The organism is Mycobacterium avium subsp. avium (assembly GCF_009741445.1).
Lineage (GTDB): Bacteria > Actinomycetota > Actinomycetes > Mycobacteriales > Mycobacteriaceae > Mycobacterium > Mycobacterium avium.
This window is the reverse complement of the sequence record NZ_CP046507.1, coordinates 4,224,609-4,281,784: the sequence shown is the minus strand read 5'-3', so window position 1 is coordinate 4,281,784 and position 57,176 is coordinate 4,224,609. Positions and strand designations below refer to the sequence as shown.

Below are 57,176 nucleotides of genomic sequence, written 5' to 3'. Positions count from 1 at the left end.
ACGAGTCGGGCGCGGTGCTGACCGGCGACCCGCTGGCCCTGGCGTCGGCGCTGCGCAAGATCTCCGGCGGGGTGCAGGCGGCGCCGCTGCCGCCCGAGCCGCAGCTGGCCAGCCAGGCGCACCTGATGATCGCCAACCCGTTCCGGGCCGGTGAACGGATCGGCTCGCTGTTCTCCACGCACCCGCCGATCGAGGACCGGATCCGCCGCCTGGAATCCATGGCGGGGCGCTGACGTCGGCCGCGCGTGCCCGCGGTCATGCGCGGGCAATCGCTGCGCCCGCCGCCACCACGGCAGTAGCATCGGGGATGTATGCGGTCCTCGAGCTGGCCGTTGATGGAAGCGGTGATGGCGATGCCGGACTCTGACTCACTGGACATTCACGAGGCCGGGCTGGCGCTGGATCTGCCCGACCTGATCTTCGAGACACGCGCCGGCGCGGGCATGAACCAGGCCGCGCTGGCGCAGGCGCTGGGTGTTCCCCGGGCGAGCGTCGCCGCGTGGGAGAGCGGGACCGAGGTGCCGCGGGTCGACATGCTGCAACGGCTGGCGCAGGTGTGCGGCAAGCGATTACACATCAGGATCGACGTCGACTGATCGACGAGCCGGGCCAATTACGCTGCGGCGCCGGGCATTTCGGATTCCACCTGCGGTTCGACGCGGCGGCCCGTCGCCACCACGGCGCCCTCGATGCGCACCGTGCCGCCCGTCGCCTCCTGCTGGCGCTGCCAGTCGGTGATCGCTTGGTGGGCGGCGTGATCGAGGTAGTGCACCGCGATGGCCACCGTCACCGTCGCGCCCCGCGGCACCGACGCCAGCACCCGGGTCAGCCTCGGCAGCGCCAGGAAGGTGCACGCCGCGCCCTCGATCGTCACCCGCCACTCGCCGTCGAGCTGGGCGGCCTCGATCTTGGCCCGGATCACCCGCCAGCCGGTCAGCGCGATGGCCAGCGCCAGCCCGATCATCACCCCATGCAGCAGGTTGAGGAAGATGACGCTGACGGCCGTCACCACGTACACCGCGAGATCGCCGTGCTTCATTGCGGTTTCGATGTGCGCCGGCTTGAGCAGCTGGATGCCGATGACGATGAGCAGACCGGCCAGCGCGGCCGTGGGGATCTCGTCGACCAGCCCGGCGAACGGAATGGTGAACAGCAGGATCCACACGCCGTGCATGATCGCCGAGGCGCGGGATCGGGCGCCCGCGTTGACGTTGGTCGAGCTGCGCACGATGACCCCGGTGACCGGCAGCCCGCCGACGGCGCCGGAGATCATGTTGGCCGCGCCCTGTCCCACCAATTCGCGGTTGAAGTCGGTGCGCGGCCCGTTGTGCATCCGGTCGACCGACACCGCGGACAGCAGGCTCTCGACGCTGGCGATCAGCGCGACGGCGATCACCCCGACGGCGACACCGCCCCAGTTGCCGTGCGGCAGGTCGGGCAGCTGCAGCGCATCCAGCGGCGACCCGTCGAGGTCGATCCGGCGCACGTGAAAGGGAAAGACCACCGAGATCACCGTCACCGCCACGATGGCGACCAGCGGGCCGGGAACGCGGCGCACCTTGGCGGGAACCCAGCGCCAGGCGACCAGGATTACGATCACCAGCACGCCCAGCAGCACCCCGGGCCGGTGCGCGCCGATGATCTGCCCCGGCAGGCCGATCAGGTTGTGCCAGGCCGTGCTCTTGGATTTCCCGCCCAGCAGCACGTGCGTCTGCTGCAGGGCGATGGTGATCCCGATGCCGGCCAGCATGGCGTGCACCACCACCGGCGAGATCGCCAGGGCGGCGCGCGCCACCCGGCTGAGCCCCAACAGAACCTGCACGGCTCCGGCCACGACGGTGATGAAACAGGTGACGCCCCAACCGAAGTCGGAGACCAGACCGGCGACCACGACGGTCAGCCCGGCCGCCGGGCCGCTGACTTGCAGCGGCGATCCGCCCAGGGCGCCGACGACGATTCCGCCGACGATGGCCGCGATCAGACCGGCCAGCACCGGGGCGTTGGACGCGATCGCGATGCCCAGTGACAGCGGCAGCGCCACCAGGAACACCACCAGCGAGGAGGGCAGGTCGTGCCGGATGACGCCGCGCAACCGCTCGGCGCGCGACGCGGTGGGCAGGGCATCGTCCGCCCGTTGAATGTCTTGCATCGGTCCCGTCCCTCGTTAGGAGTTTGCGGGGGATGTTCCGATATGCGCCCCGTCTTGCGGCCAGTTACGTCGTCGTAACGGGTTGGCGTGCAGCGGATTACAGCCGGATGACCCGCGGGAGCGCGCCGGAGAACCACTGGCTACCTGGACTGACGGTATTTTGCTGGCAAACACCGGTCAAGCCGACGTGACCGGCCCATAGAGAACGCAAAGATTTGAATTCGGCCAGCGCGCGACGCCCAGGTCAGAAGCCGGAGCCGTGCACCTCGTGGCCGGGAACCTCGGCGATCAGCCCCCGATAGGCCTGCTCGACCGTCGAGCCGTGGTTGATCACCGCATCGACTTCGCGGGCGATCGGCATGGTCAGGCCGAACTCGTTGGCGAACTCCATGATCACGCTGGCCGCTTTGACGCCCTCGGCGACCTGGTTCATCGACGCGATGATCTCGTCGATCGGTTTGCCGGCGCCCAGTTGTTCGCCGACGTGCCGGTTGCGGCTGCGCTGGCTGGTGCAGGTGACGATGAGGTCGCCGAGTCCGGCCAGTCCCGGGAAGGTGTCGGGGCTGCCGCCCATCGCCACCCCCAGCTTGGTCATCTCGCGCAGCGCGCGGGCGATCACCAGCGCGCGGGTGTTCTCGCCGATGCCCAGCGAATACCCCATGCCCACGGCGATGGCGAACACGTTCTTCAGCGCCCCGGCCATCTCCGCCCCGACGACGTCGTCGGTGGTGTAGACGCGGAACCGCCGGGTGCGGAACAGCCCGGACAGCCGGGTCGCCAGATGCTGGTCGGGCATCGCCAGCACCGCAGCGGCGGCGTAGCCCTCGGCCACCTCGCGCGCGATGTTCGGCCCGGCCAGGATGCCCGCCGGATGACCGGGCAGCACCTCCTCGACGATCTGCGACATCCGCATGTTGGTGCCCTGCTCGAGCCCTTTGACCAAGGACACCACCGGCACCCACGGCCGCAACTCCCGCGCCAGTTCGGTAAGTACCCCGCGAAAGCCGTGCGAGGGGACCCCCATCACCACCACGTCGGCGGTGTTGGCCGCCTCGCAGAAATCGGTGGTGGCGCGCAGCGTGTCGCTCAGCACACCGTCGTTGCCCAGATAGCGGCTGTTGCGGTGGTTCTCGTTGATGTCGTCGGCGGTCTCCCGCGAGCGCACCCACTGCAGCGTCGGCCCGCGGCGCGCACAGATCGACGCCACGGTGGTGCCCCAGGAGCCGCCTCCGAGCACAACGACTTTGGGTTCACGCATCTGAGCTGCCATGGCGATCAGCGTATTGCCGACATCTGAGTTTTAGAAGGAATTCACCAACTCGCCCCGGCGCCCGCCGATCAGCCGGCCAGCGCAGCCCGGTCGGCGGCCCGGCCGAACACCATCGCCTCTTCGATGCGGTCGAAGCGGTAGTCGATGGCGTCGGCGAGGTAGTTCTGCCGCACGTTCCACGGCCGCTTGGTGCCCGACTTCGGCAGCGCGTGCACCGAGCGCAGCACATACCCGGCGTTGATGTCCCACGACGGCTTCTCGGTCATCGGCTCGTTGCCGCGATGTGGGTAGGCGTGCGTGTAGCCGTGAGTCGTCATGTGCTCCAACAGTTTTGCCGTCGCCCGGGCGGTGATGTCGGCCCGCAGCGTCCACGACGCGTTGGTGTAGCCCACACACCAGAACAGGTTGGGCACGTCTTCGAGCATGTGCGCCTTGTAGACGAACCGGTCGTTGGTCTTGATCTCGTTGCCGTCCAGGCTGATCGTGGCCCCACCGAGGGCCTGCAATTGCAGGCCGGTGGCGGTGATGATGATGTCGGCGTCCAGGTGGGCACCGGACCGCAGCGCGATGCCGGTGGCGTCGAAGTGGTCGATGTGGTCGGTGACCACGTCGGCGCGCCCGGCGGTGATGGCGTTGTACAGGTCGGCGTCGGGGATCAGGCACATCCGCTGGTCCCACGGGTTGTAGCGCGGCTTGAAGTGAATGTCGACGGCGTAGCCGGGGGGCAGGCTGTTGATTGCCTTGCGGCGCAGCAGCCAGCGCACCAGCCGCGGCGCCTTGCGGGACAGCGCGAAGAACACCGCCTCGGTCAGCGCGCTGTACATCCGGATGACGAGATGAGCGGGATTGCGGGGCAACACTTTTCGCGCCACCGCGGCGACCTTGCCGTACTTGGACGCCGAGATCAGATAGGTGGGCGAGCGTTGCAGCATGGTCACCTTGGCGGCGCGGTCGCTCAGCGACGGCAGCAGCGTGACCGCGGTCGCCCCGCTGCCGATCACCACCACCTTCTTGCCCGTGTAGTCGAGGTCCTCGGGCCAGTGCTGGGGGTGCACCACGGTGCCGGTGAACTCCTCGATGCCCGGGAAGTCGGGGGTGTAGCCCTCGTCGTAGTTGTAGTAGCCGCTGCCGAAGAACAGGAAGCGAGCGCGGTAGAGCTTGCGTTCGCCGTCCCGCGCCCCGTCTTCGACGGTGACCGTCCAGGTGTCGCGGGTCGAGTCCCAGTCCGCCGAGCGCACGTAGCTGTTGAACCGGATGTGGCGGTCGATGCCGTACTTGTGCGCGGTGGCGGTGAGGTACTCGCGGATGTGCACCCCGTCGGCCACGCCCTCTTTGCGGGTCCACGGCTCGAACGGGAAGGACAGCGTGAAGATGCTGCTGTCCGAGCGCACACCCGGGTAGCGGAACAGGTCCCACGTCCCGCCGATCCGCGCACGCCGCTCCAGGATCGCGTAGCTCAGCTGCGGATTGCGCTCGGTGATCCGGTAGGCCGCGTCGATGCCGGAGATCCCGGCGCCGACGATCAGGACGTCGAAATAGTCGGCCTCGGCCGCGCCGTGGTCGGCGGCTTCCTGGGGAGTCACGGTCATCGCGAACCTCGCTCGAATTGTGGGACTGGTCACCAGGGTAGAGACCCACCGGTTGGTTGGGCTAGTGAACGGGCTCGTTGGGCCCCGGGCTGGGGTTCAGGTGCGCTCGCGCTCGTGCGCCGGGAATCACCGGTAGTTGACGAACTGCAGCGCCACGTCCAGGTCGGCCTGCTTGAGCATCGCGATGACGGCCTGCAGGTCGTCGCGCTTTTTGCTGCTCACCCGGATCTCGTCGCCCTGGATCTGGGTTTTGACGCCCTTGGGGCCCTCGTCGCGGATCAGCTTGGTGATCTTCTTCGCGTTCTCGCTGCTGATGCCCTGCTTGAGGGTGCCGTTGACCTTGTAGGTCTTGCCGGAGGCCTGGGGTTCGCCGGCGTCGAAGGCCTTCATGGAGATGTCGCGGCGGATCAGCTTCTCCTTGAAGACGTCGACGGCCGCCTTGACACGTTCCTCGGTGGACGACGTCAGCTCGATAGCCTCGTCGCCCTTCCAGGCGATGGTGGTGTCGGTGCCGCGGAAGTCGAAGCGGGTGGCCAGCTCCTTGGCGGCCTGGTTGAGCGCGTTGTCGACCTCCTGGCGGTCCACTTTGCTGACGATGTCGAACGATGAGTCCGCCATGCATTCCGTCCTTTCATCGAGTGACAGGCGTTTGTGCTTTGTCTACTCGCTCGTTGTAACCTGTCTGGCGGCAGGTTGCCCGAGCGGCCAATGGGAGCGGACTGTAAATCCGTCGCGAAAGCTTCACAGGTTCGAATCCTGTACCTGCCACCACAGGGTCAGAGCGTATTTCTGGCCGCGCCACGGAGCCGTGAGGCGCTGACCGCCCGCATGAGATGTTTCAGCTGGATCGCATCGTCCGATGCGTGGCGTTTCGGTCACCCATATCGGTGGACAGTACTATCGCAGCTCGGTCTCGGGGTTTCTCAGCTCTGCACATGCCACTGCGCCCGACCGTTTCGCAATTGCCGGCGGCCAGCCGGGGAGTGAATAGCACCGGCTCGGCTACCGCCCTAAAATCCGGCAAGTGATGACCCGTGGCGACTAAGCGCACTGTCGTCACCGCTGCCGCCGCCGGTGTGCTGATGCTCGTGATAGCCGGGGTGTCGGTATGGCTGTATTTCAGGCCGAAACCTACATCGGATTGCGCGACCGTCAACGACATGCTCAAGTACTCGAGATCGGAGAGCGCGCGAATACGCGATCTCATTCCGACCAGTATCGACGACACGCAAAAACTCGTGGATGCGTACCAAACTCGCGAAACCCGTCTGCGACAGTACGCCGACCAGATCCACGATCCTGGCTTGCGTGAAAAGGCTTACGCTCTAGTCAATCTCGAGGACAAAATGCTCGCCGTTTGGCGCCAGACCATTCCGGGACAGTCACAGAACGGATCGGAGAGCGGTTCGGCAAGCCAGAACTTCCAGCGCGCGTACACCGACTACGCGGCACAGAGCCAACAGATCGGCCGAGCCCTACAAGGAGCAATTGTCAAAACCTGTGAACCGGAGCGCCGCTAACGCTGCCGGCCTGTGCCCAGCGTCGACGTGTAGTAGGTGACGCCATTCATCGTCTGTCGATCATCGTCGGCACGCGCGATCGCCGGCAACCCGTGGTCGGCGAGCAGCTCGGCCATCGGCGTTGCGACCGTCGTCCAGCCGAGCGCCTGCGGGTACGTGCCGACGTCGTGGCGCTCACCCGCAAATGAGATCACGTCGACGTCGAGTTCGAAGCCGTGGTCGCGCCACTTGGCCGTCGCCGCGCGCATCCGTTCGCGCGCTGCGTGGGGGTCCATGTCGGCGGTATTCGGCACAGCCTCACTCCCGAGTCGGCTGCCTGGCGTGCTCAGCGCGGTGACGGCATCGAGCAGCCCATCTTGGGCCTCGGGTGCCAGGTAGCCGAACAGACCTTCGGCGATCCACGCCGTGGGTTTACTGCTGTCCAAACCCGCCGTCGCGAGTGCCGTCGACCAATCGTCGCGCAGGTCGACCGCGACCGTGCGCAAGTCGGCTTTTGGCTCGGCTCCCAGCGTGGCCAGTGTCGTGGTTTTGAACTCGATGACGGCCGGTTGGTCGATCTCGAAAACCGTCATCCCTGCGGGCCAGTCCAGTCGATAGGCGCGGGTGTCCAGCCCCGAGGCGAGGATGACGGCTTGGCGGATGCCCGCCGCTGCGGCATCGGCATAGAACTCGTCGAAGTACCGGGTGCGGGCCGCAATCGATGCAGGCATCTGCGCCAAGCCCCATGGGCTGCCTTCGACGTCGACATCCGAGGCGACCAGCTCACCGATAGCCCAACGGGTCAGAAAATTCACACCGACCGCCCGCACCAACGGCTCGGCGAATGGATCGTTGATGACCCCATCCCGGGTCGCGATGGCCCTTGCCGCCGCCGCCATCGTGGCCGTCGTTCCCACGCTGGTGGCCGGACCCCAGGTGTCGTCGTTGGGTACCGTCATCGTCAACCTCCGAATGGGCCTTGTGGTGGACGGGGCCGGCGTCACCGTATTCGTTGCGTGACCTCCAAACCCGAAGAGCGCGGGAAACCTGGTGATCTCGGGCTACACCGGTTGCCGGCTGCCCCGCGACACGAAATGGGGCCCGACTCCTCCGCCGTGCCGGCGCTTCCCGGGAAAGCTCCGTCGGTTAGGTAAACCTTGGCTATCATCCACGGGGCGGATCGCGGCGCGCGGCCGCAGTCCTGGGAGGAAGTGGCAACGGTGACCGAGACAACCACGCAGCCGGTGGCCGACGCCGTCGCGGATCGGCCGTCGGTGTCATTGCGGACACGTGGCCGCTGGCTGCGGTGGGGGCTGTTGTCGGTATGGGGTCCCGGCCTGGTCGTGATGCTGGCCGACACCGACGCCGGCTCGCTGATCACCGCCTCCCAGTCCGGCGCCCAGTGGGGTTACCGGATGGTGCTGCCGCAGCTGATCCTGATGCCGGTGCTCTACGTCGTGCAGGAGATGACGGTGCGGTTGGGCATCGTCACCGGGCGCGGCCACGGCTCGCTGATCCGGGAGCGGTTCGGCCGCGGCTGGGCGTGGCTGTCGGCGTTCACCCTGTTCGCCTCGGCGATCGGGGCGCTGCTGACCGAGTTCGCCGGCGTCGCCGGGGTGGGCGAACTCTTCGGTGTCTCACGCTGGGTGAGCATCCCGGTCGCGACCATCGCGCTGCTGGCGCTGGCGCTCACCGGCAGCTACCGGCGCGTCGAGCGGATCGGCCTGGCCGTCGGCGCGGCCGAACTGGCCTTCTTGGTGGCCATGGTGATGGCCCGGCCCGACCCGGGTGCGCTGGCGCATGGCCTGACGTCGATGCCGTTGGGCGACTCGTCGTATCTGCTGCTGATCGCGGCCAACGTGGGCGCGGTGATCATGCCGTGGATGATCTTCTACCAGCAGGGCGCGGTGGTCGATAAACACCTGTCGGAGAGCACGATTCGGCAGGCCCGCTACGACACCGCGTTCGGTGCGGTGCTGACCCAGCTGATCATGATCGCGGTGGTGATCACCATGGCCTCCACCATCGGCCGGCACGGCGACGGTACCCCGCTGGAGACCGTGGGCCAGATCGCCCAGTCGCTGACGCCCTACCTGGGCCACGTCGGCGGCACGGTGCTGTTCGGCCTGGGCATGCTGGGTGCGGCGCTGGTGGCCGCGATCGTGGCGTCGCTGGCCGGTGCGTGGGGACTCGCGGAGGTGTTCGGCTGGAAGCACACGCTCAACCAGCGGCCCAACCGCGCCACCGCGAAGTTCTACCTCACCTATTCGCTGGCCCACATCGTGGGCGCGGTGCTGGTGCTGGCCAGCGTCGACCTGGTCAACCTGGCGGTCGACGTCGAGATCATGAACGCGTTGCTGCTGCCCATCGTGCTGGGCCTGCTGCTGGCGCTGGAAGCCCGGGCGCTGCCCGAGCAGTGGCGCATGCGTGGCCTGCACAAGCATGTCACCCGCGCGCTGTGCCTGGTGACCATTGGCTTCGGCCTGTACATGGTGCCGCAGGCGCTCGGCTGGGCCTGAGGTCAGAACCACGGCCCGGGGTAGTGGCCGTCGCGGTCTTGCACCATGACGATCTCCTTGCACTCCCCGTTGGCGCCCGGTGCGGTCTCGCCGCGGCACACCAGTGTCCATCCGGAGATCCGCTGGAACGGGCGCAGGGCCCAGTTGGATGCGACGGGATCTCCCGCGGGCAGGTCGATGACGGAGAACGTTCCGCCGCTGCCGGTGAGGTAGAGGTGGTCTTCGAAGAACGCCACCTTGGCAAGCGACAGCTTCCGGGCGTCGTCGCGGTTCTTCAGAAAGTCCCACTGCTGGCCGCGCAGGTTCCACACCCCGAACCCGAATTGGGAATTGTCGCGGTTGTGGCCGTCGACGAACAGTTTCCCGTCCGAGAGCGCCGCGGTCAGCCCGCCTCCCGAAATCCGGTCGGAGTCACCGATTTTGATGACCGACTTGGCGTCGAGGTCATAGAACATCGTCGACACCTCGGCGGGGTTGGCCGGATCCCGACGGGTGAGCTGTACCAATTTGCTTGAGCCGTCGGTCAATTCGGCGTCGACGGACACGACGTCGTTGTCCTGGTAGATCTCTTCCCCGCCGGGCCGGCGCAGCCGGGCGCCCGGAGTCTGGGCGGGATCGCTGCTGCGGGTGAACGCCAGCACGTCCGGCCAGACCCGGGCGGGCTCTGGATCGCTCCACAGCGTCGACAGGTCCTGACCCGACAGCACCACGGTCCGCGGTGGCGCCGCGGCGGCGTGGCCGTCGGTGACGGCGTTCAGCCACGCCACGCCCGAGGCGGTCGAGGCCAGGGACCAGTCCTTCGGCGCGGCCAGCCGCTGATCGGGGGCCGGTGCCTGCAGGTCCTTGGTGACCAGCGGCTGGCCGCTCGTCAGGTCGAAAACGTAGCCGATGGTTTTGGCGGCGGTGGTCACGACGTACACCACCCGCAGCTGCTCTGCCGTGCCCGTCAGCGCGCAGATCGCGCCGGTCACCGTCTCGCCGGCCGGAACGGACGGGACACCGGGCGCCAGGTACTGTCCGGTCTTCGGGTCGAACACCTTCGGCCGGATGTCCTGCAGCGCGGACTTGCTAAACGAAAATCGTTGCGGGCAACCGAAATACGCGGTACCGCCGTAGCTTTTCCAGTCCTTTTCCAGCGGGCCCGTCATCGAGGGTGCGGCGGCCGAATCGGGCCCGGCTTTGGACGTGGACTTCGACGTCGAGGTGGTCGCGGTGAGCGGCGGCGCGGGCACGGTGTCCGAACACGACGCCAGGGCCAGGCACCCCAGCGCCGCCAGCGCGGCGCCTCGGCTCGCGGCCGGTCGGCGTCGCGCCGTGGAGCGCCGGGCTGCGCGCATGAAAATCCCCCAGTGATTCGTAACCACAGGAGCGTACGGCCGCCCCGGCCGGTTGCGCGACTCGTGCGCCCCGCGGCGACTATCGGTCGAACTCGATGGGCAGGCTCGTCGGCCCGCTCAGGCTCACCATCGGCTTCCACGGCGCCGGTCCGGCCGGCCGCGGGTTGCGCAGCCGGTTGGCCAGCACGTTGAGCGCCTCGGCGATCTCCCGCCGGGCCAGGTTGGCGCCCAGGCAGTAATGCACGCCGCCGCCGAAGGTCAGGATGGGCGGTGCCGCCTCGCGGGTGATGTCGACCCGGTCGGGGTCGTCGTAGACCACCGGATCACGGTTGGCCGCAAAGGTATTCACCAGCACGGCGGTGCCGGCGGGGAACAGGTGGCCGTCGAGCTCGGCGTCCTCGACGACCAGGCGCAGCGTCCCGCACGCGATCGGCGAATGCCGCATGGTTTCCTCGACGGCGCGCATCGCCAGCTCCGGGCGCTGCCGCAGCAGCTCCCACTGGTGGGGGTGCTCGCAGAGCACCTGCACCGAGGCGGCCACCTGGTTGCGGGTGGTGTCCGTGCCCGCCAGCAGCAGGCCGCCCGCCAGCATGCGCAACTCGGCGGCGTCGAGGCGGTCGCCCTCGTCCCCGGCGCGGATCAGGTCGGAGAGCAGGTCGTCGGTCAGGCTGTGCCGGCGCCGCGCCACCATCTCGTCGACGTAGTCGTCGAGCTCGCGCCACGCGCGCATCACGACCGGCTCGACCTCGCGCAGGTCGACGGTGAAGCTGAACGCCTTGAACACGTCGTCGGCCCACGACGAGAACCGCCGCCAGTCCTCGCGCGGCGCGCCGAGCAGCGCGCAGATGATCGGCACGGGGTAGGGGCGGGCGATGTCGGTGACGACGTCGCAGCGACCCGCCGCGGCCACCCGGTCGACCAACTCGTTCATCACCGCGGCCATGGTGTCGTGCAGGCGGGCGACCGTGCGCGGGGTGAACGCCTTGGAGCACAGGCTGCGCAGTCGATGGTGCGCGTCGCCCTCCAGGCACAGCAGGCTGTTGGCGACCTTGTCCCACAGCGGGCCCGAGTCGATGCCCTGGGCCAGCAAATTGATGCCCGGCGGAATCTGGAACCGCGGATCCCGCAGCACGGACCGGACCAGGTGATAGGAGAGCACCTCCGGGCCGTGCGGCCCGATCGCCACGGCGGCCCGCCGCTGCGCCTCGCGCAGCCGCGGATAGACCTGCGCCGGTGTCTCGTCGGAGTGATAGTGCAGCGTCGGCAGGTCGGAGTCGAAAACGCTTGGCGGAGCGGCACCGACGGTCATCGCGGTCTCCTCATCGACCCCGCAGCACGCTGCGGACGACTTTCAGTCAATGTATGGCCAGGTCGGGGGAGTGTCAACGACCGGCGGCGCCGCAGGCACGAAACGCCATACACCAAACGAAAAATGCATGGCCGGGATTGGGCCGGGATGGGCTGGGACGGGCCGGAGTCGGGACGGGGCGATCGGGGCGGCGAATTCACTCGTGCGGGCGCAGCCGCACCATCCGCGTCGTCGACGTCTCGTCCAGCTCGACGACGTCGGAGCGCGACCGCAGGAAATCGCTGAACGAGCGGAAACCCAAAGACTTTTCGCTGAACGACGGATCCATCCGCTTCATCTGGGCCTTGACGGCCGAGTTGTGCAGCCAGTCGACGTCGTCCTTCTCCAAACCGATCTGCAGCGCGCGGGTCAGCAGCGCGGTGGCCGCGGCCTGCGGGTCGGGCTCCTCGGGTTGGGCTGCCTTGCCGCGCCGGGTGCGCGGTTTGGCGGGCACCGTTTCGGCCGGCGCGGGGGTGCGGTCCAGCGCCGTTACCCCGGGCAGCGCGTCGTAGATGACGAACTCATCGCACGCCGCCGCCAGCGCCCGGCTCGACGCGCCGGCCACCCCGATGCCGACCACGTACCGGCCCAGCCGCTTGCAGCGCTGGGCCAACGGAATGTAGTCGGAGTCACCGGCGACGATCACCACATGCGTCAGGTCGGGCAGCCGGAACATGTCCTCCACCGCGTCGACGGCCAACCGGATGTCGGCGCCGTTCTTGCCGTAGGCGGCGGCCGGGAACAGCTGCACCAGGTCGACCGCGCGGGCCACCAACTGCCCGCGATACCCGGCGTTGATCTCGGCCGACCAGTCGGCATAGGCGCGGGTGAGCACCAGCGTGCCGAACGACGACGCGAAATCCAGGATCGCGCCGACGTCGACCGTCGCCTGCTCGAGCCGCTCGGTGAACTGCTCGAGCCCCTTGGCCTTGTCCCGCTGGAACGAGTTCCGGCCGTGAATCTGGTCGTAGCGGGAGATCACGATGTTGTCGAAGTCGAGGTAGACGGCCACGCGGGGGGCAACCGGTTCGGACATGCCTTCGATCATTGCCGAGATAGACGGCGTCGGGTGGGTATCCGAGCCACATGAGCGAGCTGAAGTTTCTCGAACTGCACGGCGACCGCGTCGCCTTCCGCGACCAGGGGGAGGGCGAGGTGCTGCTGCTCATCCACGGCATGGCCGGCAGCTCGGAGACCTGGCGGTCGGTGATACCGCCGCTGGCCAAGAAGTTCCGAGTCATCGCCCCCGACCTGCTCGGGCACGGCGAGTCGGCGAAACCGCGCACCGACTACTCGCTGGGTGCCTTCGCGGTCTGGCTTCGTGACTTCCTCGACGAACTCGGCGTCAGCCGGGCCACCGTGGTCGGCCATTCGCTCGGCGGCGGGGTGGCCATGCAGTTCGTGTACCAGCACCCCGATTACGCCCAGCGGTTGATCCTGATCAGCAGCGGCGGCCTGGGCCCGGACGTCGGATGGGTGCTGCGGCTGCTCTCCGCACCCGGCGCGGAGCTGGTGTTGCCGGTCATCGCGCCGACGCCCGTGCTGTCCGTCGGCAACAAGCTGCGGTCCTGGCTGCGCGGCGCCGGCATCCAGTCGCCGCGCGGGGCGGAGTTGTGGAACGCCTACTCGTCGTTGTCGGACGGCGAAACCCGCCAATCGTTCCTGAAGACGCTGCGATCGGTGGTCGATTACCGCGGGCAGGCGGTCAGCGCGCTCAACCGGCTGCGGTTGCGCGAGGAGCTACCGGTCATGGCGATCTGGGGGGAGCGCGACGGCATCATTCCCGTCGACCACGCCTACGCCGCGCACGAGGCGCGCACCGACGCCCGGCTCGAGGTGCTGCCCGACGTCGGGCACTTCGCGCAGGTCGAGGCGCCCATGCGGGTGGTGGAGCTGATCGAGGACTTCATCGCCACCGGTGAGCGCCGCGATGCGACGAGCCCGCAGCCCGGCTAACCCGCCGGTGCCGCCGGTAGCAAACGTGGCCCCGTCCGTCAGCGCGGCGCGGCGGTGGCCGTCCTGACGTCTTCGCGGCCACCGAGATTGGTGGCCGTGCTGATGACGGCCCGCTCGATCTGGCGCAGGGCGTGCACGGCGGTCAGGAATCGCCGGACGTCGGGCCGTGTCTCGCCGTCACCGTCGCTGTCGTGCTGGCGGGCCGCGGTTTCCGCGGCGTCGAGTTCGTCGGCCGCCGAGACCAACGTCGGCGGGTGGCCACTGTCGATCGCCTCCAGTAACGCGTCGAGGTTGCGCCGCGTCTGGGCCGCGGCCGCCGAAAAGGCTTGCGCCAGTTGGGGGCCGGGCCCGGGCGAGCCGCGGTACTGCTCGCTGCTGCGCGCCAGCGCCCGGCCGTACCGGTCGCAGGCGGTGAAGATCCGCAGCGCGCGGCGGATGCCGCGGCGGCCCGCGAGCCCGGCGACACCGGCCAGCAGCGGCTTGGCGGTCACCCGGAACTGCTGCAGGTCGCGGTCCAGCTGACGTGCCTGCTCGGACGGGCTGGCCGCGCCGCCGGACATGGCCGCCGCGCAGGCCTCGATCAGCGCGGACAGGCTGGTCAGAAAGGCCCGGGTGTCGGCGCGGATCGCGGTCCGGGTGTTGGTCGGCAGCACCACGACGGCCACCGTCGCACCGATTACCGCGCCGAGCGCGGTCTCTTCGATGCGAAGCATCAGCACCCCGAACGAGAACTGGCCGAGCAGCCCGTACAGCAGCGCCAGCATGGTGGTGATCCAGAAGGTCATCAGGCTGTAGGTCACCGTCATGAAATAGAAGGCACAGAACAGGCACACGAAGATGCCGGCCAGCGCGGCCGCCTCGTGTCCGGTCAGCAGTGTGGCCACCAGCACGCCGGCGGGCACGCCGAGCATCGTGCCGAGCAGCCGCTGCCAGCCCTTGGTCAGGGTTTCGCCCCACGAGTTGGTGCCGGCGAAGATGACGAACGCGGCGATCACGGCCCAATACCAGCGGGCCGGCGACACCAGCTCGCCGGTGATGATGGCCAGCGACGCCGCCACCGACACCTGGATGGCCTGACGGGTGGTGGGCCGCAGACCCGCCGGTTGTTCTTCTTCTTGCTCGGCGGGCTCCTCGGCCGCGACGCCGGCGGCCGCCGGCGGGCGCTCGCTGCCGGCGACGTCGGGCACCGCGGCGCCGGCAGCCCCGTCGACGATGGCCCGCACGTCGGCGGTCGCCGTCGCGGCGTTGATGATCGCCAGGGCCAGCCGGCGCACCTCGGTGCCGGCGGGCCGGTCGTCGGTGGCCGCGTCCAGCAGCCGGCGCGCTCGGCTGGCGGCGTCGCGCAGGCCACCCGGTTCGGGCAACCGGATCGCGCGGCCCAATTGGGTTAGCGCCGAGACCAATTCGGCGCGCACGGCCTCGGGTAACTCGGCGCCCAGGGCCGCGGCCCGCCGCCCGGCCGTCGCCACCCACTCGATGGCCAGCTCGGCGTCCAACAGCCAGGGGGCCAGCTGTTCGGCGGTGACTCCGGGCCACAGCGTGCCCGGGTCGGCCCTGTCCTCGATCTGGCTCTGCACCATCAGGGCGGTCTCGTTGAGCCGGACGGTGCGGGCCCGCATGCGCCGGCGCCGCCGCTCGTCCAGCCGGCCGGTGCGCACCGCCTCGGCGGTGGTGTCGATCACGATCGCCATGCGGGCCCGCAGCGCCCGGATGGTGGCCCGCAGCACCCGCTCCGGCCGGTCGGGCAGCACATGGCTGGTCATCACATACGTGCACACCGTGCCCACCGCGACCGCCCCGATCATCCAGGGCAGCTCCGAGACCCGGGCACGCAGATACAGCGTGAAGAAGTAGGACATGAACGCGACCATGCCCAGCGCGCGGCCCCGCGCGCCGAAGCGGCGAATGTAGGCCGCCGCGAACACGATCAGCACGAACACCACGTCGCCGGCCACCGGGTGCGGCGCCAGCACCGCAGCGGCCGTGATGGCCACCGCGGCCGGAACCGGCAACAGCGCCATGGTGATCCGCTGCTGGCGCGGATCGGGCTCGTTGACCGAGCGCGACGCGACCATGGTGATCACCACACCCAGCAACGCGACGGTCAACGGCTGTCCCGTCGCCCTGGTCAGCAGCCACAGCGCCAGCAGTGACAGCCCGAGCGCGGCCGTGGTCCGAGTCGCCATGCGCAGCCGCAGCAAGCCGGGATCGGAGCCGATCACCCAGTTGCGGGCGCGTTCGTAGAGATCCGTTATTCCGATGACCGCCTCTCTTGCGCGTACCCCCCATGGTTACCCGAACCGCGCGGCGGCGACCAAGCTAGTGTTCGACATCATGGGGCCGACGCGGGCGAAGCTGGCTGACGGTCGCGACCTGCTGTTCTTCTCGCTGCCCGGGCACCGCGCTTCGCCGGTCGAAGACCGCCGCCCCCTGCCGCCCCGAACCGCCGAAACCGTTGCGCCGGGCGGACAGTCGCAGCTGCGGTTCGACCGGTCCACCGGGCAGTGGGTGATCATCGCCGCGCTGCGCCAGGACCGCACCTACAAGCCGCCGCCCGACGCGTGCCCGCTCTGCCCCGGGCCGACCGGGCTGACCAGCGAGGTGCCCGCCGCCGACTACGACGTCGTGGTGTTCGAGAACCGCTTTCCCAGCCTGTCCGGTGCGGCACCGGGGCTGCCGGCCGCCGGCGCCGACGGGTTCGTGTCCGCGCCCGCGCACGGCCGCTGCGAGGTGGTCTGCTTCTCGGCCGACCACACGGGGTCGTTCGCGGGGCTGCCACCCGCGCACGCCCGGCTGGTGGTGCAGGCCTGGCGGCATCGCACCGCCGAGCTGATGGCCACCCCGGGCATTGAGCAGGTGTTCTGCTTCGAGAACCGCGGGGAGGAGATCGGGGTGACCCTGACCCATCCGCACGGCCAGATCTACGGCTACCCCTACCTGACCCCGCGCACAGCCGCCATGCTGGGCCAGGCGGACGACCATCGAAAACGCCACGGCGGCAACCTCTTCGGTGACCTGCTGGCCCGCGAGGTCGCCGACGGCAGCCGAATCATCGCCCGCGACGACCTGTTCACCGCGTTCGTGCCGTTCGCGGCGCGGTGGCCGGTGGAGGTGCACATCTACCCGAACAGGTTCGTGCCCAACCTGACCGCACTGCGCGACGACGAGGTGGACGGGTTCGTGGCCGTCTATCTGGACGTGCTGCGCCGCTTCGACCGGATGTATGACGCACCGCTGCCCTACATTTCGGCGCTGCACCAATACACCGGCACCGGTGCTCAGGCCCACGGCTACTTCCACGTCGAACTGATGTCCATCCGGCGCAGCGCGACCAAGCTCAAATTCCTCGCCGCCTCCGAATCGGCGATGGACGCCTTCATCAGCGACGTCACCCCGGAAAGCGTGGCCCAGCGGCTGCGGGAGCTGCGATGACCGTCCGCTACGCCGCGCCCGGCCGGATCAACCTGATCGGCGAACACACCGACTACAACCTGGGTTTCGCGCTGCCGATCGCCCTGCCCCAGCGCACCGTGGCCAGCTTCACGCCCGCCGACGACGATGCCATCACGGTGGTCAGCGACCGCGCGGACGCGCCGGTGCGGATCCCGATCGACACCGGCCCCGGCGACGTCACCGGCTGGGCGGCCTATCCGGCCGGGGTGATGTGGGCGCTGCGCACCGCCGGCCACCCGGTGCCCGGCGGGGCGATGTCGATCACCAGCGACGTGCCGATGGGTTCGGGCCTGTCGTCCTCGGCGGCGCTGGAATGCGCCGTGCTGGGCGCGATCTCGTCGGCCGCCGGGATTCGCATCGACGCCACCGAACAGGCCCGGCTGGCCCAGCGCGCCGAAAACGAATACGTCGGCGCCCCAACGGGTTTGCTCGACCAGCTGGCCGCGCTGTACGGCCGCCCTGCCGCCGCGGTGCTGATCGACTTCGCCGACCTGGCCGTCACCCCGGTGGCCTTCGACCCTGACGCCGCCGGGGTCGCCCTGTTGCTGATCGACTCCCGGGAGCGCCACACCCACGCCGGCGGCGACTACGCGGCCCGGCGGCTGTCCTGCGAGCGGGCGGCCGCCGACCTGTCCGCGTCCTCGCTGCGGGCGGCCGCCGACCGCGGCTGCACCGACCTGGCCGCGGTCCGCGACCCCGTCGACGCCCGCCGCGCCCGCCACGTGCTCACCGAGAACGGGCGGGTCATCGATTGCGTTGCGGCGCTGAACAATTCGGACTATACCGAGGCGGGGCGGATCTTCACCGCCTCGCATGCGTCCATGCGCGACGACTTCGGCATCACCACCGAACGCATCGACTTGATCGCCGACACCGCGCTGCGCGCCGGCGCGCTGGGGGCACGGATGACCGGCGGCGGGTTCGGCGGCTGCGTGATCGCCCTGGCGCCGGTGCAGCGCGCCGAGGCGATCGGGCAGGCGGTGCGGCGGGCCGCGACGCAGGCCGGCTTCGCCCAACCCGTCGTCACCCGTACCCGCGCCGCCGCGGGCGCGGGCCCGTGCCGGTGAGCGAGCCGGCCGGCTACGTGGAGGTTCGGGCCTACGCCGAACTCAACGACTTTCTGCCCGCCGAGTCGCGCGGCGCCGCGGTGCGCCGCCCGTTCCGGGCGCACCAGACCGTCAAGGATGTGTTGGAGGCGATGGGAATTCCGCACACCGAGGTCGACCTCATCGTGGTGAACGGCTCCGTCCACGGGTTCGACCACCGCCCCCGGGCCGGCGACCGCATCGCCGCCTACCCGATGTTCGAGGCGCTCGACATCGGGCCCACCGCCCGGCTGCGGCCGGTGCCGTTGCGCGATCCCCGGTTCGTCATCGACGTCAACCTGGGCCGGCTGGCCTGGCTGTTGCGGCTGTTCGGGTTCGACGTGTGGTGGTCGAACGACGCCGACGACCAGACCCTGGCCGCGATCAGCGCCGAGCAGCACCGCATCCTGCTGACCCGCGACCGCGGCCTGCTGAAGCGCCGCGCGGTCACCCACGGACTGTTCGTGCGCCCCGACGACCCCGAGGAGCAGGCGCTGGGCGTAATCCGCCGGCTCGACCTGACCGGGCGGCTGGCGCCGCTGTCGCGCTGCGTGCGCTGCAACGGGACCCTGACCGCGGTCGCCAAGGACGAGGTGAGCGACCAGCTGCCGCCGCTGACCCGGCGGTACTACGACGACTTCAGCCGCTGCACCCGATGCGGCCGCATCTACTGGCCAGGGTCACACCACGCGAAGCTGCTCGCCCTGGTGGAAAGACTGCGACGGCAGCTGTAGCGTGAAACTTACTCGCCCGGCAATTTCACCGTTTTGGCGGTGACCGCTGGTCAGAAAATGTAACCTGACCGCCATGGGGGCAGTTGACTCCTGCACGCGCCGTGCCAGTTCTCCGGGGCCGCCAGTGGCGATCCGCGCCGGATCGCTACCGCTGTGCGCCGCCGCTCTCGACCCGAAATGTCCGCCGTGGCTTGGAATCTAGACGGGCAGGCCGCGGCGCTGGAGCGGGGCCTGGCCGGCGCCACCCCGCAGCGGGTGGGCTGGTTCCGCTTCTACTTCGAGGGCGAACGCTGGGTGTGGTCCGACCAGGTGCAGCGGATGCACGGCTACCAACCCGGCACCGTCACCCCCACCACCGAACTGGTGCTGTCGCATAAGCATCCGGCCGATCGCCCGCAGGTGATCGACGGCATCAACGACATGATCCGGCGCCGGCAGGCGTTCAGCACCCGGCACCGCATCGTGGACGCCGCCGGCATCATCCACCACGTCGTCGTGGTGGGCGACCAGCTCTTCGACGACAGCGGCGCGCTCGTCGGCACCCACGGCTTCTACATCGAGGTCACCCCGGCCGCCACCCGCAACCGCGAGGACTCGATCAGCGCCAAGGTCTCCGAGATCGCCGGGCGGCGCGGCGTCATCGACCGCACCAAGGGGATGCTGATGCTGGTCTACGGCATCGACGAGGACGCGGCGTTCAACATGCTCAAATCACTGTCCCAGCACGGCAACATCAAGCTCTCAGTGCTGGCGCAACGCATCGCCGAAGACTTCACCGCGCTGGGCAAGGAGGTCATCACCGCGCGCTCGCGGTTCGACCAGCGACTGCGCACCGCCCACCTGCGCCCGCCCGGCGCCGGCGAGGCCGGCTCCGGCTGAACGCCGCCGCCGTCAGCCCGTGATGGTGGTCTGCTCGTCGATGATGTGGGTGGCGTCCATCAACGGGCCCTGGTCGCTCTCCAGCCCGTCGGCGTTGAGCTGCAGCACGTAGACCGCGCCCTGGCTGGGGATCACCACCGTCTTCTGCGCGATGACGCGGGTCTTGCCGCCGCGCTGGTAGGTGCCGCCCAACTGCCAGGCCTGGTAACCGCCCAGCGTGGACGCCGAGCCGTCACCGCTGCCGGAGTACCCGGGCAGGTTCTGCACCTCGCCCGGGGCGTACTGGATGATCTTCGCCGGGTCGACGTCGCCGGTCAGCTTGGAGAACAGCGCCGACACGGTGGGCGGGTCGGACGGGTCGGCGGGCTGGCTCTGCACGATGCCGCCGTAGGAGGTGCCGGAGATCTGGTTGAGCTGCCAGCCGGCGGGCACCGGCAGGTCGACGTTCGGGCCCGGATCGCCGTGGTGGACCGGGGTCTCGGAGATGTGGTTGTCCTTCACGTAGTCGGCGATGGTGTATTTGGCTTGCGCCGCCGGCGCGGTGCTGGATTTCGAGGACGTCGCCGTCGACGTCGACGACGACGTTTTGTCACCGGATTTGTGATCGTGGCCGCAGCTCACCAGCGCTAAACTCAGCGCCACGGAAATCGTTGCTAGAGTCAAGTGTTTCATTAATCCAATCTCCCGACAATTGGGGCCGGTACCTGCGGCCGGCCGCGCTGCCACGACAGTAGCGGAAATGCTTTGAAAGTTTGCCGGTATCTTTTGGACTTTTTGCTGGCGCCCGGCCGCGCGGGCCGGCCGGCGATCGTTATCCAATTAGTGGCCGAAAACGCCACGGCAATACACCGCCAACCACCGGCGATCCAGTATTAGACAGGTATGCGGTCGCGAACGGCCCCGATTGCGCTGGTCGCGACCCTGGCCGTGCTGATGACGGTGATCGCGCCGGCGCCGCCCCGGGGCTACGACGGACCGCCGCTGTTCGTGGCCAATCCCGTCGACCACGTCGTGACGCTCATCGGCACCGGCACCGGCGGCGAGACGGTGGGGGAGATCAACAACTTCCCCGGCGCCACCGTGCCGTTCGGGATGGTGCAGTACTCGCCGGACACCGCCGGCAATTACGCCGGCTACAACTACGACAACCCGCGGGCGACCGGGTTCAGCATGACGCACGCCTCGGTGGGATGCGCTGCGTTCGGCGACATCTCAATGCTGCCGGTCACCGGCGGGCTCGGCGTGCAGCCCTGGAACGCCACCGAACGCATCGCCCACGACGACACCGAGCGCGGGGTGCCCGGCTATTACACGGTGCGACTCCCCGGCGCCGGGGTGACCGCCGAACTCACCGCCACCGCGCACACCGGCGTCGGACGGTTCAGCTACCCGGGCGACGGACGGCCCGCCCTGCTGCAGGTGCGTTCCGGCTCGTCGCTGGCCGGCAACTCCCGCGCCACCATCCAGCTCGGCGAGGACAACACCACCATCACCGGCTGGGCCACCAGCGGCGGCTTCTGCGACAAGCCCAACGCCTACACCGTGTACTTCGCGATGAAGTTCAACCGGCCGTTCATCTCGTACGGGTCCTGGGACGGCAGCACCGTCTACCCCGGGGCCCGCAGCGCGAACGCGCCGTACAGCGGCGGGTATGTCGAGTTCCCGGCCGGCTCGGTGCTCGAGGTGCGCACCGCGATCTCCTACGTCGGCATCGAGGGGGCCCGAGCCAACCTGGCGGCCGAGGGCAACGCCGGCTTCGACGACGCCCGCGCCGCCGCGGCCCGGCAATGGAACGCCGCGCTTTCCCGGGTGACGGTGGCCGGCCGCAACAGCGACGACCTGACCACCTTCTACACCGCCCTGTACCGAACCCTGTTGCACCCCAACATGTTCAACGACGCCGACGGGCGCTACGTCGGGTTCGACGGCGGCATCCACCGGGTGGCCGACGGTCACGTCCAGTACGCCAACTTCTCCGACTGGGACACCTACCGCTGCCTGGCGGCGTTGCAGGCGTTGCTGTTCCCGGACCGGGCCGCCGACATGGCCCAATCGCTGGTCACCGACGCCCAGCAGAGCGGCGCGCTGCCGCGCTGGGCGTTCGCCAACGCCGCCACCGGCGAGATGAGCGGCGACAGCGTGGTCCCGCTCATCGTGAACCTGAACATGTTCGGCGCCAACGACTTCGACACCGCCGCGGCGCTGCGTTACATGGTGGACGGGGCGACCAAGGGCGGGGTGGGCCTGGCCGGTTACGTGGAACGGCGCGGCATCGCCACCTACCTGCGGCTGGGCTACGCGCCGTTCACCCTGGAATTCGGCCGCAACGGCTGGATCGCGGACGCGTCGATCACCCTCGAATGGTCGATCGACGACTTCGCCATCTCCCGGTTCGCCGACTCGCTCGGCGACGCCGCCACCGCCGCCGAATTCGCGAACCGGGCGCAGTACTGGCAGAACCTGTTCAATCCCAGCACCCGATCGGTGGTGCCGCGCAGCTGGAGCGGATTCTTCCGTCCCGGACCCGCGGTCGTGGTGTCCCCGGACAACTTCGGCCAGGTCGGGTACGACGAGGGCAACGCCGAGCAGTACGTGTGGTCGGTGCCGCACAACATCGCGGGCCTGGTGACCGCGCTGGGCGGGCGCGCCGCGGTGGCCGACCGGCTCGACCGGTTCACCAAGAAACTCAACGTCGGTCCCAACCAGCCGTACCTGTGGGCCGGCAACGAGCCCAGTTTCGGTGTGCCGTGGCTGTACAACTACATCGGCCAACCGTGGAAGACCCAACACACCGTCGACCGGGTGCGCGGGCTGTTCGGTCCGACCGCCGACGGTGAACCGGGCAACGACGACCTGGGCGCGCTGGCCGGCTGGTACGTGTGGGCGGCGCTGGGACTGTACCCGGCCACCCCGGGAACCCCCATCCTGACGGTGGCCGCGCCGCTGTTCGACCGCATCGAAATCGCGCTGCCCGCAGGCAAATCCATCCGGATCGCCGCCCCCGGCGCGTCCGGGCCGCACCACCCGGCCTACATCAGCGGCCTGAAGGTCGACGGCCGGCCCACCGGGCACACCTGGCTGCCCGAGTCGATCATCCGCACCGGCGGCACGCTCGCGTTCTCGCTCGCGGCCTACCCCGACAAGCATTGGGGCACGGCCGAATCTGACGCGCCGCCGTCGTTCGGGGCGGGGAGTTCGGCGGTGGCGGTCAACGTGCCGCAACCCGTCGTCAGCATCGCGCCCGGGCACCGCGGCAGCGTGACCCTGGACGCGCAACGCATGATCGACGGCGCCGGTGGATACACCGTCTCCGGCGCCGCCTCCGACGCCGGCGTCGCCGTGACGCCGACGTCCGGCCAATTCAACGCCGGCGGGGCGGCGTCGGTGTCCGTCCCGATCACCGTGGCACCGACGGTGCCCCAGGACTACTACCTGGTGTCCTTGACCACCACCGTCGGCCAAAGCACCCGCACCACAACGGTTCTGGTGGACACCCAGGCCGAACCGGAGAGCCGTTGACCCTCAGACCATCTCGTGCTTGGTCAGCCAGCGCATCACCGGCCAGCCGACGAACACCGGCAGCCAGCAGGTCAGCATCCGATACAGCAGCACGGCCGGCACCCCGATGGCCGCCGGCACCCCGAACGCGGCCAGCCCACCGATCAGCGCCGCTTCGACCGCCCCGACACCGCCGGGCGTCGGCGCCGCCGAGGCCAGCGTCCCGCCGACCATCGTCACCACGGTGACGGCGACGAACGTGGTGTCGCCGCCGAAGGCCTGAATGCTGGCCCACAACGCCAGCGCCGCACCGAGAGTCGTTCCCGCGCAACCCAACAGGATCAGCGCTAGCCGCCGCGGTTCGCGGGCGAGCTTGGCCAGGTCGCTCACCACCTCGTCCAGCTTCGGGCGCACCTCGGTGGCCAGCCACCTGCGCAGTGTGGGCACGAACAGGAAGGTGCCGACGATGCCCAGCGCCACACCCGCGATCAGATACAGCATGGTTGCGCTGGGCACGAAATGCGACAGATTCATCGATGCGCCGGCCGCCGCGCTGAACAGCACCAGCAGCGCCAGATGCGCGATCACCTGCACCGACTGCTGCAGCGCGACCGCCGCAGTCGCCCGCATCGCCGACAGGCCGCTCTTTTGCAGGAAGCGGGTGGACAACGCCAGCCCGCCGACACCGGCCGGCGTGGTGGTCGCGGCAAAGGTGTTGGCCACCTGCGCGATTGACAGCATCCAGAAGTTCACCATGCCGTCGGCGCAGGCCCACAGCGCCGCGGCAGCGCCGACATAGGTCAGCGCCGACACCAGCAAGCCCAGCAGCGCCCACCACCAGTCCGCGGTGCGCAGCTGGGAGAAGAACGTCGGCGCCGTGCTGATGAACGGATACGCGACGTAGACCAACGCCCCGAACAGCACCAGCTGAATGATCTGGCTGCGGGTGAACCGGGTGATGGTCTGCGGTTTGATCTGGTCGGCCCCCGTTTGCCGCTTCACCTCGGCGCGGGCGCCCGAGATGACGGCCCCCGAGTCCGGCACCGAACGCCGAACCGATTTGGGCACAGCGACTTTGGTGAGCCGCCGGGACGCCGACAAAATGGTGTCCGCGCCGAAGACGTCGATGGCGGCGCGCACCGCGGACTTCGGGTCGTAGTGCGCCGACGTCGTCACCAACAGCTGCGCGATGTCGGATTGCAGCTGCGCCTCGGTGGCCCCGTACTCGGCGCTGCCGAAGCCGCCGAACAACACGGCCCCGTCGTCGACGGTGATGTGGTGGGCGCGCAGGTCCCCGTGGGCGATCTGGTGGTCGTTGAGCACCCGCAACGCCTCCCAGAGCCGTTGCACCGGTGTGGTTTTCGCGCATCGGTCGATGGGCGTGCCGCGAGGAGGCTTGTGCGAGTACAGCATCCAGCCCCGGTCCAGGGTGGCGACGGCCACCGTCGCGGTGTTGGCCAGGCCGGCCTCGCCGATCGCGATGGCCATCAGCGCGCGGTGCTCCACCGCGCGGCGCATCGAGGTCAGCAGCGGCGCGGTCTCGGCGTCGCGCAGCTTGAGCTTGCCCCACAGCTGGCGCAGCGCCCCGCCGCTGCGTTGGTGCGGGCCGTACAACTCGATCAGGGCCGTGTGGTCGGCGTCCTGGCCGTCGGCGGACAGAATGAGCGGGCCGCGGCCGGCCGGCCGGACCACGGTGAGCCGGCAAACCTCGAAGCCGGCCTTGGCCAACGCCCGCACCGCGGCGTCCAGCGGAACCTCGAGCGCCGGCGTGCCCACGACGAGCACCACCAGCGCCCCGACCACCCAGCCGACCGCCAAACCGACCAGCGAGCGCGCCGGGACGATCGCGCTGACCACAAGGTGGATCGGCACGAACGCCAGCAGCAGCGCCCACCACCAGTGCCGCCAGCGCGCCGGCAGCCACGGTCCCGACACCGTCAGCACCGCCGCCAGCATCCCGATCCAGCGCGGGTCGTCGAGCAATTGCGCCGGCAGCGTGGTGAGCCGGTCGAGGACGTCGAAATGCCATCGCGGCGCGGCCAATCCGGTGCCGCTGATCGACAACAACACGATGGCGCTCAGCCCCGCGGCGGCGTAGGCGCCCAACAGCTTCCACTGCCCGGCCGCGATCAGACCGATCAGGATCATGAACGGCAAGGCCACGATCGCCAACCCGTACACCAGGTAGACGACATCGGATTGGGTGGGCGAGAGGACACCGACGATCTGGGAGACCGATTTCTCCAGCGCGATCCACTGCGGGCGGGTGATCACCGAACCCGTGATCACCACCGCCAGGAAGATCAACGCCATCCCCAGCCGCAGGATGTCGTTGGTCCGCCGGGTCAGCGGCTGCAGCAAGCTGCCGGAGACGATGATGTCGCGCCCGTCAACTCGCATCTATCAACGATCCTCCGGATTCGCCCGGCATCGCCGATACCGCGCTCACGGCCGCTGATCGGCCCGCCGACAAGTTAACTCAATCCCCGCTTGGTTGACAGCTCCCACTCATGCAGCGCGCGTAGGGTCGTATAGGTAGCCGAGCTAGCGAAGTGGGGAGGAGGCGCACGTGCCCAGGACCGACGACGACAGCTGGGAGATCACCGAGAGCGTGGGGGCGACCGCGCTCGGGGTGGCCGCCGCCCGCGCCGCCGAGACCGAGAGCGAGAACCCGCTGATCAGCGACCCGTTCGCGCGGGTGTTCCTGGACGCCGCCGGCGACGGCATGTGGAACTGGTTCGCCGCGCCCAACCTGCCCGCCCAGATCGCCGAGGCCGAACCCGACCTCAAGCCGCGGATGCAGGGCATGGTCGACTACATGGCCGCGCGGACGGCGTTCTTCGACAACTTCTTCCTCGCGGCGACCCGCGCGGGCGTCCGTCAGGTGGTGATCCTGGCGGCGGGCCTGGACTCCCGGGCGTGGCGGCTGCCGTTCGAAGACGGCACCACGGTCTACGAACTGGACCAGCCGCGGGTGCTGGAGTTCAAGGCGACGACGCTCGCCGAGCACGGGGCCCGGCCGACCTGCCACCTGGTCAGCGTCCCGGTGGACCTGCGCCACGACTGGCCGGCCGCCTTGCGCCAGGCCGGATTCGACGCGCACGCGCCCAGCGCGTGGTCGGCCGAGGGCCTGTTGCCGTTCCTGCCGGCGGCCGCCCAGCAGCTGTTGTTCGAGCGGGTGCAGACCCTCGCCGCGCCGGGCAGCCGGATCGCGGTGGAGGCGCCCGGCCCCGACTTCCTCGACGAGGCCGCCCGCGAGCGGCAGCGCCAGACCATGCAGCGGGTGCGCGACCTGATGGCCGACCTGGAGCCCGACCGCGACATCCCCGACGTGCAAGACCTCTGGTACTTCGAGGAACGCGAGGACGTGGGCGACTGGCTGGGCCGGCACGGCTGGGATGTGACGGTCACCCCGGCGCCCGAACTGATGGCCCGCTACGACCGCAGACCACCGCACGACATCGAAGACGCCACACCGCAGACGCGGTTCGTGGCGGCGCAACGCACGGAAAGGACCCGACCCGACCGATGAGCACAGCCCGGAGCGACGACGACAGCTGGGAGATCACCGAAAGCGTGGGGGCGACCGCGCTGGGGGTGGCCTCGGCCCGCGCCGCGGAGACCCGCAGCGAAAACCCTTTGATCAAAGATCCGTTCGCACAGGTCTTCCTGGACGCCGCCGGCGACGGCGTGTGGAACTGGCACTCCGCGCCGCAGCTGCCGCCCGAGCTGATCGAGGCCGAACCGACCATACCGCTGCAGCAGCAGGCCATGGTTAGCTACATGGCTTCGCGCACAGCGTTTTTCGACTCGTTCTTCCTGGAGGCAACCGGCGCGGGCATCCGTCAGGCGGTGATCCTGGCGGCCGGGCTGGACGCGCGGTCCTGGCGGCTGCCCTGGCCGGCCGGGACCACGGTCTACGAGCTCGACCAGCCCCGGGTGCTCGAATTCAAGGAGTCCACCCTGGCCGAACACGGGGCGCAGCCCGCCTGCAACCGGGTCGCCGTGCCGGTGGATCTGCGCCACGACTGGCCGGAAGCGTTGCGGCAGGCCGGGTTTGACGCGTCGGCGCCCAGCGTGTGGTCGGCCGAGGGGCTGATGCCGTATCTGCCGGCGGCCGCCCAGGACTTGCTGTTCGACCGCATTCAGGGCCTCACCGTCGCCGGCAGCCGGGTCGCGGTGGAGGCGTTGGGGCCCAAGTTCCTCGACCCGCAGGCCCGCGCCAAGCGCCGGGAACGGATGGACCGGATCCAGGCCCTGATGGCGCGGATCGATCCGGATCGGGCGGTGCCCAGGACCGACGAGCTGTGGTACTTCGAGGAACGCGAGGACGTCGGTGAGTGGTTCGGCCGGCACGGCTGGGACGTGCGCGTGACGCCGTCGGACGAGCTGATGGCCGGCTACGGGCGGCCGGCGCCGGCCGAGGTCCGCGACTTCGTGCCGGGGAACCTGTTCGTCGCCGCGCAGCGGCGGTAGACCAGAAGGCCTAGCCTTTCGGCAGGGTGAAAGCCGGCCGACGCAGCCACGAGCCGTCTCGCCAACGCAACGCGCCCGCCGTGATGCGGCCGCCGGCATCGCGGACAGCCTGGCCGACGCCGATGCGGTCCAACGCGGCCAGCGCGTTGGGCCAGATGCTGATCCCGGCGCCCGAGGACGTGTCGGTGCGCTCCTCGACGACGGTGACTGCGTATCCGCGCCGCTGCATCGCCACCGCCGTCGCCAGGCCCGCAATGCCGGCTCCGATCACCAGGATCCGTTGCGCCATGGAGTCGAACCTAACGCCGCACGATGCCGGCACAGAAAGCAGTCACCCGGTAGAAGAGTATGTGTGACCCGGCGGCGAGAGAAGGTATCGGCTGCTTAACGGCCGTCCGAAGCTTCGGTCCGCTTACGGTCGAGGAACGTGTCGAAGTCGAACGGCGTCGAGGTGCCGCTGCGTTCGCCGGCTTCGAGAGCTGCGCGCAGCGCCCGTAGCTGGGTTTCGCGATCCTCGAGCAGCCGTAGCGCGGAGCGCACGACGTCACTGGCCGACCGGTAGCGTCCCGAGGCGACCTCGCGCTCGATAAAGGCGCTGTAGTGCTCGTCGAGGCTGAAAGACGTGTTTTTACCCACAACGCTCACCATACCAATAATTGGTATCGCGCGCTTGCCGGCGGGTTGGGTGAGCCGCGGAAAGATGCGCGACACGCCGGTGGTCTGACCACCTGACTGGCCGTCGGCCCGCCACACTGGCCGCATGGCGCTGCAGCCGGTGATTCGCCGATCGGTGCCCGAAGCGGTTTTCGACCAGATCGCCACCGACGTGCTCAGCGGTGAGCTGCCAGCGGGTTCGGCGTTGCCCAGCGAGCGCCGGCTGGCGGAGGTCTTCGGGGTGTCGCGCCCCGCCGTCCGCGAGGCGCTCAAGCGGCTGTCGGCAGCCAGCCTCGTCGAGGTGCGCCACGGCGGCGTCACGACGGTGCGCGACTTCCGGCGGCACGCCGGTCTTGACCTGTTGCCGCAGTTGGTGTTTCGCGACGGCGAACTCGACGCGGGGGTGTTCCGCAGCATTCTGGAGACCCGGCTGCGGATCGGTCCGAAGGTCGCGGAACTGGCCGCCGAACAGCACGGCCCGGAACTGGCTGTGCTGCTCGACGATTCGCTGCGCCGGCTGGAGGCCTCGCACAGCGCGGTCGAGTGGCATCGCGGCAGTCTCGAGTTCTGGGATCACATGGTCGACAGCTCCGGCTCGATCGTATTCCGGCTGATGTACAACCCTTTCCGCGCGGCCTACGAGCGAGCTCTGGGTGTGCTGGCAGCCGCGATTCCCGCCGAGATCAACCGCACCGACGCGTATCGTGCACTGGCCCAGGCGATCTGCGCCGGCGATGCGGACGAGGCGGGCCGCGGCGCCCGCGAGGTCCTCGAACTCGCCAACGCCACCATGATCGGCGCGCTGGAGCGGCGATGAGCAGCCAAGCCGTGATCGCGAACTACCTGCGGGGCCAGATTCAGCCCGGGATCGACGCGGTCGGCGGCTTCTTCAGGACGTGCGTGCTGACCGGCAAGGCGTTGTTCCGGCGGCCCTTCCAGTGGCGGGAGACCATCGAGCAGGGCTGGTTCATCACCAGCGTCTCGCTGCTGCCCACCCTCGCCGTCGCGATCCCGCTCACCGTGCTGATCATCTTCACCCTCAACATCCTGCTGGCCGAGTTCGGCGCCGCCGACATCTCCGGCGCCGGTGCGGCGTTGGGCGCGGTGACGCAGTTGGGCCCGCTGACCACGGTGCTAGTGATCGCCGGCGCCGGCTCCACGGCCATCTGCGCCGACCTGGGAGCGCGCACCATCCGCGAGGAGATCGACGCGCTGGAGGTGCTGGGCATCGACCCGATCCACCGACTGGTGGTGCCCCGGGTGGTCGCCGCGACCATCGTCGCCACCCTGCTCAACGGTGCGGTGATCACCATCGGCCTGGTCGGCGGATTCGTGTTCGGCGTTTTCATCCAACACATTTCGGCGGGCGCCTACGTCGGCACCCTCACCCTGATCACCGGCCTGCCAGAGGTGGTGATCTCGGTGGTGAAGTCGGCCACCTTCGGGACCATCGCCGGCCTGGTCGGCTGCTATCGCGGGCTGACTACCAAGGGCGGTCCCAAGGGGGTGGGCACCGCCGTCAACGAGACGCTGGTGTTGTGTGTGATCGCGCTGTTCGCCGTCAACGTGGTGCTGACCACCATCGGCGTGCGGTTCGGGACGGGCCGCTGACATGGCGGCGATCTCCGCGCCCGGCGCCCTGCGCGCCCGCTACCCGCGAACCGCGGCCAACCTCGACCGCTACGGCGGCGGAACCGTCCGAAGGCTTTGGCAGATCGGCGTTTTCGCGCGGTTCGCCCGGGTCAGCATCGGCCAGATCGGCTGGGCGTTGCGCCACTACCGGCGCGAGACACTGCGCCTGGTCGCCGAGATCGGCATGGGCACCGGGGCGATGGCCGTGGTCGGCGGCACCGTGGCGATCATCGGCTTCGTCACCCTGTCCGGCGGCTCGCTGATCGCCATCCAGGGTTTCGCGTCGCTGGGCAACATCGGCGTCGAGGCGTTCACCGGGTTCTTCGCCGCGCTGGCCAACACCCGCATCGCCGCACCGATCGTCGCCGGGGTCACGCTGGCCGCCACGGTCGGCGCCGGCGCCACCGCCCAGCTCGGCGCCATGCGGATCAGCGAGGAGATCGACGCGCTGGAAGTAATGGGCATCAAATCGATTTCGTTCCTGGTGTCCACCCGGATCCTGGGCGGGCTGGCGGTGATCGTGCCGCTGTACGCGCTGGCCCTGGACATGGCCTTCACGTCCGGTCAGGTCGTCACGACGGTGTTCTACGGCCAGTCGAACGGCACCTACGAGCACTACTTCCGCACCTTCCTGCGCCCCGAGGACGTGGGCTGGGCGGTGTTCGAGGTCGTCATCATCGCGGTGGTGGTGATGATCACCCACTGCTACTACGGCTACACCGCCAGCGGCGGCCCGGTCGGCGTCGGGCACGCGGTGGGCCGATCGATGCGGTTCTCCCTGGTCTCTGTGGTGGTGGTGGTCCTGCTCGCCCAGTTGGCGCTCTACGGTGTCGACCCGAACTTCAACCTGACGGTGTGAGCGCGATGGCGACACCGGTGCCGCAGCGGGGCCGACGCGCCTGGGTGTACGTCGAGGGGGTGTTCCTGCTGCTGGTCTGTGCGCTGGTTCTGGCCTTGGTATACCTGCAATTTCGCGGGGACTTCACCCCCAAGACCAAGCTCACCATGGTCGCCACCCGGGCCGGCCTGGTGATGGAGACGGGATCCAAGGTCACCTACAACGGCGTCGCGATCGGCCGGGTGGCCGACATCTCGGAGATCGAGCGCGACGGCGCCCCCGCGGCCAAACTGGTGCTGGACGTGGATCCGCGCTATGTCAATCTGATTCCGGCGAACGTGGTGGCCACCATCGAGGCGGCCACGCTGTTCGGCAACAAGTACGTGTCGTTGAGCGCCCCGGAAAACCCGTCGCGGCAGCGGATCTCGCCCCGCGACGTGATCGACGCGCGGTCGGTGACCACCGAATTCAACACCCTGTTCGAGACGGTCACCTCGATCGCGGAGAAGGTGAGCCCGATCGAGCTCAACGCGACGCTGTCCGCGCTGGCGCAGGCGCTGGACGGGCTGGGCGGCAAGTTCGGCGAATCCATCGTCAACGGCAATCAGATTCTGGCGCAGCTGAATCCGCGAATGCCGCAGATCCGCTACGACGTGCGCCGCCTGGCCGACCTGGCCGGCGCGTACACCAAGGCCGCACCCGACCTGTTGGACTTCCTGTCCAACGCGGTGACCACCGCGCGGACGCTGACCCGGCAACAGGGCGACCTGGACGCCGCGCTGCTGGCGGCCGTCGGCGTGGGCCACGAGGGCGAGGACATCTTCGCCCGCGGCGGACCGTACCTGGCGCGCGGGGCCGCGGACCTGGTGCCCACCGCCGAGCTGCTCGACACCTACAGCCCCGAACTGTTCTGCATGATCCGCAATTTCCACGACGCCGCCCCTGAGGTCGCCAAAGCGGCCGGCGGCAACGGCTATTCGCTGGCGGCGGCCGGATCGATCGTCGGCGCGCCGAATCCCTATGTGTACCCGGACAACCTGCCGCGGGTGAACGCGCACGGCGGCCCGGGCGGGCGGCCCGGCTGCTGGCAGAAGATCACCCGGGACCTGTGGCCCGCGCCGTATCTGGTGATGGACACCGGCGCCAGCCTGGCTCCTTACAACCACCTCGAGATCGGTCAGCCGCTGGCCACCGAATTCGTCTGGGGCCGCCAGTACGGGGAGAACACGATCAACCCATGAGAATCACCGGTACCGCAGTCAAACTCGTCGTCTTCTGGTCCGTGCTGGCGATGTTCACAGTGATGATCATCGTCGTGTTCGGCCAGGTCCGATTCGATCGGACCACCGGCTACTCCGCGGTGTTCACCGACGCCGGCGGGTTACGGGCCGGGCAATTCGTGCGCGCCTCCGGGGTGGAGGTGGGCAAGGTCGCCGCCGTGACGCTGTCCGACAAGGACAGCCGGGTGTTGGTGGAGTTCAACGTGGACCGCTCACTGGCACTGGACCAGGGCACCACCGCGTCGATCCGCTACCTCAACCTGATCGGCGACCGCTATCTGGAACTCAAGCGCGGCACCAGCGGCCACCGGCTGCCCCCGGGCGGCCGCATCCCCGTCGAGCACACTCAGCCGGCGTTGGATCTCGACGCGCTGATCGGCGGATTCCGGCCGCTGTTCCAGGCTTTGGACCCGAACAAGGTCGACAGCATCGCCCAGTCCATCATCACCGTGTTCCAGGGACAGGGCGCCACCATCACCGACATCCTCGACCAGACCGCGGCGCTGACCGCCGCGCTGGCCGACCGCGACAAGGCGATCGGCGAGGTGATCAACAACCTGAACACCGTGCTGGCCACCACCGTCAAGCACGAGAAGGAGTTCGACCGAACGGTCGACAAGTTGGAACTGCTGATCACCGGATTGAAGAACCGGGCCGACCCGCTGGCCGCGGCCGCGGCACACATCAGCGACGCGGCCGCAACCGTGGCCGGGCTGCTCGGCGAGGACCGGCCGTCATTGCACGGCACCCTCGGACACCTCGAGGGCATCCAGCAAGCGCTCATCAACGACCTGCCCACCGTCGACAACGTGCTGGAGAAACTGCCGGGCGCGTTCCGCGTCATCGGCCGCGCCGGCGGCATCTACGGCGACTTCTACAACTTCTACCTGTGTGACATCTCGATCAAAGTCAACGGATTACAGCCCGGCGGTCCGGTACGCACCATCAAGCTCTTCGGACAGCCGACCGGGAGGTGCACGCCGCAATGAGGACGCTGACCGAGTTCAACCGCACCCGGGTCGGCCTGATGGGCGCGCTGGTGACGGTGCTGGTGGTCGGTGTGGGACAAAGCTTTACCAGCGTGCCGATGCTGTTCGCCACGCCGACCTACTACGCGCAATTCACCGACGCCGGCGGTATCAACGTCGGCGACAAGGTGCAGATCGCCGGGGTGAACGTGGGATTGGTGAGTTCGCTGGTGATCCGCGGCGACCGGGTGCTGGTCGGCTTCTCGATGCCCGGCAAGACGATCGGCGCGCAGAGCCGGGCGGCGATCCGCACCGACACCTTCCTGGGACGCAAGAACATGGCCATCCAGCCGCGCGGCGCGGATCCGTTGCCGCCCAACGGGATAATCCCGTCCGGGCAGACCACCACGCCCTACCAGATCTACGACGCGTTCGTCGACGTCACCAAGGCGGCCACGGACTGGAACATCGACGTCGTCAAGCGGTCGTTGAACGTGTTGTCGGAGACCTTCGATCAGACCGCGCCGCACCTGAAGGCCGCCCTCGACGGGGTGGCCAGATTCTCCGGCACCATCGGCAACCGGGACGAACAGATCAAACAACTGCTGACCAACGCCGACAAGATCACGCGAGTGCTCGGCGACCGCAGCGGGCAGGTCGACGCCCTGCTGGTCAACGCCAACACCCTGCTCGCCGCGTTCCGGCAGCGCAGCCAGGCGCTGAGCGCCCTGCTGAGCAACGTGTCGGCGGTGTCCACCCAGGTGTCGGGATTCATCAAGGAAAACCCCGATGCGCACCAGGTGCTGCGGCAGCTGGGCACCGTCAGCGACGAGCTGGTCAAGCGCAAGAAGGAACTCTCCGATGTGCTCGTCCTGGTCAGCAGGTACACCGCGTCGCTGACCGAAGCCGTCGCCTCCGGCCCGTTCTTCAAGGCGATCGTGGCGAATCTGCTTCCCTACCAAGTACTTCAGCCGTGGGTCGACGCGGCATTCAAGAAACGGGGCATCGACCCGGAGAACTTCTGGCGCAGCGCCGGGCTGCCGGCGTTCCGCTGGCCCGACCCCAACGGCACCCGGTTGCCCAACGGCGCGCCACCGCCGGCCCCGCCGGTGGCCGAGGGCACCCCGGCCCATCCCGGCCCGGCCGTCCCACCCGGGTCGCCGTGTTCGTACACGCCGGCCGCCGACAGCCCGCCGCGGCCGGGAAATCCGTTGCCGTGCGCGCTTTCCGGTCAGGGGCCGTTCGGCCCGGTCCCCGACGGCTTCCCGGCCCCGCTGGATGTCGAGACGTCGCCGCCGGCGCCGGACGGGCCGCCGCCGTCGCCCGGGGTGCCGAGCGCGGGACGCCCGGGTGAGGCCCCGCCCGACGTCCCCGGCACCCCGGTGCCGCTGCCGGCGCACGCCCCACCGGGGGCGCGCACCGAGAACCCGCCCGACGCGACAGGGGGGAGCACCCGATGAGCACCATCTTCGACATCCGAAACCTGCGGCTGCCCAAGGTGTCCGCCCGGGTGCTGGTGATCGCGGCGCTGGCGGCGGTCTTCGTCTTCATCGCGGCCGTCGCCGGCGTCCAGCTGTACCGCAAGCTCACCACGACCGCGGTCGTGGCCTACTTCTCCGAGACGCTGGCGCTGTATCCCGGCGACCGGGTGCAGATCATGGGCGTGCGGGTGGGTTCGATCGACAAGATCGAGCCGGCCGGCGACAAGATGCGAGTCACTTTGCACTACAACAACAAATACCGTGTCCCGGCGAACGCGACCGCGTCGATCCTCAACCCCAGCCTGGTGGCCTCGCGCACCATCCAGCTGTCGCCGCCCTACACCGGCGGGCCGGTGCTGCGCGACGGCGCGGTCATCCCGATCGAGCGCACCCGGGTGCCCGTCGAGTGGGATCAGCTGCGAGACTCCATCAACGCCATCCTGCGCCAGCTCGGCCCCACCCCCCAGCAGCCGGCGGGGCCGTTCGGTGACATCATCGAATCGGCCGCCGACAATCTGTCCGGCAAGGGCAAACAGGTCAACGAGACCCTGAACAGCCTGTCGCAGGCGCTGACCGCGCTCAACGAGGGCCGCGGCGATTTCGTCGCCATCACCAAGAGCCTGGCCCGGTTCGTCACCGCGCTGTACCAGCACAAGCAACAGTTCGTCGCGCTCAACGACAACCTGGCCCAGTTCACCGACTGGTTCACCCAATCCGACCACCAGGTGAGCGACACCATCACCCATCTCGACCAGGTGCTGGACGCGGCCCGAAAGTTCGTGAACGACAACGCACCCGGACTGACCCACGACGTCGGCAACCTCGCCGACGTGACCACCACGATCCTGCAACCCGAGCCGCGCGACGGCCTGGAAACCGCGCTGCACGTGCTGCCCACCTTCGCCGGCAACTTCAACAACCTCTACCAGCCGGCGCACAGTTCGCTGGTCGGCCTGTTCGTGTTCCCCAACTTCGCCAACCCGATCCACTTCCTGTGCAGCGCCATTCAGGCCGGCAGCCGGCTGGGCTACCAGGACTCGGCCGAACTGTGCGCACAGTATCTGGCCCCGGTTCTCGACGCCATCAAGTTCAATTACCCACCGGCCGGCCTGAACCCGTTCAACTCGGCGGCCACCCTGCCCAAGGAGGTGGCTTACTCCGAGGAGCGACTGCGCCCGCCGCCCGGATACAAGGACACCACCGTCCCGGGCATCTTCGCCCGCGACACCCCGTTCTCCCACGGCAACCACGAGCCGGGCTGGGTGGTCGCGCCGGGAATGCAGGGCACCGACGTCCAGCCGTTCACCGCCGGCATGCTCACCCCCGAATCGCTGGCCGAGCTCATGGGTGGCCCGGACACCGCGCCGCCGCCGCCGGGGGTCACCGCCGCCGGACCGCCGAACGCCTACGACGAGTCGAATCCGCCGTCGCCGCCGTGGTTTTCGCGGCCCACACCGCCGGGGCCGGGCCGGTGATGCGCCGGGTCGCCGTCGCGGGGCGGCGCGCGCTGGTGGTCGCGCTGGCGGCGATGTTGACGTCGTGCACCTGGCGGGGGATCGCCGACGTGCCGCTGCCGGTCGGCCGCGGCACCGGCGGCGACCACATGACGATCTACGTGCAGATGCCCGACACGTTGGCGCTGAACACCAACAGCCGGGTCCGGGTGGCCGACGTGTGGGTCGGCACGGTACGTGCCATCACCCTCAAGGATTGGGTCGCCACGCTGAGGCTGGACCTCGATCCGGGCGTGCGGCTACCGGCCAACGCCACCGCGAAGATCGGCCAGACCAGCCTGCTGGGCACCCAGCACGTCGAGCTGGCCGCGCCGAAAAACCCGTCCGCGCAACGATTGAAGAGCGGCGACACCATCCTGCTGCAGAACTCGTCGGCCTATCCCACCGTCGAACGGACGCTGGCCAGCGTCGCGGTGATCCTCAACGGCGGCGGCATCGCCAACCTCGACGCCATCCAGACCGAGGTGCTCAACATCCTCGACGGGCATGCCGGGCAGATCCGCGAATTCCTCGGCCGGCTGGACACTTTCGTCACCGAGCTGAGCCGCCAACGCGACGATCTGACCCGGGCGATCGATTCGAGCAACGAACTACTGACCGTGTTCGCCAACCGCAGGGACACCCTGGATCGGGTGCTGACCGAGCTGCCGCCGTTGATCCGGCATTTCGCCGACACCCGCGAACTTTTCGCCGACGCCACCGAATCGCTGGGCCGATTCGGCGACGCGGCCGACTGGGCGCTCACCGACACCCGGGCCAACCTCTACCGCAGCCTGCTGTCGCTGCAACGGCCGTTGCGCCAGCTCGTCCCGGCCGCCCCGTTCGTGGCCGGCGCGTTGAAGCTGGGGCTGACGGCCCCGTTCAACATCGACGACGTCGCCCAGGTGATCCGCGGCGACTACGTCAACGTCTCGGCCGCCCTCGACCTGACGCTGTCCACCATCGACAACACCATGCTCACCGGCACCGGCCTGTCCGGCGCGCTGCGCGCGCTCGAGCAGTCCTGGGGGCGCGACCCCGCCACGATGATCCCCGACGTCCGCTACACGCCCAACCCCAACGACGCCCCGGGCGGACCGCTGGTGGAAAGGGGCGAATGAAAGATGCTGCCCCGCATGATCAAAACCCAGCTGGTGCTGCTGACGGCGGTGGCGGTGGCCGCGGTGGTCGTCCTCGGCTGGTACTACCTGCGGATCCCGAGCCTGGCCGGCATCGGCCGCTACACCCTGTACGTCGAATTGCCGCAATCCGGCGGCCTGTACCGGACCGCCAACGTCACCTACCGGGGAATCACCATCGGCAAGGTCACCGGCGTCGAGCCGACCGAGCGTGGCGCGCGGGCGACGATGAGCATCGAGGACGACTACCGGATCCCGGCCGATGCGGCCGCCCACGTGCATTCGGTCTCGGCGGTGGGCGAGCAGTACGTCGACCTGGTCTCGACCGCCGGGCGCGAACCGTATCTGGTCGACGGGCAGACCATCCACAAAAGCACGGTGCCCAGCCAGATCGGTCCCGCGCTGGACGCCGCCAACCGCGGACTGGCGGTGCTGCCCCGGGACAAGATCGCCTCGCTGCTCTACGAAACCTCGCAGGCGGTCGGTGGCCTGGGGCCGTCGCTGCGGCGCCTGGTGGATGCCACCCAGGCGATCGCCCACGACTTCCGGGGCAGCATCGACCACGTCGACGACATCGTCGAGCGCTCGGCACCGATCATCGACAGCCAGGCCGATTCCGCTGACACGCTTGGGCGTTGGGCCGCCAACCTGAACACGTTGGCCGCCCAGACCGCGCGGCAGGACCCGGCGCTGCGCAGCATCCTGGCCAACGCGGCGCCGACGGCCGAGCAGGTGCGGGCCACGTTCGGCGGTGTGCGGGAGTCGCTGCCGCAGACGCTGGCCAATCTCGAGGTCGTGATCGACATGCTCAAGCGCTATCACAACGGCGTCGAGCAGGCGTTGGTGTTCCTGCCGCAGTCCGGCGCGATCGCCCAGTCGGTGACCGCGCAATCGCCGGGCCAGGCCGCACTGGGCGTCGGCGCCATCTCACTCAACCAGCCGCCGCCCTGCCTGACCGGTTTCCTGCCGGCATCGCAGTGGCGCGCCCCGGCGGACACCAGCACGGCGCCGCTGCCGGCCGGCACCTACTGCAAGATCCCGATGGACGCCACCAATGTCGTTCGGGGAGCCCGCAATTACCCGTGCGTGGACGTGCCGGGCAAGCGGGCGGCCACACCGCGGGAGTGCCGCAGCACCGAACCCTATGTGCCGCAGGGCACCAACCCCTGGTACGGCGACCCCGACCAGATACTGACCTGTCCCGCGCCGAGCGCGCGGTGCGACCAACCGGTGAAGCCGGGCCTGGTGATCCCCGCACCCTCGGTCGACAACGGCCTCAATCCGCTGCCCGCCGACCGGCTGCCGGGCACCCCACCGCCGATCAGCGACCCGCTGCAGCGGCCGGGATCGGGCACCGTGGTGTGCAACGGGCAGCAGCCCAACCCGTGCACGTACACCCCCAGCGCGCTCTACGACGTGCGCAGCGGCACGGTGGTGGGCCCCGACGGGGTGGTGTATTCGGTGGCCAATTCGGCCACCATCGGCGACGAGGGGTGGAAGACGATGCTGGGACAGGCCCGCTGACAACGCCGGTCAGGCGCCCTCGTCCCTGGGTCGGTCGCGCCACTGTCGGTAGCCGCGATGCGCGGCGAACGCGCCGACGATCGCGCTCACGCACCACACCGCGACCGCGGCATAAGCCAGCAGCGAGGACCGATTCCCGATCGAGGCACCCAGCGCGGTGTAGGCAAAGGCGCGCGGGGCCGAACCGATGAACGCGCCAACGGCCATCTGCCACAACGGAACTCCGAACGCCCCGAAGGCGTAGGAGGCCAGCGCATCCGAGATGCCGGGGACGAAGCGCTGCCCGACGACCGCCCACAGGCCGCCGCGCCCGATCAGGGCGTCGACGCGATCGGCCCGCGCCGGGCCCAGCAGCGCCCGGGCGCTGTCGCGGCCGGCCCGCCGGCCGACGAAACTCGCGGCGGTCGCGGTGCCCACCGTCGCGCCCAGCGTCACGAAGACGCCCAGCAGCGGACCGAACAGCAGCCCACTGCCGGCGGCCAGTATCGAGCCCGGCACGAACAACGCGCCGGCGAGCGCCGAGGCCACCACGTAGGTCAGCGGCGCGGCCGGGCCGGTGGCCGACACCACGGCCCGGATCTCGCCGACGTCGATCACCCGCGCCACCGCCACCAGATAGAACACCACGGCCAGAAAGCCGGCGAACACGGCGAGGCGCAGGATGTGAGCCCGCCGCGATGCCGGGGCGTCGGAAGCGTCCTGGTCGTCCATACCGGCCGTCACCCGACCGCCCGCAGCCGCTGCCGCAATCCGGTGGCCCGGATCGCCCGGCGCTCGATCGCGGCCCGCACCGACGCCTCGGGCCCCACCACCCGCACCCTGCTCTTGGCCCGGGTCACCGCCGTGTAGAACAGTTCCCGGGTCAGCAGCCGCGAATCCTCCGCCGGTATCAGCACCGTCACCTCGTCGGCCTGGCTGCCCTGACTCTTGTGGATGGTCATGGCGTGCATCGTCTCCACCTCGCCGAGCCGGCTGGTGGCGAAGTCCAGCGGGCCGGCCGCACCGGCGATGACGGCCCGCAGCCCGTCCGCACCGGCCACCGTCACGCCGGTGTCGCCGTTGTACAGACGCAGCCCGTAGTCGTTCGCCGTCACCAGCAGCGGACGCCCGGCATACCATTGCGACCAGGCCGGCTGACCGGTTTCTTCGGCAATCCAGTTGTGCACCAACGTGTTCCACCGCACCGCCCCGTGCGGCCCGTCGCGGTGCGCACACAGCAGCCGGTGCTCGTCCAGCGTGGCCAGCGCGGCCTGAGCCGCGCCCAGCAGCGCCGCCGAGCGCAACCGCAGCGCGTGCGACACCAGCACCTCGCGCAGCCGGTCGGCCGGGCGTTCGGAATCCACCCACTCGATGTGCTCACCGCCGGCCGCCAACAACTCCACCACCCGGTCGGCGTCGCCGGCCCGGATCGCCGCGGCCAGCGCGCCGATCGCGCTGCCGAACCGGTGCGGGGTGGCCAGCGCGGCGACCCGCACCCCGGCGCGGCCGGCCAGCCCGTCGACCAGATCGGCCAGCACGGCGCCCGCCTCCACCGAGGCCAACTGGTCGGGATCGCCGACCAGGATCAGCCGGGTGTCCGGCCGGACGGCTTCGGCCAGCCGGGCCATCATGGTCAACGACACCATCGACGTCTCGTCGACCACGATGATGTCGTGCGGCAGCCGGTTGCCGCGATTGTGCTTGAACCGCACCGACGTATCGGGGCGCGGCCCCAGCAGCCGGTGCAGCGTGGTGCCGGTCAGCCCGGCCAGCCGCGCCCGGTCGGCCGGGTCGAGGTGCTCGATCTCGGCGGCCACCGCCTCAGCCAGCCGCGCGGCCGCCTTGCCGGTCGGGGCGGCCAGCGCGATCCTCGGCCGCGGCTCACCGGCGCGCTCGGCCTGCTCGACCAGCAGGGCGAGCAGCCGCGCGACCGTGGTGGTCTTGCCGGTGCCCGGCCCGCCGGTCAGCACGGTGAGCGCCTGGGACACCGCGATCCGGGCGGCCGCCCGCTGTTCTTCGTAGCCGGGCGGGAAAAGCCTTTCGTAGCAAGAGGATTCGACATCGCCCGCCGGCGCCGACAGGGCCAGCAGATCGGTGCACACCTGCTCTTCCTCCAGCCAGTACCGGTCGAAGTAGAGCAGATCGCCGAAGAACCGCAGCACCGGCGGCGGCCCGAGCAGCGGGCTGGCCCGCACCGCGGCCAGCCAGTCGCCGGCGGCGGGCCAGGGCAGGTCCGCCGCGCCGACCTGTGCCGGCACCGCCCGCAGATCGACGCACACCGAACCGCCCCGCAGCGCGCGCACCAGCAGGGCGACGGCCAGCGCCACCCGATCGTCGGACTCGCCGGTGAGCGCGGTAAGCCGTTGCGCCACGCGGATATCCGCTGCTTCGAAGATGCCGGCGTCGGCGAACGGGCGCAGCGGCCCGGCGTCAAACACCCGCTCCGGCAACACGTCCGCCGTCACACCGCCACCCCCTGGGCATCCAGCAGGTCGGACAGCGCCGCGATCAACGACGACGGCGGTCGCCAATCGAAGACGCCCGACGGGTGACCGTCGCGCACCGGCGTGTCGGGGCCGCACATGCCCCGCACGAACAAATAGAGGATGCCGCCGAGATGGCGGTCCGGATCGTAGCCGGCCAGCCGCCAGCGCAGGAACCGGTGCAGCACAGCGCTGTACAGCAGCGCCTGCAGCGGATAATCCGAGTGCAACATCGCCTCCACCATCCGGGGCCGGTCGTAATCGGCGGCGGTCAGCGGGTGCTGCGCATCACCGAGCCGGTTGGTCTTGTAGTCCACCACCAGGTAGCGGTGCCCGGCCCCGTCCGGGATCCGCAGCACGGCGTCGATCGAGCCGGTCAGGTATCCGCGCAGCGACTCCGCGCCGAGGGAGCGGTCCGTCAGCCGGTCGGCGTAGCAGGCCAGCACATCGTCGGCCGGCAGATGCGCGCGCAACAGCGGCGCCAGATCGGCCAGCCGAACCTCCGGCGGGGCCGAGCGCCGATCGCCGCCAGCCAGCGGCAGCTCGAAGTCCAGCTCGCACAGGCGATCCGACAACCCGATCCGGCGCAGCGTCAGGCCGCCGGCCAGCGGGCCCAGCGGTGTGTCGTGCATCGGCACCATCGCCGCGGCCATGTCTTCGGGGGTCGCGGCCACCGGCCACCACACCGAGTGCTCCCGGATCCGGGCGGTCAGCTCGGCGGCCAGGTCGGGGGCGAACGGGTCGGCCGTCTGCAGCACGGCGTGCACCAGGGTGCCGAAGGTGGCGCCCGCCGGAAGGTCCGCCATCGGCGAGGCAACATCGCCGACGGATGTCGCCGGGGCCAGAAGAATGTCGCCGACCTCGTCGTCGAGCCCGGCGGCCTCGGGTTCGCTGCCCACCCCGCTGGGCTGGGCCTGCCGGATCAGGCCGGAATAGGAGGTGCGCCGCCAACCGGTGTCGATGCCGCGGTGGAAGTGGCGGTTCTCCAGCCGTGCCGGCACCGGCACACCGGGCAGCGGCGGCGCCGGCGCCGGCACCGCCTCCTCGATGACCGGGCCGCCGGCCGCCTCCCACTCGCGCAGCCGAGCCAGGGCATCCTCGTCGGAGATCTTCGCCGGCTCGCAGCGGTCCGGCACCACCGGCTCGCCGGGCCGGCGGCCCCGCAGCAGCCGGGACAGGCCGCCGTTGGGCTCGTGGTAGGCCGGTGACCACCACGCCACCACCTGGGCCTGCGCTCGGGTCAACGCGACGTACGTCAGCCGGCTGTCGTCGCTGGCGTCCTCCTTACGGCCAAGCCGCTCAACGGTTTTGAAGTCGGGGCTGTCCTTGCCGCCGACGTGCAGGCAGCGGGTGCCGTCCTCGTCGTGGAACAGCACCACGTCGCTGTCGGTGGTGTTGCGGTGGAAGGCGAACGGCAGGTACACGATCGGGTACTGCAGCCCCTTGCTGACGAAGACGGTCATGATCTGGACGGCGGCGGCGTCGCTGTCCAACCGGCGGTTGCGTTCCGGCGCGCCGCTTCGCTCGTCGCGCTGCCGGCGCAGCCAGTCGCGCAGCGCGGGCAGGTTGTGGTGTTCGCGGTGGGCCACCTCGCCCAGCAGCTGGGTGAGATGCGCCAGGTCCGTCATGTGCCGCGCCCCGCCCTGCCAGCCGAGCACCCGATTGCCCATCCCCAGCAGCTGGGCGGCCTCGAAGATGGCGGCGACGCCGCGTTCGCGGGCGTGACCGGCCCACTCCCGCAAGGTCTGGGCGATCCGGTCGGTCAGCGCGTCACCGCCGGCCGCCAACGTCTCGGCGGTCTCGCCGAAGAACATCGTCGCCGCCGCCGCGCGCACCACGCCGGGCCGGTGCGGCTGATCGAACGCCTCCAGCAGGCACAGCCAATCCTCGGCCGCCTGCGAGGTGAACACGTCGGAGTTGCCGGTGTAGACGGCGGGAACGCCGGCGTCGCACAGCGCGGTGAAACAGGCCTGGGCGTCCCGGTGCCGTTCCACGATGACCGCGATGTCGCCCGCCCGCACCGGTTTCCCGTCGAAGGTGGCGCCGGCGGCCAGCAGCGCACGGATGTCGGCGGCGAGATCGGCGCCGATGTGCTGTCGCAGCTCGTCGATGGGAAGATTGGCAATACCGCGACGTCCCAACGTGTTTCGTGACACCACCCGCAGCCGGAACGGGTCGTTGCGCGGTGCCCCGGACAGCCGGTGACCCCGGTGGTGCGCCGCGACGTCGTTCACCACGATCGCGGGGTCACCGAGCTGCGCGCCGCGCAGCACCACCTGCAGCCGCTGCAGCAGCGCGGAATCGCTGCGCCAGTTGGTGTCCAGCGTCTTTTTCTGCCCCGCGGTCTCGGCCGCCCGCAGGTAGGTGACGATGTCACCGCCGCGAAACGCGTAGATCGCCTGCTTGGGGTCGCCGATGAGAATCAGCGTCGAACGGCCGCTGAACGCGCGGTCGATCACCTGCCACTGCACCGGGTCGGTGTCCTGGAACTCGTCGACCATCACGATCGGCCAACGCTGGTGCATGCGCAGCCGGGCGGGGGAGTGCTCGGTGGCCAGCGCGTCGGCCAGCCGGGTCAGCAGATCGTCGTAGCCCAGCACGCCGAGCCGGCGTTTGCGCGTATCCAGTTCGGCCAGAACGTCATTGGCGAAGCGCAGGCTGACCGCCGCTCGCGAACCGGGCTCGGGGTGCAGCGGCCGCAGCTGCGCTGACGGGTTGTTGACCACGTCGCGGGCCAACCGCAGCGCCTCCCGATAGTGCAGCACCGGGTCGTCGTGGTCCTGCCCGAAATGCGCCAGATACAGGTCATCGACGATCTCGGCCACCAGCTCGTCGAGGCTGTCCAGCAAGGTCACCCCGGCGGCGGTGTCGCCGGCCACCCCGAGCGAGCGCAACACCAGCTGGCAGAACTGATGCGTGGTGGCGATCGTCGCCGCGTCGAAGCCGGCCAGCCCGTCGCGCAGGCGTTGCCGCCGCGCGGCGAGCCGGTCCTCGGTGCCGTCCAACAGGTAGGCCACCAGCTCGTTGTCGCCCGCCCGCGACGGGTCGGCGAAAGCGGCTACCGCGTCGACGATTTGACAGCGCACCCGTTCCCGCAGCTCCTGGCTGGCGGCCCGGCCGAAGGTGATCAGCAACATCTGGTCCAGGGTCGCGGCGCCGTCGGCGAGATAGCGGGTCACCAGCCCGGCCAACGCGAACGTCTTTCCGGTGCCCGCGCTGGCCTCGAGCACCGTGGTGGAGCGCGCGGCCGGCAATGCGCCCAACAGGTCGAAGCGTTCCATCACGCCGTCGTCCGCTCGGCCCGCAACATCGGCAGCCACAGCCGGGCCGCGTAGGTGCCGAGCCGGTTGTCCTCGCCGTCGCACTCCTCGCCCGGGCGTACCGGCTGCATCAGGTCGTCCAGCGGCGCACCGCGTCCCCAGGCCCGCACATGCGCCGGCGCCTGGTCCTCCCCTGGGTAGCGGTCGCTGGACTTCCACCGGTAGCGGGCCTCGGCCACCGGGTCGTCGCCGCCGTAGCGGGCGGCCGCCCACGCGTAGGAGGTCTTGAGCGGCAACGGAATCGGCTCGCGCCGCCCGGCGTCGTAAATGCTCACCAGCTCGTGCAGCAGCTCGACGGGATCGTCGTCCGGCGACCCGAGCCGCTGCACCCGGATGCCGGTGCCCCGGCGCATCCGCCCGATGCACACCGCCGACCAGTCGCGGCCGCGATCGTGAGCGGCCAACGCCAGCAACGGAATCCACGACTCGAGCAGATGCCTGCCGTCCAGCCGCGAATAGGTCACCGCGACCAGGCGGTTGCCGTAGACCGGGGTCACCGTGCCGGTGAGCCGGCGCCCGCGGCCCAGATCGATGTCGACGTCGTGGGCGCCGCCCGGCTGCTCGGCCCGGTGCTGGTGCGCCTCCCGCGCCAATCGGGCTGCCTGGTCGCGGATCTCGGTCACCCTGCGCCAGCCCAGCTGTCCCGGCGGCAGGGTGCCGCGGCGCCACTCGGCCTGCCGCGCGTCCTCCGGGGTCATCCCGCGCAGCATGTCGCGCAGCATCCGATCGCCGACCGTCCACTCCTGCAGGGCGTCGATGTCCACCGGCATCGCGTCCTGCACTCCGTCGACGTCGTGGGGCAGCGTGAACTGCAGGGCCCGGAAGAACCCCTGCACCGGGTCTTTGAAGAAGCCGACCAAATCGGCCAGGATTACGTCAGCGGGCGGCGGGGGCGGCAGCGGCGCGGAGATGAACTTCGGTGGCTCGCAGTGTTCGCCGGTGGCCGCGCGCGCCGCGCGCAGCACGGTGGGGTCGAAACTGAACGGCACCCCGGGCACCAGCTCGTCGGGGATGACGTTGCGAATGTCGAACGGCTGCAACGGATGTCGCACGACGATGCGGTCGCGCACCGGCTCGGCGGTGGTTATGTCGAGGGTGTCCAGCAGTTCGGCCAGCGGCACCGCCGGCGGGCGCGGCTGACCCGAATACTCGTTGGCGCCGGTGTAGGTGATCACCAGCTTCTCGGTGGCCGCGCCGATCGCGTCGAGCAGCAATTGCCGGTCCTCGGAACGGATGTCGCGCTCCCCGGTCATCGGGCAGCGCGACAGTGCGTCGTCACCGTCGACGACACCGAGCCGCGGGAACAGCCCGTCGTCCAGACCGACCAGGCACACCACCCGGTGCGGTACCGAACGCATCGGCACCATGGTGCACACCGTCAGCGTGCCGGTGCGGAAATTCGCGCGGGTCGGGCGTCCGGACAGGTGCCGGGTCAGCAGCGCGCGGACGTCGGGCAGCCGCAGCACGGTGTCGGCGCGGGATCCGGCCTGCGCGGACACCGCGGCGAACTCGCGCTGCAGCTGACCGCTCTGCCATTCGTCGGCATCGCGCACCCGGGTCAGCAGGGCGATGCCGTCGGCGACGGCGGTGAGCCATTCGGTCAGCGGCCGGGCACCGGTGAGCGAGTCCAGGACGTGCTGCAGCCGGGCGACGAATTCCGCGAGCTGGCCGGCCAATTGGACACGATTGCTGCTGACGTCGTCGAGCGGCAGCGTCGCGTCGATCCATGCGTTCGAGTCGTCGGACATCGCGACGCCGGCCAGTATCCGGTCGATGCCGAAACGCCAGGTGTTGTGCACGAAATCGACGTGGTAGGGCCGCCGATGCTGCCGGTCCAGCCCCCAGCGGATGTTGGCCTGGCGGACCCATCCGGTGATGGCCTCCAGATCGTCGTCGGTGAAGCCGAACCGGGCGCGCACCGCCGGCGTCTGGGCCAGGTTGAGCACCTCGCTGGCCCGCACCCGGCCGCCGGCCAGGGCCAGCAGCTGCGCGGCCACCCCAAGCAGCGGGTTGGTCTGGATCAGGGAACGGTCCGCCAGCCGCACCCGCAGCTGGTGGGCGGGGTGCGCGCCGTGCACCACGTCGCCGAGGCCGAAGTCGGCCATGATCAGCGGCGCGTAGCTTTCGATGTCGGGGCACATCACCAGGATGTCGCGCGGCTGCAGCGTCGGGTCGTCGGCGAGCAGGCCCAGCAGCACCTCGCGCAGCACGTCGACCTGGCGGGCCGGCCCGTGGCAGTTGTGGATCTGCACCGAGCGGTCCCCGGCGGCCAGCGAGCGGCCAACCGGGCGAATGGCATTGGCGGCGATGTCGGACTGCAGCCAGCCCAGCAGCGTGTCGGGGCGGGCGTCGCCGGCGAGGTACTCGTCGGTCCGCGGATCCGCCGGCAGGCCGCGCTGCAGTTCGCGCAGATCCCGTCCCAGCGTGGCCAGCAGCGGGTGGGCGACGGCGCGGTGGCTGGTGTCGTCGCGCCGGGGGATCACGCCGTTCGTGCCGGCCAGCGCGCGCCACAACCGGTCGCTCGGGTGCGGCAGCCACAGGTGCAGGTCGTGGTGGGTGGCCAGCGCGTCCAGGAGCTCCACGTCGGTGCACGCCAACCGGGTGTGCCCGAACAGCGACAGCCGCTGCGGCAGGTCGCTGGGCGCCCGCCGCAGCCGGGCGATGGTTTCGGCGTGCCGAACGTGCGGTGGATCGGCGGCCACCCGGGCCACCAGCGCCCGCCACAGCGGCGGTTGCCAGCGCAGGTCCTCGTCCAGATCGCCCGGGTCGCCGTCGAGCCAGTCGACCAGCAGCCGCGGCCGTTGCCGGGCGTAGCCGGCGAACAGCCCGGCCAGCCGGCGCGCCGCCTCGTAGCGGCGGGTGCGGCGCAGCTCGGCCTCGGCGCCGCTGTGGAAGTGGCCCAGGTGCGTCGCCAGCGTGCGGCACCACGGCTCGTCCAGCGAACAGTCGATCGCCTCCAGCAGCGGCCAGGCCAGAGCGTCCGGCGACCAGGGATCGTCCTCGGCCGTGCCGGTGATCTCGGCGATCAGCGAGCCGGGACTGCGGAATTGCACGCCGGCGCAGACCCCGTCCCCGTCGCGGGCGCGGCCCAGCACATGCGACAGCCGTTGACTCAGCCAGCGCTCCACCCCACGCGCGGGCACCACGACGAGCTCGAGGGCGAACGGGTCGGCCGGTGGATTGGCCAACAGCGCGCCGAGACCGTCGGCCAGCAGATCGGTGCGCTCGGCACGGTGCAGGTGAAGCGGCATTGCGCTGTCACGATAAACCCGGGCACCGACGGGCGGGGGTTACTTGGCCAGCGTGAACTGGTTGACGTCGATGTAGCCGGCCCGGAACGCGTCGGCGCAGCCGGTCAGATACCTCATGTAGCGCTGGTAGACCTCTTCGGACTGGATCGCGACGGCCTCGCTGTGGTGCGCGCGCAACGCATCGGCCCAGTGGTCGAGCGTGCGGGCGTAGTGCAGCTGCAGGGACTGCCGGCGTTTGAGGGTGAACCCCATCTTCGAGGAGTGGAACTCCACGACCTCGATGGCCGGCAGCTGCCCGCCGGGGAAGATCTCGGTGGCGATGAATTCGTTGAAGCTGGTCTGCTCCTCGGTGAGCGGCAGGCCGCGCTCCACGATCTGCTCCGGGGTCAGCATGGTGATGGTGTGCAGCAGCATCACCCCGTCGTCGGGCAGTACCCGGTAGGCGGTCGCGAAGAAGTCGTCGTAGCGGTCGTAGCCGAAATGCTCGAACGCGCCGATGGAGACGATTCGGTCGACCGGCTCGTCGAACTCCTCCCAGCCGTGCAGCAGCACCCGCCTGCTGCGCGGGGTGTCCATCGCGTCGAGCAGCTGCTGCACGTGGGCGGCCTGGTGCCGGGACAGGGTCAGGCCGATGACGTTGACGTCGTAGTTCTCGACGGCGCGGCGCATGGTGGCGCCCCAGCCGCAGCCCACGTCGAGCAGCGTCATCCCGGGCCGCAGCCCCAGCTTGCCCAGTGACAGGTCGATCTTGCGTAGCTGCGCCTCCTCCAGCGAGATGTCGCGGTTGCGATCCCAATAGGCGCAGCTGTAGGTCATGGTGGGGTCGAGGAACAGCCGGAAGAAGTCGTCGGACAAGTCGTAGTGGGCCTGTACCTCTTCGAAGTGCGGTGTCAGATTCTCTGCCACGGCGGCTACTCGCCTTTCTGACTCGGGGCCATTGGGGTTGTCACGAACGGGCCGGTGAGTCGGTTCACCTCGGCTTCCCCGGTTCCACATCGTCTAACCGGGCGATGAGTGTTGATTTGTGGGCCAGGGTGTTTGGCTGCGCCCGCACCCGTCTACCCACGTTTGTCGCGCCGGACGGCGGGCGACCGCGCCAACGCCATCCGGGAATTCACGCCATCCTACGCGGGTTGAGCAGGGAGAACAGTCACTGGAAGGACGCTTCATGGAAGCTTGGGACGCGATCTGTGCGCGACGCAATGTGCGGGAGTACCAGCCGCGGGCGATTGCCGGGGAGGATCTGGACCGCATCGTGGAGGCCGGCTGGCGCGCGCCGTCGGCGAAGAACCGGCAGCCGTGGGACTTCGTCATCGTCACCGACCGGACCCAGCTGCAGGAGCTGTCCACGGTGTGGCGGGGCGCCGGCCACATCGCCGGGGCGCCGGCGGCGATCGCGATCGTGGTGCCCGAGCCGCCCGACGAGCGCCGGCTGGTCACCGACAACTACGACGTCGGCCAGGCCACCATGGCGATGATGATCGCGGCCACAGACCTGGGCATCGGGGCCGGGCATTCGTCGGTGGGGGATCAGGACAAGGCGCGCGCCATCCTCGGCGTGCCCGACGGTCATCTGGTGGCGTTCCTACTCGGGGTGGGCTATCCCGCCGATCGCCCGCTCACCCCGATCCGCAAGCCGAACCGCCGGCCGTTCACCGAGGTCGTGCACCGCGGCCGTTGGTGAGCGCGCAGCCGAAAAACGTTCGGCGCCTTGTCGAGTCGTAAGCTGATAGGCGTGCATGACCACCGGGGCGAATACGGAGTCGACGGGTCCTTTCACACGGTCTCGGCACGCGCGCAGGCGATAGGCATCGGCGCCCAGGCCGCCGGCCTGGCGGTGTGGGCCGGGATCAGCTGGGCGCGCGGCAAGCGGCGCAGGGCCGCGCTGGCCGCGCTGTCGAGCGCCGGCATCGCGGCCAACACCGCGTTGTACATCTACGCGACGCGGGCCGGGAAATTCGTTGTGTGGGACCGGATTCTGAGCGATCTGCGGCTCGCCGGCGACGAAACCCTGCTCGATCTGGGCTGCGGTCGGGGTGCGGTGTTGCTGGCCGCGGCCAAGCGGTTGCCGCGGGGCCGGGCGATCGGCGTCGACCTGTGGCAGGCGGACCAGACGGACAACTCCGAGCAGGCCACGCTGGCCAACGCGGCGGCCGAGGGCGTCGCCGACCGCGTCGAGCTGCACACCGCCGACATGACCGCGCTGCCCCTGGCCGACGAGAGCGTCGACGTGGTGGTGAGCAACCTCGCGATCCACAACATTCCGACGCGCGCCGGCCGGCGCCAGGCGCTCCACGAAGCGGTGCGGGTGCTGCGGCCGGGTGGCCGGCTGGCCATCGCGGATCTGTGGGAGACGCGTCAGCACGCGGCCCGGCTGCGTGAGCTGGGCTGGCGCAACGTGCGGCGGCGCAACCTCGGCTGGCGGATGTGGTACGGCGGCCCCTGGTTTTCGACGCGGATCGTCACCGCCACGAAACCCGAATAGTCAGAACAGCAGCGGGTCAACCGGCTCGGCCATGGAACGGATTATGGCTACCCCCCGACGCGGCGTGCATGCTGGGACGCATGACGAGAAACCAACTCACCGAACAGATCGTCGTCGCCCGGCTGGCCAAGGGGCTGACCTGGCAGGAGCTGGCCGACGCCATCGGCCGCCCGCTGCTGTGGACCACCTCGGCGCTGCTCGGACAGCACCCGATACCGGCCGAGCTGGGCCGGATCCTCGTCGACAAGCTGGGCCTCGACGAGTCGGCGGTGCCGGTGCTGGCGGCGCCGCCGATGCGCGGCGGCCTGCCCACCGCCGTGCCGACCGACCCCACCATCTACCGCTTCTACGAAGCCCTGCAGGTCTACGGCGGCGCCCTCAAAGAGGTGATCGCCGAGCAGTTCGGCGACGGCATCATGAGCGCGATCAACTTCAGTGTCGATCTGCAGAAGAAACCACACCCGTCCGGAGACCGGGTGGTGGTCACCTTCGACGGGAAATTCCTTCCCTACCAATGGGTTTCATCGGAGCAGTAGGTGACGTCCAAGATGGAGCCGGCGAAGCCGGTGGACCTGGTGCTCTCCGGCGGCGGCGTCAAGTTCATCGGTCTGGTGGGTGCCATCGTGGCGCTGATGGATGCCGGCTATTCGATCAAAAGGGTCTCCGGGGTCTCGGCCGGCTCGGTGGTGGCGGCGATCCTGGCGGCCGGCTGCCACGCCGGCGAGCTGACCGGCGCGCAGGTCAAGGAACTCGCCTTCTCCGTCCCGCTGCACAAATGGCGCGACGCCGGGCCGGTGCCCTATCTGGGTGCGGCGTGGGGGCTGGCGCGGGACACCAGCATGTACCGCGGCGACGTCGCGCACGACTGGATTCGCAGCGAGCTGAAGAACTTCGGGGTCAGCACCTTCGGCGACCTTGTCTTCGACGGCGACGATCTGCCCGACGAGCGCCGCCGCCGGCTGGTGGTCACCGTGGCCGACGTCACCGCGGCCCAGCTGGTGCGGCTGCCGTGGGACTACCGGCGGCTCTACGGCCTGGACCCCGACGAGCAGCCGGTGGCCGACGCGGTGCGCGCCTCGATGGCCATCCCGTTCTTCTACCGGCCGGTCAAGCTGGCCAGAGCCGACGGGACCGCCTGCACCCTGGTCGACGGCGGGGTGTTGTCGAATTTCCCGATCGACACCTTCGACCGGCCCGACGGCCGGGCGCCGCGCTGGCCCACCTTCGGGATCACGGTCATGCCGAGCCCCACCGAGGGCATCGGTGCGGTGATGCCGGCCCTGAAACCGCTGCGCTTCTTGCCGCAGACGGCGCTGTTGGAAAGCCTGCTGATCACCATGCTGGCCGGCCACGACCAGACCCATCTCAGCCAGCCGTGGGTCGCCGCCCGAGCCATCGCGGTGGAATCGACGAACGTCGGCGTGCTCGACTTCGACGTCCCCAGGTCTCGCCTGGAAGAGCTGTACGACAGCGGCTACGCGGCCGCCCAGGCGTTCCTGTCGACCTGGGACTGGCAGGCCTACCTGGACCGGTTCCGGTATCCGGGCGGGCGCGGGTGAAGTGACGGCCCGGCGCGCACGTGCCACACTGGCGGCGAGGAGGCGAGCAACGCGGTGGCGGCGAGCAGCGGCCACCGCGTTCGCCTCTCAGTTCATCAACACCTGCGGCGAAAGCTCCTTGAGCATCGCGTTGGCCCAACGCATCTGGCGCAGCGTCTCGGGGTGACAGCGCGACGCCAGGCCCAGCAGCTCGGCATCTTTGGCCGCCTGCGCACCTTGGGCCAGCAGCTCCCAGTCCAGCGACACGCCGGCGGCCAGCCGGTGGATCCGGCGCAGGTCGGCCAGCAGCACCAGCCCGGGTTCCGGCCGGTGCCGCAGCAGACCGCTGATCCGCTGCTGCACGACACCGGTGCGCGCAGCGGTGTGCGGATCGGCGGACAGCCGCAGACCGTAGTGGCGGCCGTGCCGCGCGAGCTCGCCGAGGTGCCGGTGCGACCAGCCGGCCAGGTCGCGGGCCAGGTGGCAGATGTCCTGGTCGCTGTGGTGCCGGGCGGCCATCACGGTCAGTTGGTGGGCCAGCTTGCGTTCGGAGCGGTGCAGTTCGCGGATCGCCAGCCTCAGTTTCATGACGGGCTCCCGGCCGCGACGGCCTCGCTCACCGGCGCCGCCGTGTGGGTCGGGGCCATGTCGAGCCGGGCTGCGGCCGTTTTGAAGCTCGGCTGCTTGGACGCCGGGTCCCAGTCGGTCACCGTGAGTTCGTTGCCGGCCCGTTGATGATCCCCGCCATCCCGGTCCCAGTAGCCGTAGTGGAAGGGCACGAACAGCACCCCGTCGCGGATGCCGCCGACGCGCGCGGCGCAGGTGATTCGGCCGCGCGGAGTGCTCACGTGCACCAGATCGCCGGCCTCGATGCCCAGGCGGCGCGCGTCGCGTTCGGAGACCTCCACCCACACCTCGGGCGCGGCATCCTGAAGCTGTTGGGCCCGAGCCGTTTTCGTGCGGGTGTGAAAGTGGTAGATAGTGCGGCCGGTGATCAGCGCGAACGGGTAATCCGGGCCGGGCCGCTCGTGCGGGGGCAGGTATTGCGCCGCCTTGATGATGGCCTTGCCGGACGGGTTCAGCGAGCGGTACTCGTCGGGCTGCAGCGGGGCGCCCGTGATCAGGTCCTTGCCGTACGCCTCGCAGTAGTCGGGCGCGGCCGGAAATCTCCCATCCTCATACAGCCCCTCGATACCGTCGGGATGATCTGTGTTGCACGGCCATTGGATGCCGCTACCGCCACGCAGCTTCGCGTAGCTCAAGCCGGTGTAGTCGCACGGTCGGCCCGCGCTGCATTTCTTCCACGCCTCGAACGCCGACTCCGGATCGGTCCACGGCGGAAACGGCCGGCCGTCCTTGTCGCGGAAATCCATCCGGCGCGCGTAGTCCAGGAAGATCTCCAAGTCCGAACGCGCGGAACCCGGTGGCTCCACGGCCTTTTCGGACAGGTGCACCGTGCGGTCGGCGTTGGTGAAGGTGCCCGTCTTCTCCGCCCACGCCGCGGCCGGCAACACCACGTCGGCCAGCGCGGCGGTCTCGGTCAAGAAGATGTCCTGGACGACGAGGAACAGCCGCTGCTGCGACAGGATGTCGCGGATGCGCGGCAACTCCGGCAGCGACACCGCGGGGTTGGTGGCGGTCACCCACAGCATGCGCAGCGTCCCCTCCTCGGCGAAGCGGAACATCTGCATGGCGTGCGTGGGCGGACCGTAGTGCGGGATCTGCAGCGGCTCGAGATTCCACAGGTCCGCCAACTCGGCGACGTGGGAGTCGTTGGACCAGTTACGGAAACCGGCCAGGTCGCCGTCGGCGCCGCACTCGCGGGTACTCTCCGCGGTCGGCTGTCCGTTCATCTGCAGCACCCCGCAGCCGGGCCTGCCCAGCATGCCGCGCACCAGGTGAATGTTGTTGACCGGCACGGCCGCCGCGGTGGCCTGGTGCGACTGGTAGAAACCCTGCAGCACGGTGGACAGTAGCCGCTGCGCGGTGCCGATCAGCCGGGCGGCCCGCCGGAGGTCCGTGGCGGCCACACCGCAGATCTCGGCCACCCACTCGGGCGTGAATTCGCTTACCCTGCATTGTAATTCGTCGAAACCCACGCTGTGCGCGTCGATGTAGTCCCGATCGATCCAGCCGTTGCCGATGATCTCGTGCAGCAGGCCGTTCATCAGCGCCACGTTGGTGCCCGGCAGCGGCGCCAGGTGCACGGTGGCGTGCCGGGCGACCGGCGTCAGCCGGGGGTCGACGCAGACGATGGCCGGCGGGTCGCTGCCGGCCAGCCGGTCCAGCATCCGCGCCCACAGCACGGTCTGCGTCTCGGCGACGTTGTGCCCGAACAGCGCGATGACGTCGGCGTGGTCCACGTCGGTGTAGGACCCGGGCTGGCCGTCGCAGCCGAACGATTCCTTCAACGCCTCGGCGGCCGTCGCGGTGCACAGCCGGGTGTTGCCGTCGACGTGGTTGGTGCCGATCGCCCCGTGCGCGATGGCCGCCTGGGTGTAGTACTCCTCGGCGAACAACTGCCCGGAGGTGTAGAAGCCGATCGAGCTGGGGCCGTGGCGGTCCAGCAGTTCGCGGCTGCGCGCGACGATCCGCTCCATCGCGGTGTCCCAGTCGCACGGCCGCAACGCGCCGCGCACCCGGAGCAGCGGCGTGGTGAGCCGGTCGGCGGAGGCGTTGGCCTGCCAGCCGAACAGATCCTTGGGATCGAGCCGGCCGTGGTTGACCCGGTCGACGGCGCGCCCGCGCACCCCCACGATCCGCCCGTCCTTGACGGCGATGTCCAAACCGTCGCCGTTGGAATGCAATACCGCCGCCGATTGCACCCAGCGGTCCACCGACTCGGCGGTGACCCCGTCGGCCAGATAGGTGTCGATGCGTTCCGGCCATCGGGTGCCGGGCGCATAGGGTGTGCGCGTCCCCCACGGGTTCGCGATGCGATCTGTTGCCACACCGGTGACTTCCCCGGTCGTTGCGGCCGAAACGCCGAAATACGCTCCGGGCCTACAGGCCGAATTCGGCTTCGATGCCGTCGATCCCGGCGCGGATGGCCGCCAGCGCGTCGGCGCGGGCCCGCAACTTGGTGGCGGCGTGGGCGCGCTGGTTCAGCTCGGCGAATTCGGCGGCGGCCTCCTCGGCGCGGTCGACCACCACCTCGGGCAGCACGATCTCGTCGACAAAGCCTGCGGCCAAAGCGGTTTCACCGAAGAACGTCTTGGCCAGCCCGCTGGCCTGCTGGTAGGCCGACGGCGTGAGCCGCAGCTTCATGATCTCCATCGCGGCATACGGGATGACCATGCCGATCGCGACCTCGTTGGCCTGGATGTTGTAGGCGTGCGCGGCCACCCGGTGATCGCCCGACGACAACAGGAACGCGCCCATCGCGATGGCGTGCCCGGTGCAGGCCATCACCACCGGCTTGGGATACGACAGCAGGCGATAGGCCAGCTCGAACCCGCCGCGCAGCATGTTGACCGCGGGCTGCACCTCGCCGGACGTGAGGATCTTCAGGTCGAAGCCGCCGCTGAACACCCGCTCGTTGCCGGTGATCACCAGCGCCCCGGCGTTGTCCGCCTCGGCCCGGTCGATGGCCTCGCCCAGGGCCTGCTGCATGGTCGGGCCCAACGCGTTGACCTTGCCGTCGTCCATCCTGATGACGGCGACGGGGCCCTTGGTGCTGTAGTGGACCGGGCCGCTCATGAGTTGCTCCTTGCCGTCACGCCGGCTGGCTGTGGTGCTTGCCCAGGTCGTCTTCGGCGTTGCTCCAGCGCAGGCTGACATCGGTGGGTTCGTCGAGTTGGCGGCTGCGCCACCTGTCTTGGGTTTCCCGGACCGCGGCGTTGATCCGTTCGATCTCGCTGCGGAACACCTCGGGACGGGTTTCCTTGCTGGCGTAGTGGAAGTAGGTGAGCAGCCCGCGCAGCAGCTCCAGCTTTTCCTTCTCCCGCTTGGCCAGGTCGTGGGTGGTCATCAACTCGATGCGCTGCACGGGCGGCAGGGCGTCCCAGTCCAGCACGACGTCGGTGTGCAGCGGCGTGCGTTCCCGCTGCCAGAACCGCCGGCCGCCGGCCGGCGCGGGCCGGTCGTAGTAGGTGACCGTGCCGGTGAAGCGGGATTCGATGCCGCTGCCGATCTCGGCGCGGTCCAGCGCGGAGTCCCACACCGTGCGCCACTCCTGGCCGGGCGCCAGCACCGGCAGCTGGCGGGGCAGCCGCAGTTCGACGACGTCGGCGTAGCCGTCGGTGGCGCTCTCGTATTCGGCCACGGTGGGCGGATTGTCGAAGGAGAATTCGATGTCGTAGGCAGCGGTCTGGCCGAAGTTGCGGACCACCAGTTCGATGACGTGCCAGTCGGCCGGGTGCGGCTCCATGAACATCGCGACGTGCGGGCGGGTCTGCTCGGCGGCCGCCCGGCGATTGCGGGCGATCTGGCTGTTGGTGAAGATCAGCGTGATGACGGCGAGCGCGATCGCCGCCCATGCTGCCCACGCGATCCAGGTGCTGGACCCGACGTGCGTGACCCCATGCCAGCTGTCCTGGATCCAACCCATGGAATCCACCCTCCGCTTATATCACAGGGCCGGCCGCGGGGTGATCACGATCGAGCGATCACCGGACGGCTCAGCCGCCCATCAGCATCCGCCATTGGTCAAGGTCGGAGGCCCGGTAGACGTAGTTGGACCGCTTCACCTCCGACAGCGAGGCGCTCGGCTCGGCCGAGTACCAGTGCCCGGGAAACACCGTCGGGTCCCCGGGAAGCTTCGCCAGCCGTTGCAGGCTGCGGTACATCTCGTCGGAGTCGCCGCCGGGAAAGTCGGTGCGCCCGCAGCCCTCCAGGAACAGCGTGTCCCCGGCGACCAGCCGGCCGTCCAGCAGGAAGCACTGGCTGCCCGGCGTGTGACCGGGGGTGTGCAGCAACTCGATCTCGATGTCGCCGACGCTGACCTTGTCGTGGTTCTCGTGGGCGGTCAGGTCGCTTGCGCTGATCCCGGTGACCCGCGAAACCCACAGCGCCTCATGGCTATTGACGTGCACCGGCACCGGCGCCCGCTCCAGCAGTTCGGCCAGGCCCGCCAGCGTGAACCCCATCATCGAGCCGCCCACGTGGTCGGGGTGGTGATGGGTCACCAGCACGCCGGACAGGTGCATGCCGTCGGCCTCGAGCGTGTCGAGCAGGTCGGAGGCGGCGTAGGCGGGGTCGACCACCACGCAGTCCCCGGTCTGCCGGTCACCGATCAGGTAGGCGAAGTTGCGCATCTGCGTCGCGAACATGTCGCCGGCGGCGAAGTCGCGACCGGAGAGCAGTTGGCGAAAGTACAGC

48 protein-coding genes, 1 tRNA gene and 1 pseudogene (2 of these 50 cut by a window edge) are annotated in these 57,176 nt (G+C 69.8%); 27 read left to right on the top strand and 23 right to left on the bottom strand.

The features are described 5' to 3' along the window. Positions 1-233, top strand: the end of a protein-coding gene (gene htpX / locus MAA44156_RS19995) for a zinc metalloprotease HtpX (protein WP_003879358.1). The gene continues 631 nt to the left of window position 1, outside the view; only the last 233 of its 864 coding nucleotides appear in the window; its start codon lies off the left edge, out of view; the stop codon is at positions 231-233. A 102-nt stretch (positions 234-335) separates the two neighbouring features. Beyond that, on the top strand, positions 336-596 hold the full coding sequence (locus MAA44156_RS19990; protein ID WP_003873623.1) for a helix-turn-helix transcriptional regulator: 261 nt from the start codon (positions 336-338) through the stop codon (positions 594-596). A gap of 17 nt (positions 597-613) precedes the next feature. Here the strand turns inward: MAA44156_RS19990 and MAA44156_RS19985 are convergent, their stop codons facing one another. The 4 genes from MAA44156_RS19985 to MAA44156_RS19970 form a co-directional block, all read right to left on the bottom strand. Next, entirely contained in the window at positions 614-2,149 is a 1,536-nt protein-coding gene (locus MAA44156_RS19985; protein ID WP_009979209.1) for a SulP family inorganic anion transporter, read from the bottom strand. Positions 2,150-2,393: 244 nt separating this feature from the next. Further along, on the bottom strand, positions 2,394-3,419 hold the full coding sequence (locus MAA44156_RS19980) for an NAD(P)H-dependent glycerol-3-phosphate dehydrogenase (protein WP_023880612.1): 1,026 nt from the start codon (positions 3,417-3,419) through the stop codon (positions 2,394-2,396). 68 nt (positions 3,420-3,487) lie between these two features. Then, positions 3,488-5,008, bottom strand: coding sequence for a flavin-containing monooxygenase (locus MAA44156_RS19975; protein WP_009979206.1), 1,521 nt, complete (start codon positions 5,006-5,008; stop codon positions 3,488-3,490). Between the two features lie 126 nt (positions 5,009-5,134). Continuing rightward, positions 5,135-5,626 (bottom strand): YajQ family cyclic di-GMP-binding protein, encoded by a 492-nt coding sequence (locus tag MAA44156_RS19970; protein ID WP_009979204.1) that lies wholly within the window; start codon positions 5,624-5,626, stop codon positions 5,135-5,137. A gap of 69 nt (positions 5,627-5,695) precedes the next feature. Between MAA44156_RS19970 and MAA44156_RS19965 the strand changes: the two genes are divergently transcribed. Beyond that, a tRNA-Tyr gene (locus MAA44156_RS19965) sits at positions 5,696-5,779 on the top strand. A 305-nt stretch (positions 5,780-6,084) separates the two neighbouring features. Further along, entirely contained in the window at positions 6,085-6,528 is a 444-nt protein-coding gene (locus MAA44156_RS19960; RefSeq protein ID WP_029248615.1) for a hypothetical protein, read from the top strand. Here MAA44156_RS19960 and MAA44156_RS19955 read toward each other — a convergent pair. Next, the gene (locus tag MAA44156_RS19955) at positions 6,525-7,466 is read right to left on the bottom strand and encodes an SAM-dependent methyltransferase (RefSeq protein WP_009979200.1); all 942 of its coding nucleotides are present in this window, start codon (positions 7,464-7,466) and stop codon (positions 6,525-6,527) included. The two genes, MAA44156_RS19960 and MAA44156_RS19955, sit on opposite strands and share 4 nt — an antisense overlap. A 261-nt stretch (positions 7,467-7,727) precedes the next feature. Here MAA44156_RS19955 and MAA44156_RS19950 point away from each other — a divergent pair, with 261 nt between their 5' ends. Continuing rightward, positions 7,728-9,026 (top strand): NRAMP family divalent metal transporter, encoded by a 1,299-nt coding sequence (locus tag MAA44156_RS19950; RefSeq protein WP_009979197.1) that lies wholly within the window; start codon positions 7,728-7,730, stop codon positions 9,024-9,026. Positions 9,027-9,028: 2 nt separating this feature from the next. Here the strand turns inward: MAA44156_RS19950 and MAA44156_RS19945 are convergent, their stop codons facing one another. The 3 genes from MAA44156_RS19945 to MAA44156_RS19935 form a co-directional block, all read right to left on the bottom strand. After that, positions 9,029-10,363 carry a hypothetical protein gene (locus tag MAA44156_RS19945; RefSeq protein ID WP_023884824.1) on the bottom strand — a complete coding sequence of 445 codons (1,335 nt, stop codon included), beginning with the start codon at positions 10,361-10,363 and terminating at the stop codon, positions 9,029-9,031. Positions 10,364-10,442: 79 nt separating this feature from the next. Then, a complete protein-coding gene (locus tag MAA44156_RS19940; protein WP_009979194.1) occupies positions 10,443-11,672 on the bottom strand; it encodes a cytochrome P450 in 1,230 nt (409 codons plus the stop codon). A gap of 196 nt (positions 11,673-11,868) precedes the next feature. Beyond that, positions 11,869-12,759: an NYN domain-containing protein gene (locus tag MAA44156_RS19935; protein WP_009979192.1), complete on the bottom strand. Its 891-nt coding sequence runs from the start codon at positions 12,757-12,759 to the stop codon at positions 11,869-11,871. 38 nt (positions 12,760-12,797) lie between these two features. Between MAA44156_RS19935 and MAA44156_RS19930 the strand changes: the two genes are divergently transcribed. Next, on the top strand, positions 12,798-13,667 hold the full coding sequence (locus tag MAA44156_RS19930) for an alpha/beta fold hydrolase (RefSeq protein ID WP_009979190.1): 870 nt from the start codon (positions 12,798-12,800) through the stop codon (positions 13,665-13,667). A 38-nt stretch (positions 13,668-13,705) separates the two neighbouring features. Here the strand turns inward: MAA44156_RS19930 and MAA44156_RS19925 are convergent, their stop codons facing one another. Further along, positions 13,706-15,889: an FUSC family protein gene (locus tag MAA44156_RS19925; protein ID WP_011726130.1), complete on the bottom strand. Its 2,184-nt coding sequence runs from the start codon at positions 15,887-15,889 to the stop codon at positions 13,706-13,708. Positions 15,890-15,989: 100 nt separating this feature from the next. On the opposite strand from MAA44156_RS19925, the gene galT reads away from it, so the two are divergent. From galT to MAA44156_RS19905, 4 genes are all read left to right on the top strand, one after another. After that, positions 15,990-17,099 (top strand): galactose-1-phosphate uridylyltransferase, encoded by a 1,110-nt coding sequence (gene galT, locus MAA44156_RS19920; RefSeq protein WP_009979189.1) that lies wholly within the window; start codon positions 15,990-15,992, stop codon positions 17,097-17,099. Beyond that, complete coding sequence (locus MAA44156_RS19915; RefSeq protein ID WP_009979187.1) at positions 17,096-18,187, top strand: galactokinase; 1,092 nt, start codon at positions 17,096-17,098, stop codon at positions 18,185-18,187. The genes galT and MAA44156_RS19915 overlap by 4 nt, the downstream gene beginning before the upstream one ends. Continuing rightward, positions 18,184-18,939: a Mut7-C RNAse domain-containing protein gene (locus tag MAA44156_RS19910; RefSeq protein WP_011726129.1), complete on the top strand. Its 756-nt coding sequence runs from the start codon at positions 18,184-18,186 to the stop codon at positions 18,937-18,939. Before MAA44156_RS19915 ends, MAA44156_RS19910 begins: the two co-directional genes overlap by 4 nt. Before the next feature lie 177 nt (positions 18,940-19,116). After that, the gene (locus MAA44156_RS19905) at positions 19,117-19,818 is read left to right on the top strand and encodes a PAS and ANTAR domain-containing protein (RefSeq protein WP_009979185.1); all 702 of its coding nucleotides are present in this window, start codon (positions 19,117-19,119) and stop codon (positions 19,816-19,818) included. A gap of 12 nt (positions 19,819-19,830) precedes the next feature. On the opposite strand, the gene lpqN is transcribed toward MAA44156_RS19905, so the two are convergent. Continuing rightward, the gene (lpqN, locus tag MAA44156_RS19900) at positions 19,831-20,490 is read right to left on the bottom strand and encodes an envelope biogenesis lipoprotein LpqN (protein ID WP_029248613.1); all 660 of its coding nucleotides are present in this window, start codon (positions 20,488-20,490) and stop codon (positions 19,831-19,833) included. Positions 20,491-20,700: 210 nt separating this feature from the next. Here lpqN and MAA44156_RS19895 point away from each other — a divergent pair, with 210 nt between their 5' ends. Continuing rightward, positions 20,701-23,337, top strand: coding sequence for a GH92 family glycosyl hydrolase (locus tag MAA44156_RS19895; RefSeq protein WP_009979183.1), 2,637 nt, complete (start codon positions 20,701-20,703; stop codon positions 23,335-23,337). A 3-nt stretch (positions 23,338-23,340) separates the two neighbouring features. Here MAA44156_RS19895 and MAA44156_RS19890 read toward each other — a convergent pair whose 3' ends face one another. Then, positions 23,341-25,716: a lysylphosphatidylglycerol synthetase family protein gene (locus MAA44156_RS19890; RefSeq protein ID WP_009979182.1), complete on the bottom strand. Its 2,376-nt coding sequence runs from the start codon at positions 25,714-25,716 to the stop codon at positions 23,341-23,343. 169 nt (positions 25,717-25,885) lie between these two features. Here MAA44156_RS19890 and MAA44156_RS19885 point away from each other — a divergent pair, with 169 nt between their 5' ends. Together MAA44156_RS19885 and MAA44156_RS19880 are read left to right on the top strand one after the other, a co-directional pair. Further along, a complete protein-coding gene (locus MAA44156_RS19885; RefSeq protein WP_009979181.1) occupies positions 25,886-26,848 on the top strand; it encodes a class I SAM-dependent methyltransferase in 963 nt (320 codons plus the stop codon). Further along, the gene (locus MAA44156_RS19880) at positions 26,845-27,792 is read left to right on the top strand and encodes a class I SAM-dependent methyltransferase (protein ID WP_009979180.1); all 948 of its coding nucleotides are present in this window, start codon (positions 26,845-26,847) and stop codon (positions 27,790-27,792) included. The genes MAA44156_RS19885 and MAA44156_RS19880 overlap by 4 nt, the downstream gene beginning before the upstream one ends. Before the next feature lie 31 nt (positions 27,793-27,823). Here the strand turns inward: MAA44156_RS19880 and MAA44156_RS19875 are convergent. Continuing rightward, positions 27,824-28,039: pseudogene (locus MAA44156_RS19875) on the bottom strand (FAD-dependent oxidoreductase); the annotation flags it as partial. Here MAA44156_RS19875 and MAA44156_RS23745 point away from each other — a divergent pair. Then, a complete protein-coding gene (locus MAA44156_RS23745) occupies positions 27,948-28,148 on the top strand; it encodes a hypothetical protein (RefSeq protein WP_306419061.1) in 201 nt (66 codons plus the stop codon). The pseudogene MAA44156_RS19875 and the gene MAA44156_RS23745 sit on opposite strands and share 92 nt — an antisense overlap. A gap of 28 nt (positions 28,149-28,176) precedes the next feature. On the opposite strand, the gene MAA44156_RS19870 is transcribed toward MAA44156_RS23745, so the two are convergent. Continuing rightward, positions 28,177-28,428 carry a type II toxin-antitoxin system ParD family antitoxin gene (locus tag MAA44156_RS19870; RefSeq protein WP_029248612.1) on the bottom strand — a complete coding sequence of 84 codons (252 nt, stop codon included), beginning with the start codon at positions 28,426-28,428 and terminating at the stop codon, positions 28,177-28,179. 124 nt (positions 28,429-28,552) lie between these two features. On the opposite strand from MAA44156_RS19870, the gene MAA44156_RS19865 reads away from it, so the two are divergent. From MAA44156_RS19865 to MAA44156_RS19825, 9 genes are read left to right on the top strand one after another with little or no spacing between them, the layout of a single operon-like run. Continuing rightward, complete coding sequence (locus tag MAA44156_RS19865) at positions 28,553-29,263, top strand: FadR/GntR family transcriptional regulator (RefSeq protein WP_009979176.1); 711 nt, start codon at positions 28,553-28,555, stop codon at positions 29,261-29,263. Continuing rightward, a complete protein-coding gene (locus MAA44156_RS19860) occupies positions 29,260-30,057 on the top strand; it encodes an MlaE family ABC transporter permease (protein ID WP_003873599.1) in 798 nt (265 codons plus the stop codon). The genes MAA44156_RS19865 and MAA44156_RS19860 overlap by 4 nt, the downstream gene beginning before the upstream one ends. Before the next feature lies 1 nt (position 30,058). Beyond that, complete coding sequence (locus MAA44156_RS19855; protein ID WP_009979174.1) at positions 30,059-30,937, top strand: ABC transporter permease; 879 nt, start codon at positions 30,059-30,061, stop codon at positions 30,935-30,937. Positions 30,938-30,942: 5 nt separating this feature from the next. Then, complete coding sequence (locus MAA44156_RS19850) at positions 30,943-32,157, top strand: MCE family protein (protein WP_003873597.1); 1,215 nt, start codon at positions 30,943-30,945, stop codon at positions 32,155-32,157. After that, on the top strand, positions 32,154-33,185 hold the full coding sequence (locus tag MAA44156_RS19845) for an MCE family protein (protein WP_009979173.1): 1,032 nt from the start codon (positions 32,154-32,156) through the stop codon (positions 33,183-33,185). Before MAA44156_RS19850 ends, MAA44156_RS19845 begins: the two co-directional genes overlap by 4 nt. After that, positions 33,182-34,624, top strand: a complete 1,443-nt coding sequence (locus MAA44156_RS19840) for a virulence factor Mce family protein (protein ID WP_009979172.1) — start codon at positions 33,182-33,184, stop codon at positions 34,622-34,624. Before MAA44156_RS19845 ends, MAA44156_RS19840 begins: the two co-directional genes overlap by 4 nt. Further along, positions 34,621-36,120, top strand: a complete 1,500-nt coding sequence (locus MAA44156_RS19835) for a virulence factor Mce family protein (protein WP_023880619.1) — start codon at positions 34,621-34,623, stop codon at positions 36,118-36,120. The genes MAA44156_RS19840 and MAA44156_RS19835 overlap by 4 nt, the downstream gene beginning before the upstream one ends. Beyond that, positions 36,120-37,259, top strand: coding sequence for a virulence factor Mce family protein (locus tag MAA44156_RS19830; RefSeq protein ID WP_062906655.1), 1,140 nt, complete (start codon positions 36,120-36,122; stop codon positions 37,257-37,259). The genes MAA44156_RS19835 and MAA44156_RS19830 overlap by 1 nt, the downstream gene beginning before the upstream one ends. A 3-nt stretch (positions 37,260-37,262) precedes the next feature. Continuing rightward, positions 37,263-38,801 (top strand): MCE family protein, encoded by a 1,539-nt coding sequence (locus MAA44156_RS19825; protein ID WP_009979170.1) that lies wholly within the window; start codon positions 37,263-37,265, stop codon positions 38,799-38,801. A gap of 9 nt (positions 38,802-38,810) precedes the next feature. Here MAA44156_RS19825 and MAA44156_RS19820 read toward each other — a convergent pair whose 3' ends face one another. Genes MAA44156_RS19820 through MAA44156_RS19800 form a run of 5 tightly spaced genes read right to left on the bottom strand, consistent with a single transcriptional unit; the run spans position 38,811 to position 48,740 of the window. Further along, positions 38,811-39,512, bottom strand: a complete 702-nt coding sequence (locus MAA44156_RS19820) for a TVP38/TMEM64 family protein (protein ID WP_009979169.1) — start codon at positions 39,510-39,512, stop codon at positions 38,811-38,813. Between the two features lie 8 nt (positions 39,513-39,520). Further along, positions 39,521-41,218 (bottom strand): exodeoxyribonuclease V subunit alpha, encoded by a 1,698-nt coding sequence (gene recD, locus MAA44156_RS19815; RefSeq protein WP_394818176.1) that lies wholly within the window; start codon positions 41,216-41,218, stop codon positions 39,521-39,523. 23 nt (positions 41,219-41,241) lie between these two features. Then, a complete protein-coding gene (gene recB, locus MAA44156_RS19810) occupies positions 41,242-44,544 on the bottom strand; it encodes an exodeoxyribonuclease V subunit beta (protein WP_009979167.1) in 3,303 nt (1,100 codons plus the stop codon). Further along, the gene (gene recC, locus MAA44156_RS19805; protein ID WP_009979166.1) at positions 44,544-47,834 is read right to left on the bottom strand and encodes an exodeoxyribonuclease V subunit gamma; all 3,291 of its coding nucleotides are present in this window, start codon (positions 47,832-47,834) and stop codon (positions 44,544-44,546) included. Before recC ends, recB begins: the two co-directional genes overlap by 1 nt. Before the next feature lie 39 nt (positions 47,835-47,873). Continuing rightward, a complete protein-coding gene (locus MAA44156_RS19800) occupies positions 47,874-48,740 on the bottom strand; it encodes a cyclopropane mycolic acid synthase family methyltransferase (RefSeq protein WP_003879399.1) in 867 nt (288 codons plus the stop codon). A 262-nt stretch (positions 48,741-49,002) separates the two neighbouring features. On the opposite strand from MAA44156_RS19800, the gene MAA44156_RS19795 reads away from it, so the two are divergent. From MAA44156_RS19795 to MAA44156_RS19780, 4 genes are all read left to right on the top strand, one after another. Beyond that, positions 49,003-49,518 carry a nitroreductase family protein gene (locus tag MAA44156_RS19795; RefSeq protein ID WP_011726109.1) on the top strand — a complete coding sequence of 172 codons (516 nt, stop codon included), beginning with the start codon at positions 49,003-49,005 and terminating at the stop codon, positions 49,516-49,518. A 51-nt stretch (positions 49,519-49,569) separates the two neighbouring features. After that, on the top strand, positions 49,570-50,319 hold the full coding sequence (locus MAA44156_RS19790; RefSeq protein ID WP_009979163.1) for a class I SAM-dependent methyltransferase: 750 nt from the start codon (positions 49,570-49,572) through the stop codon (positions 50,317-50,319). Positions 50,320-50,399: 80 nt separating this feature from the next. Then, on the top strand, positions 50,400-50,855 hold the full coding sequence (gene cynS, locus MAA44156_RS19785; RefSeq protein ID WP_003879402.1) for a cyanase: 456 nt from the start codon (positions 50,400-50,402) through the stop codon (positions 50,853-50,855). Beyond that, a complete protein-coding gene (locus MAA44156_RS19780; protein ID WP_009979160.1) occupies positions 50,856-51,878 on the top strand; it encodes a patatin-like phospholipase family protein in 1,023 nt (340 codons plus the stop codon). Positions 51,879-51,965: 87 nt separating this feature from the next. On the opposite strand, the gene MAA44156_RS19775 is transcribed toward MAA44156_RS19780, so the two are convergent. The 5 genes from MAA44156_RS19775 to MAA44156_RS19755 form a co-directional block, all read right to left on the bottom strand. Then, positions 51,966-52,445, bottom strand: coding sequence for a hypothetical protein (locus MAA44156_RS19775; protein WP_009979159.1), 480 nt, complete (start codon positions 52,443-52,445; stop codon positions 51,966-51,968). Then, entirely contained in the window at positions 52,442-54,808 is a 2,367-nt protein-coding gene (locus MAA44156_RS19770; RefSeq protein WP_009979157.1) for a molybdopterin oxidoreductase family protein, read from the bottom strand. Before MAA44156_RS19770 ends, MAA44156_RS19775 begins: the two co-directional genes overlap by 4 nt. 52 nt (positions 54,809-54,860) lie before the next feature. Continuing rightward, positions 54,861-55,556: a crotonase/enoyl-CoA hydratase family protein gene (locus MAA44156_RS19765; protein WP_009979156.1), complete on the bottom strand. Its 696-nt coding sequence runs from the start codon at positions 55,554-55,556 to the stop codon at positions 54,861-54,863. 16 nt (positions 55,557-55,572) lie between these two features. Then, positions 55,573-56,406 (bottom strand): DUF8453 domain-containing protein, encoded by an 834-nt coding sequence (locus tag MAA44156_RS19760; RefSeq protein WP_003873578.1) that lies wholly within the window; start codon positions 56,404-56,406, stop codon positions 55,573-55,575. Positions 56,407-56,476: 70 nt separating this feature from the next. Further along, positions 56,477-57,176, bottom strand: the 3' portion of a protein-coding gene (locus MAA44156_RS19755; protein WP_009979155.1) for an MBL fold metallo-hydrolase. It continues 14 nt past the right edge of the window; the window shows 700 of its 714 coding nt (coding positions 15-714); the start codon falls outside the window, past its right edge; its stop codon occupies positions 56,477-56,479.

What these genes read in the sequence shown, in the direction of transcription:
- MAA44156_RS19985 (WP_009979209.1), bottom strand. Translation starts at nt 2,149, where the DNA reads ATGCAAGACATTCAACGGGCGGACGATGCCCTGCCCACCGCGTCGCGC.
- MAA44156_RS19975 (WP_009979206.1), bottom strand. Translation starts at nt 5,008, where the DNA reads ATGACCGTGACTCCCCAGGAAGCCGCCGACCACGGCGCGGCCGAGGCC.
- MAA44156_RS19905 (WP_009979185.1), top strand. Translation starts at nt 19,117, where the DNA reads ATGTCCGCCGTGGCTTGGAATCTAGACGGGCAGGCCGCGGCGCTGGAG.
- MAA44156_RS19850 (WP_003873597.1), top strand. Translation starts at nt 30,943, where the DNA reads ATGGCGACACCGGTGCCGCAGCGGGGCCGACGCGCCTGGGTGTACGTC.
- MAA44156_RS19855 (WP_009979174.1), top strand. Translation starts at nt 30,059, where the DNA reads ATGGCGGCGATCTCCGCGCCCGGCGCCCTGCGCGCCCGCTACCCGCGA.
- MAA44156_RS19955 (WP_009979200.1), bottom strand. Translation starts at nt 7,466, where the DNA reads ATGACGGTACCCAACGACGACACCTGGGGTCCGGCCACCAGCGTGGGA.
- recB (WP_009979167.1), bottom strand. Translation starts at nt 44,544, where the DNA reads ATGGAACGCTTCGACCTGTTGGGCGCATTGCCGGCCGCGCGCTCCACC.
- MAA44156_RS19825 (WP_009979170.1), top strand. Translation starts at nt 37,263, where the DNA reads ATGCTGCCCCGCATGATCAAAACCCAGCTGGTGCTGCTGACGGCGGTG.
- lpqN (WP_029248613.1), bottom strand. Translation starts at nt 20,490, where the DNA reads ATGAAACACTTGACTCTAGCAACGATTTCCGTGGCGCTGAGTTTAGCG.
- recC (WP_009979166.1), bottom strand. Translation starts at nt 47,834, where the DNA reads ATGCCGCTTCACCTGCACCGTGCCGAGCGCACCGATCTGCTGGCCGAC.
- MAA44156_RS23745 (WP_306419061.1), top strand. Translation starts at nt 27,948, where the DNA reads ATGCTGATCCCGGCGCCCGAGGACGTGTCGGTGCGCTCCTCGACGACG.
- MAA44156_RS19980 (WP_023880612.1), bottom strand. Translation starts at nt 3,419, where the DNA reads ATGGCAGCTCAGATGCGTGAACCCAAAGTCGTTGTGCTCGGAGGCGGC.
- MAA44156_RS19795 (WP_011726109.1), top strand. Translation starts at nt 49,003, where the DNA reads ATGGAAGCTTGGGACGCGATCTGTGCGCGACGCAATGTGCGGGAGTAC.
- MAA44156_RS19880 (WP_009979180.1), top strand. Translation starts at nt 26,845, where the DNA reads ATGAGCACAGCCCGGAGCGACGACGACAGCTGGGAGATCACCGAAAGC.
- MAA44156_RS19765 (WP_009979156.1), bottom strand. Translation starts at nt 55,556, where the DNA reads ATGAGCGGCCCGGTCCACTACAGCACCAAGGGCCCCGTCGCCGTCATC.
- MAA44156_RS19940 (WP_009979194.1), bottom strand. Translation starts at nt 11,672, where the DNA reads ATGACCGTCGGTGCCGCTCCGCCAAGCGTTTTCGACTCCGACCTGCCG.
- MAA44156_RS19935 (WP_009979192.1), bottom strand. Translation starts at nt 12,759, where the DNA reads ATGATCGAAGGCATGTCCGAACCGGTTGCCCCCCGCGTGGCCGTCTAC.
- MAA44156_RS19970 (WP_009979204.1), bottom strand. Translation starts at nt 5,626, where the DNA reads ATGGCGGACTCATCGTTCGACATCGTCAGCAAAGTGGACCGCCAGGAG.
- MAA44156_RS19830 (WP_062906655.1), top strand. Translation starts at nt 36,120, where the DNA reads ATGCGCCGGGTCGCCGTCGCGGGGCGGCGCGCGCTGGTGGTCGCGCTG.
- MAA44156_RS19760 (WP_003873578.1), bottom strand. Translation starts at nt 56,406, where the DNA reads ATGGGTTGGATCCAGGACAGCTGGCATGGGGTCACGCACGTCGGGTCC.
- MAA44156_RS19865 (WP_009979176.1), top strand. Translation starts at nt 28,553, where the DNA reads ATGGCGCTGCAGCCGGTGATTCGCCGATCGGTGCCCGAAGCGGTTTTC.
- MAA44156_RS19895 (WP_009979183.1), top strand. Translation starts at nt 20,701, where the DNA reads ATGCGGTCGCGAACGGCCCCGATTGCGCTGGTCGCGACCCTGGCCGTG.
- MAA44156_RS19890 (WP_009979182.1), bottom strand. Translation starts at nt 25,716, where the DNA reads ATGCGAGTTGACGGGCGCGACATCATCGTCTCCGGCAGCTTGCTGCAG.
- MAA44156_RS19820 (WP_009979169.1), bottom strand. Translation starts at nt 39,512, where the DNA reads ATGGACGACCAGGACGCTTCCGACGCCCCGGCATCGCGGCGGGCTCAC.
- MAA44156_RS19915 (WP_009979187.1), top strand. Translation starts at nt 17,096, where the DNA reads ATGACCGTCCGCTACGCCGCGCCCGGCCGGATCAACCTGATCGGCGAA.
- MAA44156_RS19930 (WP_009979190.1), top strand. Translation starts at nt 12,798, where the DNA reads ATGAGCGAGCTGAAGTTTCTCGAACTGCACGGCGACCGCGTCGCCTTC.
- MAA44156_RS19840 (WP_009979172.1), top strand. Translation starts at nt 33,182, where the DNA reads ATGAGGACGCTGACCGAGTTCAACCGCACCCGGGTCGGCCTGATGGGC.
- MAA44156_RS19775 (WP_009979159.1), bottom strand. Translation starts at nt 52,445, where the DNA reads ATGAAACTGAGGCTGGCGATCCGCGAACTGCACCGCTCCGAACGCAAG.
- cynS (WP_003879402.1), top strand. Translation starts at nt 50,400, where the DNA reads ATGACGAGAAACCAACTCACCGAACAGATCGTCGTCGCCCGGCTGGCC.
- MAA44156_RS19845 (WP_009979173.1), top strand. Translation starts at nt 32,154, where the DNA reads ATGAGAATCACCGGTACCGCAGTCAAACTCGTCGTCTTCTGGTCCGTG.
- MAA44156_RS19990 (WP_003873623.1), top strand. Translation starts at nt 336, where the DNA reads ATGGAAGCGGTGATGGCGATGCCGGACTCTGACTCACTGGACATTCAC.
- MAA44156_RS19945 (WP_023884824.1), bottom strand. Translation starts at nt 10,363, where the DNA reads ATGCGCGCAGCCCGGCGCTCCACGGCGCGACGCCGACCGGCCGCGAGC.
- MAA44156_RS19860 (WP_003873599.1), top strand. Translation starts at nt 29,260, where the DNA reads ATGAGCAGCCAAGCCGTGATCGCGAACTACCTGCGGGGCCAGATTCAG.
- MAA44156_RS19835 (WP_023880619.1), top strand. Translation starts at nt 34,621, where the DNA reads ATGAGCACCATCTTCGACATCCGAAACCTGCGGCTGCCCAAGGTGTCC.